This is a genomic window from Altericista sp. CCNU0014 (genome assembly GCF_044923475.1).
Classification (GTDB): Bacteria; Cyanobacteriota; Cyanobacteriia; order Thermosynechococcales; family Thermosynechococcaceae; genus JAAURS01.
On record NZ_CP137338.1, the window covers coordinates 2044270 to 2101940 of the forward strand.

Annotated in this window: 50 protein-coding genes (2 of these 50 only partly in view); 28 read left to right on the forward strand and 22 right to left on the reverse strand. The window is 53.0% G+C overall.

The annotated features are described in order from the left end of the window. From R6H26_RS10015 to R6H26_RS10060, 10 genes are all read left to right on the forward strand, one after another. Positions 1 to 223, forward strand: partial view of a glycosyltransferase gene (locus R6H26_RS10015; RefSeq protein WP_404790312.1) — the 3' portion only. 971 nt of this gene lie to the left of the window's left edge; the window shows 223 of its 1194 coding nt (coding positions 972–1194); its start codon lies off the left edge, out of view; the stop codon is at positions 221 to 223. Positions 224 to 371: 148 nt separating this feature from the next. Further along, on the forward strand, positions 372 to 1214 hold the full coding sequence (locus R6H26_RS10020; RefSeq protein WP_404790313.1) for an FkbM family methyltransferase: 843 nt from the start codon (positions 372 to 374) through the stop codon (positions 1212 to 1214). 65 nt (positions 1215 to 1279) lie between these two features. After that, positions 1280 to 1576 carry an acyl carrier protein gene (locus R6H26_RS10025; RefSeq protein ID WP_404790314.1) on the forward strand — a complete coding sequence of 99 codons (297 nt, stop codon included), beginning with the start codon at positions 1280 to 1282 and terminating at the stop codon, positions 1574 to 1576. Between the two features lie 39 nt (positions 1577 to 1615). Further along, positions 1616 to 5551, forward strand: a complete 3936-nt coding sequence (locus R6H26_RS10030) for a type I polyketide synthase (RefSeq protein WP_404790315.1) — start codon at positions 1616 to 1618, stop codon at positions 5549 to 5551. 11 nt (positions 5552 to 5562) lie between these two features. Continuing rightward, on the forward strand, positions 5563 to 6684 hold the full coding sequence (locus tag R6H26_RS10035; protein WP_404790316.1) for a type III polyketide synthase: 1122 nt from the start codon (positions 5563 to 5565) through the stop codon (positions 6682 to 6684). A gap of 52 nt (positions 6685 to 6736) precedes the next feature. After that, positions 6737 to 7285: an isoprenylcysteine carboxyl methyltransferase family protein gene (locus R6H26_RS10040; RefSeq protein WP_404790317.1), complete on the forward strand. Its 549-nt coding sequence runs from the start codon at positions 6737 to 6739 to the stop codon at positions 7283 to 7285. A gap of 60 nt (positions 7286 to 7345) precedes the next feature. After that, a complete protein-coding gene (locus R6H26_RS10045) occupies positions 7346 to 8341 on the forward strand; it encodes an NAD-dependent epimerase/dehydratase family protein (RefSeq protein WP_404790318.1) in 996 nt (331 codons plus the stop codon). 44 nt (positions 8342 to 8385) lie between these two features. Beyond that, positions 8386 to 10218: a response regulator gene (locus R6H26_RS10050; protein ID WP_404790319.1), complete on the forward strand. Its 1833-nt coding sequence runs from the start codon at positions 8386 to 8388 to the stop codon at positions 10216 to 10218. 3 nt (positions 10219 to 10221) lie between these two features. Next, positions 10222 to 11406, forward strand: a complete 1185-nt coding sequence (gene devC, locus R6H26_RS10055) for an ABC transporter permease DevC (RefSeq protein ID WP_404790320.1) — start codon at positions 10222 to 10224, stop codon at positions 11404 to 11406. Between the two features lie 25 nt (positions 11407 to 11431). Beyond that, complete coding sequence (locus tag R6H26_RS10060; protein WP_404790321.1) at positions 11432 to 12151, forward strand: DevA family ABC transporter ATP-binding protein; 720 nt, start codon at positions 11432 to 11434, stop codon at positions 12149 to 12151. 53 nt (positions 12152 to 12204) lie between these two features. Here R6H26_RS10060 and R6H26_RS10065 read toward each other — a convergent pair whose 3' ends face one another. Then, positions 12205 to 12381: a hypothetical protein gene (locus R6H26_RS10065; protein WP_404790322.1), complete on the reverse strand. Its 177-nt coding sequence runs from the start codon at positions 12379 to 12381 to the stop codon at positions 12205 to 12207. A gap of 128 nt (positions 12382 to 12509) precedes the next feature. Further along, positions 12510 to 13361: a hypothetical protein gene (locus R6H26_RS10070; RefSeq protein ID WP_404790323.1), complete on the reverse strand. Its 852-nt coding sequence runs from the start codon at positions 13359 to 13361 to the stop codon at positions 12510 to 12512. A 158-nt stretch (positions 13362 to 13519) separates the two neighbouring features. On the opposite strand from R6H26_RS10070, the gene R6H26_RS10075 reads away from it, so the two are divergent. After that, positions 13520 to 14149: an RNA polymerase sigma factor gene (locus tag R6H26_RS10075; protein WP_404790324.1), complete on the forward strand. Its 630-nt coding sequence runs from the start codon at positions 13520 to 13522 to the stop codon at positions 14147 to 14149. Positions 14150 to 14416: 267 nt separating this feature from the next. On the opposite strand, the gene R6H26_RS10080 is transcribed toward R6H26_RS10075, so the two are convergent. After that, positions 14417 to 14659 carry a hypothetical protein gene (locus R6H26_RS10080; RefSeq protein WP_404790325.1) on the reverse strand — a complete coding sequence of 81 codons (243 nt, stop codon included), beginning with the start codon at positions 14657 to 14659 and terminating at the stop codon, positions 14417 to 14419. A 95-nt stretch (positions 14660 to 14754) separates the two neighbouring features. On the opposite strand from R6H26_RS10080, the gene yqeK reads away from it, so the two are divergent. Then, positions 14755 to 15375, forward strand: coding sequence for a bis(5'-nucleosyl)-tetraphosphatase (symmetrical) YqeK (gene yqeK, locus R6H26_RS10085; RefSeq protein WP_404790326.1), 621 nt, complete (start codon positions 14755 to 14757; stop codon positions 15373 to 15375). Between the two features lie 25 nt (positions 15376 to 15400). Here the strand turns inward: yqeK and larE are convergent, their stop codons facing one another. Continuing rightward, entirely contained in the window at positions 15401 to 16219 is an 819-nt protein-coding gene (larE, locus tag R6H26_RS10090; protein ID WP_404790327.1) for an ATP-dependent sacrificial sulfur transferase LarE, read from the reverse strand. A 127-nt stretch (positions 16220 to 16346) separates the two neighbouring features. Here larE and rpsO point away from each other — a divergent pair, with 127 nt between their 5' ends. From rpsO to R6H26_RS10120, 6 genes are all read left to right on the forward strand, one after another. After that, on the forward strand, positions 16347 to 16616 hold the full coding sequence (gene rpsO / locus R6H26_RS10095; RefSeq protein ID WP_404790328.1) for a 30S ribosomal protein S15: 270 nt from the start codon (positions 16347 to 16349) through the stop codon (positions 16614 to 16616). A 13-nt stretch (positions 16617 to 16629) separates the two neighbouring features. Beyond that, the gene (locus R6H26_RS10100; RefSeq protein ID WP_404790329.1) at positions 16630 to 17121 is read left to right on the forward strand and encodes a photosystem II biosynthesis protein; all 492 of its coding nucleotides are present in this window, start codon (positions 16630 to 16632) and stop codon (positions 17119 to 17121) included. Between the two features lie 58 nt (positions 17122 to 17179). Next, a complete protein-coding gene (locus R6H26_RS10105) occupies positions 17180 to 18772 on the forward strand; it encodes a DEAD/DEAH box helicase (protein ID WP_404790330.1) in 1593 nt (530 codons plus the stop codon). Between the two features lie 234 nt (positions 18773 to 19006). Beyond that, complete coding sequence (locus R6H26_RS10110; RefSeq protein WP_404783408.1) at positions 19007 to 20158, forward strand: transposase; 1152 nt, start codon at positions 19007 to 19009, stop codon at positions 20156 to 20158. A gap of 282 nt (positions 20159 to 20440) precedes the next feature. Then, positions 20441 to 22507, forward strand: a complete 2067-nt coding sequence (locus R6H26_RS10115) for an ATP-binding cassette domain-containing protein (protein WP_404790331.1) — start codon at positions 20441 to 20443, stop codon at positions 22505 to 22507. A 128-nt stretch (positions 22508 to 22635) separates the two neighbouring features. Continuing rightward, the gene (locus tag R6H26_RS10120; protein WP_404790332.1) at positions 22636 to 22782 is read left to right on the forward strand and encodes a CsbD family protein; all 147 of its coding nucleotides are present in this window, start codon (positions 22636 to 22638) and stop codon (positions 22780 to 22782) included. Between the two features lie 186 nt (positions 22783 to 22968). Here R6H26_RS10120 and R6H26_RS10125 read toward each other — a convergent pair whose 3' ends face one another. Then, positions 22969 to 24294, reverse strand: coding sequence for a PhoH family protein (locus tag R6H26_RS10125; protein ID WP_404790333.1), 1326 nt, complete (start codon positions 24292 to 24294; stop codon positions 22969 to 22971). Between the two features lie 208 nt (positions 24295 to 24502). Between R6H26_RS10125 and R6H26_RS10130 the strand changes: the two genes are divergently transcribed. Beyond that, positions 24503 to 24961: a VOC family protein gene (locus R6H26_RS10130; protein WP_404790334.1), complete on the forward strand. Its 459-nt coding sequence runs from the start codon at positions 24503 to 24505 to the stop codon at positions 24959 to 24961. Here R6H26_RS10130 and R6H26_RS10135 read toward each other — a convergent pair. From R6H26_RS10135 to R6H26_RS10150, 4 genes are all read right to left on the reverse strand, one after another. After that, complete coding sequence (locus R6H26_RS10135; protein WP_404790335.1) at positions 24958 to 27171, reverse strand: phosphoketolase; 2214 nt, start codon at positions 27169 to 27171, stop codon at positions 24958 to 24960. The two genes, R6H26_RS10130 and R6H26_RS10135, sit on opposite strands and share 4 nt — an antisense overlap. 361 nt (positions 27172 to 27532) lie before the next feature. Further along, entirely contained in the window at positions 27533 to 28423 is an 891-nt protein-coding gene (locus R6H26_RS10140; protein WP_404790336.1) for a glycine betaine ABC transporter substrate-binding protein, read from the reverse strand. Beyond that, positions 28420 to 29055 carry an ABC transporter permease gene (locus R6H26_RS10145; RefSeq protein ID WP_404790337.1) on the reverse strand — a complete coding sequence of 212 codons (636 nt, stop codon included), beginning with the start codon at positions 29053 to 29055 and terminating at the stop codon, positions 28420 to 28422. Before R6H26_RS10145 ends, R6H26_RS10140 begins: the two co-directional genes overlap by 4 nt. Further along, positions 29048 to 29827, reverse strand: coding sequence for an ATP-binding cassette domain-containing protein (locus R6H26_RS10150; RefSeq protein WP_404790338.1), 780 nt, complete (start codon positions 29825 to 29827; stop codon positions 29048 to 29050). Before R6H26_RS10150 ends, R6H26_RS10145 begins: the two co-directional genes overlap by 8 nt. A 23-nt stretch (positions 29828 to 29850) precedes the next feature. Here R6H26_RS10150 and R6H26_RS10155 point away from each other — a divergent pair, with 23 nt between their 5' ends. Beyond that, positions 29851 to 30720 carry a TlyA family RNA methyltransferase gene (locus R6H26_RS10155; protein ID WP_404790339.1) on the forward strand — a complete coding sequence of 290 codons (870 nt, stop codon included), beginning with the start codon at positions 29851 to 29853 and terminating at the stop codon, positions 30718 to 30720. Here R6H26_RS10155 and R6H26_RS10160 read toward each other — a convergent pair. Then, positions 30703 to 31836: an SAM-dependent methyltransferase gene (locus tag R6H26_RS10160; RefSeq protein WP_404790340.1), complete on the reverse strand. Its 1134-nt coding sequence runs from the start codon at positions 31834 to 31836 to the stop codon at positions 30703 to 30705. The two genes, R6H26_RS10155 and R6H26_RS10160, sit on opposite strands and share 18 nt — an antisense overlap. A 130-nt stretch (positions 31837 to 31966) precedes the next feature. Between R6H26_RS10160 and R6H26_RS10165 the strand changes: the two genes are divergently transcribed. Further along, positions 31967 to 33094 (forward strand): fatty acid desaturase family protein, encoded by a 1128-nt coding sequence (locus R6H26_RS10165; protein WP_404790341.1) that lies wholly within the window; start codon positions 31967 to 31969, stop codon positions 33092 to 33094. A gap of 41 nt (positions 33095 to 33135) precedes the next feature. Here R6H26_RS10165 and ctpC read toward each other — a convergent pair whose 3' ends face one another. Next, complete coding sequence (gene ctpC, locus R6H26_RS10170) at positions 33136 to 34443, reverse strand: carboxyl-terminal processing protease CtpC (protein ID WP_404790342.1); 1308 nt, start codon at positions 34441 to 34443, stop codon at positions 33136 to 33138. Positions 34444 to 34559: 116 nt separating this feature from the next. Beyond that, the gene (locus tag R6H26_RS10175) at positions 34560 to 36365 is read right to left on the reverse strand and encodes a hypothetical protein (RefSeq protein ID WP_404790343.1); all 1806 of its coding nucleotides are present in this window, start codon (positions 36363 to 36365) and stop codon (positions 34560 to 34562) included. Positions 36366 to 36554: 189 nt separating this feature from the next. On the opposite strand from R6H26_RS10175, the gene hslO reads away from it, so the two are divergent. Beyond that, complete coding sequence (gene hslO / locus R6H26_RS10180; protein WP_404790344.1) at positions 36555 to 37457, forward strand: Hsp33 family molecular chaperone HslO; 903 nt, start codon at positions 36555 to 36557, stop codon at positions 37455 to 37457. A gap of 12 nt (positions 37458 to 37469) precedes the next feature. Here the strand turns inward: hslO and R6H26_RS10185 are convergent, their stop codons facing one another. Then, positions 37470 to 38009 carry a PadR family transcriptional regulator gene (locus R6H26_RS10185; protein ID WP_404790345.1) on the reverse strand — a complete coding sequence of 180 codons (540 nt, stop codon included), beginning with the start codon at positions 38007 to 38009 and terminating at the stop codon, positions 37470 to 37472. Positions 38010 to 38152: 143 nt separating this feature from the next. On the opposite strand from R6H26_RS10185, the gene R6H26_RS10190 reads away from it, so the two are divergent. Then, positions 38153 to 39598, forward strand: a complete 1446-nt coding sequence (locus tag R6H26_RS10190; RefSeq protein WP_404790346.1) for a carotenoid oxygenase family protein — start codon at positions 38153 to 38155, stop codon at positions 39596 to 39598. A gap of 51 nt (positions 39599 to 39649) precedes the next feature. On the opposite strand, the gene R6H26_RS10195 is transcribed toward R6H26_RS10190, so the two are convergent. Beyond that, positions 39650 to 40702: a phytoene/squalene synthase family protein gene (locus R6H26_RS10195; RefSeq protein WP_404790347.1), complete on the reverse strand. Its 1053-nt coding sequence runs from the start codon at positions 40700 to 40702 to the stop codon at positions 39650 to 39652. 211 nt (positions 40703 to 40913) lie between these two features. Between R6H26_RS10195 and R6H26_RS10200 the strand changes: the two genes are divergently transcribed. Next, a complete protein-coding gene (locus R6H26_RS10200; RefSeq protein WP_404790348.1) occupies positions 40914 to 41708 on the forward strand; it encodes a hypothetical protein in 795 nt (264 codons plus the stop codon). Here R6H26_RS10200 and R6H26_RS10205 read toward each other — a convergent pair. Both R6H26_RS10205 and folK read right to left on the reverse strand, forming a co-directional pair. Next, positions 41705 to 42262: an NUDIX hydrolase gene (locus R6H26_RS10205; RefSeq protein ID WP_404790349.1), complete on the reverse strand. Its 558-nt coding sequence runs from the start codon at positions 42260 to 42262 to the stop codon at positions 41705 to 41707. The genes R6H26_RS10200 and R6H26_RS10205 overlap by 4 nt on opposite strands. A 64-nt stretch (positions 42263 to 42326) precedes the next feature. Further along, positions 42327 to 42830: a 2-amino-4-hydroxy-6-hydroxymethyldihydropteridine diphosphokinase gene (gene folK / locus R6H26_RS10210; RefSeq protein ID WP_404790350.1), complete on the reverse strand. Its 504-nt coding sequence runs from the start codon at positions 42828 to 42830 to the stop codon at positions 42327 to 42329. Between the two features lie 203 nt (positions 42831 to 43033). On the opposite strand from folK, the gene btpA reads away from it, so the two are divergent. Further along, positions 43034 to 43891 (forward strand): photosystem I biogenesis protein BtpA, encoded by an 858-nt coding sequence (gene btpA, locus R6H26_RS10215; RefSeq protein ID WP_404790351.1) that lies wholly within the window; start codon positions 43034 to 43036, stop codon positions 43889 to 43891. A gap of 182 nt (positions 43892 to 44073) precedes the next feature. On the opposite strand, the gene R6H26_RS10220 is transcribed toward btpA, so the two are convergent. The 6 genes from R6H26_RS10220 to R6H26_RS10245 form a co-directional block, all read right to left on the reverse strand. After that, positions 44074 to 44625, reverse strand: a complete 552-nt coding sequence (locus tag R6H26_RS10220; RefSeq protein ID WP_404790352.1) for a hypothetical protein — start codon at positions 44623 to 44625, stop codon at positions 44074 to 44076. Positions 44626 to 44650: 25 nt separating this feature from the next. Further along, a complete protein-coding gene (locus tag R6H26_RS10225) occupies positions 44651 to 47896 on the reverse strand; it encodes a response regulator (RefSeq protein ID WP_404790353.1) in 3246 nt (1081 codons plus the stop codon). 88 nt (positions 47897 to 47984) lie between these two features. Next, on the reverse strand, positions 47985 to 50681 hold the full coding sequence (locus R6H26_RS10230; RefSeq protein WP_404790354.1) for a methyl-accepting chemotaxis protein: 2697 nt from the start codon (positions 50679 to 50681) through the stop codon (positions 47985 to 47987). 115 nt (positions 50682 to 50796) lie between these two features. Continuing rightward, the gene (locus tag R6H26_RS10235; protein ID WP_404790355.1) at positions 50797 to 51294 is read right to left on the reverse strand and encodes a chemotaxis protein CheW; all 498 of its coding nucleotides are present in this window, start codon (positions 51292 to 51294) and stop codon (positions 50797 to 50799) included. A 3-nt stretch (positions 51295 to 51297) separates the two neighbouring features. Beyond that, complete coding sequence (locus R6H26_RS10240; protein ID WP_404790356.1) at positions 51298 to 51660, reverse strand: response regulator transcription factor; 363 nt, start codon at positions 51658 to 51660, stop codon at positions 51298 to 51300. A gap of 116 nt (positions 51661 to 51776) precedes the next feature. After that, positions 51777 to 53081, reverse strand: coding sequence for a response regulator (locus R6H26_RS10245; RefSeq protein ID WP_404790357.1), 1305 nt, complete (start codon positions 53079 to 53081; stop codon positions 51777 to 51779). Between the two features lie 224 nt (positions 53082 to 53305). Between R6H26_RS10245 and purL the strand changes: the two genes are divergently transcribed. The 3 genes from purL to R6H26_RS10260 all read left to right on the forward strand — a co-directional run. Continuing rightward, the gene (gene purL, locus R6H26_RS10250; RefSeq protein WP_404790358.1) at positions 53306 to 55651 is read left to right on the forward strand and encodes a phosphoribosylformylglycinamidine synthase subunit PurL; all 2346 of its coding nucleotides are present in this window, start codon (positions 53306 to 53308) and stop codon (positions 55649 to 55651) included. A gap of 64 nt (positions 55652 to 55715) precedes the next feature. Then, entirely contained in the window at positions 55716 to 57242 is a 1527-nt protein-coding gene (purF, locus tag R6H26_RS10255; RefSeq protein ID WP_404790359.1) for an amidophosphoribosyltransferase, read from the forward strand. A gap of 23 nt (positions 57243 to 57265) precedes the next feature. Further along, on the forward strand, positions 57266 to 57671 hold the 5' portion of the coding sequence (locus tag R6H26_RS10260) for an HAD family hydrolase (RefSeq protein ID WP_404790360.1). 257 nt of this gene lie beyond the right edge of the window; the window shows 406 of its 663 coding nt (coding positions 1–406); its start codon is at positions 57266 to 57268; the stop codon falls past the right edge of the window.

Consider the following 57671-nt stretch of genomic DNA (forward strand, 5'->3'; position numbering starts at 1 on the left):
GATTCGACAGTATCAATTGGGAATTGCGATCGAGAGTTTCCGAAATATAGATAAAGCAGTTGAGGGCATGCTCGATCCAACTCTATTTAAAAAGCTCCAGTCAAATACGGTTGCGATGGAAAATCGAGCTGTAATTGAAATTCCCGAGATGCTGCAGCAAATTCTAGAATGTCAAAATTTGGATTCGGCGCACTATCAGGCACGAGAAGAATGTTTGATGTAACAAAGTTTTTTTGTTTTCGCCTAAAGGTCGATCGCGATTGCAGAAGAGGAAAGCACCAATTATTTACAGTGTTAATAAGCTAGGAAAAATTATGTCATGCTTCAATCTGAAAATCTCGCCAAACATCATTCATGAATAGGTTAAAGCTATGGGCAATTCAGTTTTATCCAAGAAAAGCTTAAATGAGTTGAAAATACATTTCCCTCAAAAAGGTGGATTCCAGTTTTTTGACGAAACCGAGTTTCTCTATGAAGAAGTTCAGCAGTACTTCAAAAATGGCATTTGCGTTCGCGAGGGAGATACTGTTTTTGACGTGGGAGCAAACATTGGTTTGTTTTCAATTTACCTCTACCAAATGTGCGATCGAGATGTTGATATATATGCTTTCGAGCCTATTCCAAATATTTTCGACGCTCTTTCACTCAACATCTCACAACTTGAAACGCAAAAAATTAAAATATTTCCCTTTGGCCTTTCCAACGCATCAAAAATTGTAAATTTCGCGTATCATCCAAACGCACCCGCACTTTCTACCATGTATCCCTTTGACTCGAAAGAATATCGAACAGACATCAGAAATAACGTCATCGAGAATCTCGAACACGCACCTCGTCATATCCGACGTTTGCTTTCTTTAGTTCCACCCTGGCTTCGTCCGTTTTTCATCGATCGAGATTTGAATCAGATTTTTCAAGTCGAGAGCGTCAGTTGTCAGCTCAAGAAAATGTCAGATATTATTAGAGAGTACGATATTCAAAAAATTAATTTATTAAAGGTAGATGTTGAAAAAAGTGAAGCAGATGTGCTATTAGGGATAGACGATCGAGACTGGCCCAAGATCGATCGAGTTGTTGTCGAGGTCCATGATGAAAATGACCGACTCAAGAAAATTCAAGCCCTATTAACCGATCGAGGATTCAGAAGAATTTTCGTTCGACAAGATCCGTTTCTGAAAGCGGCTGAGACCTTCAATCTATACGCAATTCGATAATTCGATAAGTATTTTAATTTCTCCGAGAGTATTCATTTTACTTTTTCGCTGTAGGAGCATTATCTATGAGCCATCCGACTCCAGATTTAAAAACTCAATCTACTCAAACTGCCGAATCGATTCAAGACTGGCTGATCGAACAATTTGCCACGCGCCTCGATCTAGATCTCGATGACATCGACATCGAAGCTTCTTTTGAGAGTTTTGGTTTAGAATCTGCCGATGCGCTCGTCCTCCTTAACAAATTAGAGCAATGGCTCGGATTTCCAGTCCCGCCAGTTCTCGTTTGGAATTATCCAACCATCGCACAGCTCTCTCAGCGTTTGGCAGAGGGACCAGACAACCCGGACAACAATGAATGAGGGGAAATAGACAAACGATCGAATTAAAAAGAGGTTGGGATGGAAAAAGTTGCAGTAATTGGAATGGGATGTCGCTTCCCCGGCGCTCGGAACTTGGATGAGTTCTGGCGGCTGTTGTTGGAAGAAACCGATGCGGTAACAGAAGTGCCCCCCGACCGCTGGGATATTGACGCGTTCTACGATCCCCAACCGGGCAAACCTGGAAAGATGAGTACGCGCTGGGGCGGTTTTTTGGAGCAGGTCGATTCTTTTGACCCTCAATTTTTTGGAATCGCACCCCGCGAAGCCGTTTATATGGACCCGCAGCAGCGATTGCTGATGGAAGTTGCCTGGGAATCTCTAGAGCAGGCCGGACAAGTTCCAGAGCAGTTGGCACGCACCCAAACTGGCGTTTTTATTGGAATCTCCAGTAACGATTACCAGCAGGTTTTGCAGGGGAACGGACGGGTTGCCGACATCAATGCCTACCTGGGAACTGGAAACGCCTTTAGTATTGCGGCAAATCGACTGTCTTATTTCTTTGACTTCCGCGGTCCCAGCTTGGCGATCGATACGGCCTGTTCTTCTTCTCTCGTGGCCGTTCACCTTGCTTGTCAAAGCCTGCGGAGCGGAGAATCGGATTTGGCCTTGGCGGGCGGGGTCAATCTCTTGTTGCGCCCTGAAGTGACCGTGATTTTCTCCCAAGCGCAAATGATGGCCCCTGACGGGCGGTGCAAAACCTTCGATGCGCGGGCCAATGGATACGTGCGCGGAGAAGGGTGCGGTACGGTCGTGCTCAAACGATTGCAGGACGCACTGCGGGATGGCGATCGCATCCTCGCAACCATCCGAGGCTCGGCCATCAACCAGGATGGGCATAGCAATGGAATTACAGCGCCCAACGGTCCCGCGCAGGAAGCCGTGCTGCGCCGCGCCCTAGCCAATGCCGAGGCAACTCCTGCCGAAATTGGCTACGTCGAGCTGCACGGGACGGGAACGTCTCTCGGAGACCCGATCGAAGCCGAAGCCTTAGGGAACGTGTTGGCCCAAGGGCGCAGTCCGGGCGATCGCTGTGCCGTCGGCTCCGTGAAGACCAACATCGGGCATTTGGAAGCGGCTGCGGGAATTGCAGGACTCATTAAAGTTGTTTTAGCGCTCCAGCACCGCCAAATTCCAGCCAGTCTCCATTTTCAGCAGCCCAATCCTTACATCCCCCTCGCCAAACTGCCGCTTCAAGTCCAGACCACACTAGAACCTTGGCCTGGAGAGGGTGCGCCAGCCCTTGCCGGGGTGAGTTCTTTTGGGTTTGGCGGAACCAACGCCCACGTCATATTGGAAGCCGCACCGGAAGCCGCGTCTCTTGCTTCCCAAAGTCGGCAGCCTGATGCCTCCGCTTACTTGCTGCCGCTCTCTGCCAAAAGTCCCGAAGCCCTGAAGTCTTTGGCTCAGGCGTATCGAACCTTCCTTGACAGATCTGCCTCAGAGTCAATTCCTGCCCTGCAGGATCTCTGCTACACCGCCAGTTTGCGGCGCAGCCACCACGACCATCGGCTTTCGATTGCCTTCCGCGATCGCTCAGAACTTGTCGAGAAACTTCAGGCTTTTGACCGGGGAGAGCTGCCTGTCGGTCTAGCTGCGGGTCAGCGCAAACGCAGCCGTCCGCCCAAGCTGGCCTTCGTGTTTCCGGGGCAAGGACCGCAGTGGTGGGCGATGGGACGCGAACTATGGCACCAGGAACCCGCGTTTCGAGCCGTTTTGGAACAGTGCGATCGCCTCTTAAAGGCCCATACAGACTGGTCTTTAGTAGAAGAGCTTTTGGCAACTGAGGCGCGATCGCGCTTGGGAGAAACCGAAATCGCGCAGCCCGCCCTCTTTGCGCTTCAGGTTGCCCTTGTCGCCCTCTGGCAGTCTTGGGGCATTCAGCCCAGCGCGGTGGTGGGGCACAGCCTAGGCGAGGTGGCAGCGGCCTACACGGCGGGGGCTTTAAGCCTAGAAGCTGCCATCCAGGTGGTTTACCATCGCGGACGATTGATGCAACAGGGGACAGGGCACGGCAAAATGGCGGCGGTGGAGCTATCGCCCGCAGAAGCTGAGGCGCGGTTGGCTGCCTATGGCGGACAGTTGGCGATCGCCGCCATCAACAGCCCCACCTCCGTCGTCCTTTCCGGGGAACTTGCAGCCCTCGATGCGATATTGCTCTCGCTCCAACAGGAGAATATCTTCGCCAAGCTCCTTCCCGTCAACTACGCTTTCCACAGCCCCCAAATGGAGCCCTTTCAGGATGAACTGGTGCGGTTTTTGCAAAGGCTTCAACCTCAAGCTCCCGCAATTCCAATGCTTTCGACAGTGACGGGTCAGGCCGTTCGGGGCGAAACGTTAGATGCAATCCACTGGAGTCGCAATATCCGCGAACCCGTACAGTTTGCCCCAGCGATCGCCCAACTCATCGCCCAAAAACATATCCTGTTCCTCGAAATTAGCCCGCATCCGGTGCTCTCGGCCTACATTTCTCAAAATTTGCGCGATGCAGGGCAGGAGGGAGTCGTCCTACCGTCCCTGCGGCGGCAAACCGACGAACGGGCGACGATGTTGAGTTCCTTAGGCGCCCTTTATACCCGAGGCTACCCCGTCGATTGGAGCAAACTTTATCCCCAGGGAGGACGCTGCGTCGCGCTGCCAAACTATCCTTGGCAGCGATCGCGCTATTGGGTGGATGCGACGCCAGGGTCTCGCAGCGATCGCCCCTCAGAGACGGCGATTGCGCCCTCGAGCGGCCCAGAAAATGGGCGCGTCCGGCCTCAAGTCGAAACACCAGAACCTTTGCCAGAATCTTTACTAGAACCTTTGGAAGAAATATCCTGGGGACTTTCTCGCCAGGAACTTCTGGCAGTAGAATCGAGCGATCGTCCCCAGCGGATTAGGGCTTTTTATCAAGCCTTATTGGCCAAGGTCATGGGGGTGTCCGAAACTCAGGTCGAGACGCCGCTGTTTAGCTTGGGACTGGATTCCATCATGGGATTTGAGCTATACCGACAAACGGAATTGACCCTAGGCGTTGCAATTCCTTTGGAAGAATTTCCGGGCCTGAGCGCCTCGCGGTTTGTAAAACTGGTGTTGGAAGATCTCGAATCGCCGCAGTCCGCCAAGCCAGCGCTAGACCTGACCCTGGGCGATCGGCCCTCCCCCCGTACCGCTGCGCTCCGCAATCGAGCGGCAAACGCGAACGGTACAAACCCCTCCTCCGACTCGAACTGGCTCTTTTTCCCAAAACCGCAGCCCCAAGCTTCCCTTCGCCTGTTTTGCCTTCCCTACGCCGGGGCCGGAGCCTCCATCTTTCGGAGTTGGGCCGAGGCACTGCCGCCGGGCGTGGAAGTATGCGCCATCCAGCTCCCCGGTCGCGAAGATCGTCTTGGGGAAACGCCCTTGACCCGCATCGGTTCCCTCGTTCAGCGCTTAGTCCCCATTCTCCAACCCCATCTGGAGATTCCGTTCGCCATCTTCGGCCACAGTATGGGAGGACTGGTCGGGTTTGAGTTAGTCCGCGAGTTGCGCAGGCAGAACTGCGCTCTGCCAACCCACCTGTTCGCGTCCGGCATCCGCGCGCCGCAGCTTCCCGACCTCAACTTGCCCATTCATCGCCTCCCCGAACCCCAGTTCCTGGAAGCACTTCAGAAGCTTCAAGGTACCCCAGAAGCCATTTTGCAAAACGCCGAGCTGATGAAGCTGCTGTCCCCAACCATTCGGGCAGACTTAGCGATCGCCGAAAACTATATCTACGCTGCCGAAGAAAAGCTCCTTTGTCCCATTACGGCCTTCGGTGGCCAGCAAGATCCCCTCGCGCGCCCCGAAGATTTATCCGGCTGGAAAGACCAGACCCTGAGCGACTTTGCGCTGCATGTATTCCCGACCGATCACTTTTTCCTGCATCGCGATCGCGACAAATTGCTAGAGGCGATTGCCGCCACCTTAACTCAGCCTTTAAGCCTCAAATCCTAAAGGAGTCAATCATGGCCTATATTGCCGCCACCGCCACCGCCTTTCCCTCCACTTACTACCCCCAGGAAGTATTGGCTACCGTTCTGCGCAAATACTGCATGACCATGCTCCTCGATTTCGATCTCGACCAGATCGATCGGTTCTTTAACAACGTGCAGATTAAAGGACGTTATTTTGCACTCCCCCTAGATTCTTTCTACGATCCCCCCGGATACGGAACCACAGCTCCGCATTCCATCAGCGCCTCTGTCGATCTGTGCGAGACTGCCGTCACCACCTTGCTCGATCGCGCTCAAATCGACCCGCAAGACATCTCGCAAATCACTTCCACGAGCTTGACCATCGCCATCCCCTCCGTTGACGTGCGACTCATGAATCGACTGCCGTTCTCCACTGGGCTGAAACGCTCTCCGATGGGGGGTGTGGGCTGCTTGGGCGGAGCGTTGGGGCTAGCCCGGACGGCAGATTACCTCCAGGGACATCCCCAAGAGGCTGCCATCTTCATGGCTGTCGAACTGGCTTCCACCCTTTGGCAAGGGTCTCTACAAGGCGACCTGCATTACATGCTCAGTCGCCTCCCTGAGGAACCCAGCCTCTATAGCGATGTCATCTCTACCCTGGTGACTGCAGCCCTCTTTGGAGATGGAGCGGGTGCCGTCCTGATGGTAGGGCGCGAGCATCCCTTAGCCAAACCAGGTCTGCCGCAGATCCTAGACAGCCAATCTGCTTTAATTCCTAACTCAGAGCACCTTATGGGTATGGAAGTGGTCGATACCGGCATGCGCAATATCTTAAAACCGCAGGTCGGCGAATTTGTCAAAGTTGGGGTGCGGCAGGCCGTGGATGGCCTTCTTTCCAGACACGACCTCAGCCTGCAAGATATCGCCCATTGGATCGTCCACCCCGGCGGGCCGAAGGTCATCCAGGCCATTGAAGAAGAATTTGGCTTGGACGGACAAACCCTTCAGCTCAGCCGCGATACCCTAGAAAAAGTAGGGAATCTCTCTTCGCCAACGGTGCTGTACATGCTAGATGCCTTTCTAGCAAACGAGCAGCCATCGCCGGGAACCTACGGATTGCTGCTGGGCATGGGACCTGGTTTTGCCCAAGAAGCCATACTTTTGCAATGGTAAGGCGGTAAGCTGTCGATCGCTCGGTCGCAGCAAGATATCTAGGATATTGAGAATGGTTATGCTTTCTAAATTCATCTTTACCGGAATTGCGATCGCAGTTATCCTTCAGCGGCTGTTTGAGGTCCGCCTTAGCAAGCGCAATGCGAATTATTTGCTCGCCAATGGCGGAAAATTGCATCACGAAAATTCTCTCAAACTAGTCAAATTGCTGCAGGTGGCTTGGTTTATCGCCATGCTAGCGGAAGTTTGGGGACTGAATCGGCCCTTCATTCCCGCGTTATTTGCGATCGCTTTGGCTGCAACCCTTACAGGGCAATATCTGCGCTACCTTTCAATGCGGGCGCTAGGCGCGCGCTGGACTTTACCGCTGATTGCCATTCCCGGCGCACCTAGAATTAAAGCTGGAATTTACCGCTACCTCAGGCATCCAAACTGGTTGGGAGTGGCCCTAGAAATTTTGGCACTCCCCTTGATTCACAGCGCCTATCTCAGCGCGATAGTTTTTAGCATTGCAAATGCCGTACTGCTCGTCAAAAGGATTCGAGCTGAGGAAAGCGTTTTGAATAGCAGCACTAGCCGCGAAATGTTGCTGGCAAAATAAGTTCTGCTTTTTTTGACCCTGTTTTAACCTGTCAAGTCTTTCTAGAACCGAGGATAACTCATGGATCTCCGTCACAAAACCCTCCTAATTACTGGAATTGGCAACTTTATCGGTCGGCGAACTGCTGAGATGGCCCTAGAGCGAGGGATAAAGGTTCGAGGGTTGGAAAAGGATCCAGATGCAGCCCGGCAGCTCGAATCGAAAGGTATCGAAGTTGTCATCGGATCGGTGACGGAACCGACTGCGCTAGAACGCGCCTGCCAGGATGTTGACTTTGTATTTCACACGGAATCGGTTCAAGAGGCCAGTGGCGACATAAAACATTTTCGCGCGGTCAACGTGGACGGCACGATCGCTGCGGTCAAAGCTGCCAGACGGGCGAAGGTCCGAGCCTTCGTCCATCTTTCGAGCGTGATGGTTTACGGATTTAACTACCCCGATGGAGTGACGGAGACGGGTACTTTGCGCGGTGAAAACAACCCCTTTTGTCAGACTAAAATTGAAAGCGAGACGGAGGTTTTCAAGTACAACGATCCTTCAGAATTTGGGGCGATCGCAATTCGGGCAGGAGACATCTACGGTCCGGGAGCGGACGCTTGGGTGCTCCGTCCCCTAAAGCTGATGGAGCAAAAAGTTTTTGTTTTAATCGATGGCGGACGCGGTACGATCAACCATCTCTACATTGACAACTTAGCAGACGGCGTTTTTCTAACGCTGGAGAAAGAAGCTTACGGTGAAGTCTTCAACCTCACGGATGGCGCTCAAACCAGTTGGAAAGATTACTATTTACGCCTTGCCGAAATTGGCGGCATGCCCCAACCCAGCTCGATGCCTGGATTTCTGGTCAAGAAAGCAGCTCAGTTCAAAGGGAAAGAAGTTAATTTTTCCCCCGCAGCGATCGATTTTGTCACGCGCCAACATACCTATTCGATTGAAAAAGCACGACGAGTACTTCATTTCGTGCCCCAAGTCGGATTGGATGAGGGGATGGCCCGTACGGCGGCGTGGCTGAGAAGTTACGCGCCTTCCCCCGCCCTCTTGACTCGATCCGCTTAACTGACCTTTGGCTCTGTCATGGTGCAGAGAAGGATAGATAACCCATGTCTCCAGAATCGCAATCATCTTCCCCAGAATACGAGTTTTCCTTTGTCCGCAAAAGCAAAATCTTGATAATCGACGATAGCTTGCTTCTGCGCAAGTTATTGATCGACCAATTGCCGAGCGATCGCTTCGAAATCTACGAGGCAGAGGATGGTGCCACTGGGCTGGACATAGCGGAACAAGTCAACCCCGACTTGATCCTGCTAGATTACGTCATGCCGAGGATGGATGGCTATGAAGTCTATCAGGCTCTGCGCGATCGGCCTCGGTTTGCCCATACCCCGGTGATCGTCATTTCTGGTCGGCACGATGAAGTGGTGCGGCAGTTCGGCAATCCCTTCGGTCCCTGCGACTTCCTGCCGAAACAAGCCAGCCGCGACCAACTCTGCGATCGCATCAACGCTGTCCTGCCCATGTCTGTGACCGCAGCAGAAACCGAAACCGCCCAACCGTCGGTCAATGTTGCAGTTCAAGACATTACCGCCGTCATGGCCCATTTAGGCCAACTCGAACATCGCCTCAACGACAGCCAAGCCTTAATGCCCTTGCTGCCGCCCTTGCCCGCGACGCCGCGTCCAACCCTCCTCAGTCAATTGCCCCTCATTGCACTGACCTCTATCGTGACCGCCGCTGGAATGTTTGCCTTTTCCAATCTGGATAGCCTCCGTCCGGAATCGCGCCTCAGTCGCGCGTCGAAACTAGAAAGCGGCAGTGCCATGGCGGCGAAACCCGTCTATAAAAATGTTGCAGCTCTAGGCCGTCTGGAACCCCAGGGAGAAATTACCCGTTTGTCCGCGCCGAATTCTCTTGAAGGGAGTCGGGTGGAACAGCTTTCGATTAGAGAAGGTGAGTCCGTCAAGGCAGGACAAGTCGTTGCGATTTTGGATAGCCAAACGCCCCGCCTAGCCACCTTAAAGCAAGCGCAGTCTAACGTCGCGACCGCGAGGGCGCAACTGGCTAAGGTGCTGGCGGGAGCAAAATCCGGCGATGTTAACGCCCAAAAGGCCAACATTATTCGCTTAAATGCGGAGTTAAATGGCGGAGTTGCGGCCCAAGAAGCTGAAATTCGGCGGATCGAGGCCGATTTGCGCAACGCTCAAATCGAACGCGATCGCTACGAGAATCTCAACAGCAAAGGTGCGGTTTCCAAATCCGAGTTCGATAGCAAGCAGCTTCGCTTTGAAACCGTGCAAAATCAGCTCAGCCAAGCTCGAGCTTCTCTAGATCGACTGATCTCTACGGTTGCGGCCCAGAAAAAAGAAGCCCAAGCGACGCTAGATAGCATTGCAGAAGTACGTCCGGTCGACGTACAAGTTGCAAGGTCAGAAGTGGAAAGCGCCATGCGAGCTGTGGAAAAAGCCAAGGCCGATCTGGACTTAACCTACGTTCGCGCCCCTTTCGACGGAACGGTGCTGGAGGTGAACGTTCGTCCTGGAGAAATCATTGGAAATGCAGGCATTGCCACGTTAGGGAAAACCGATCGCATGTACGTCGTCGCAGAAGTGTACGAAACCGATATTGCTGCCGTTCGGCCCGGCTTGAATACCGTCGTGACCAGCAATGCATTTCCAGGCCAACTGGTCGGCACGGTTACGGAGATCGGTCAGCAAGTTAAAAAGCAAGGCATTTTCGACGTCAATCCGTTGGCCAATACCGATTTCAAGGTCGTAGAAGTTAAAATTCGGTTAGATCCGCAAAGCAGTCGTAAAGTGGCTAGCTTCAGCAATTTGCAAGTTCAAGTTGTCATCCGCACCAAGGCATCTCCGTCTACTGGAACTGCTTCGGTCGAATCGGACCGATGGTCGATCTATTCGCGATCGGAGCGCGGTTGAAATATGATCTTTGCAATTCCCGTTGCTTGGCTGCAACTCGTCCATCAGAGGGTAAGGTTTATCGGAACCCTGGCAGGCATTGCCTTTGTGGTCGTGCTGCTCTTCATGCAGATCGGATTGCGCGAAGCGCTCTTCGACAGTTCGGTCCAGGTCCATAACAGTTTGCGAGGCGATTTGTTTTTAATCAGCCCGCAGTATAAGTCGATCACCTCCCAACAAAGCTTTCTGAGAGAGCGGCTGTATCAGACCCTGGGCGATGAGGACGTGGCTTCGGTCAGCCCTTTATACGTGCAGTTCGGCAAGTTAAAAAACTTTCAGACCGGTCAGAAATCTCCTATTTTTGTCTTTGGTCTCGATCCGGGCGAACAAGCTTTTAAACTGCCGGGGGTAATCGAAAATATCGACCAACTGAAACTGGCCGATCGCGCGCTCTTCGATTCCGGCTCTCGGATTGAATTCGGACCCATTGCCGATACCTTTAGGAAAGAAGGTAAAGTTCCTATTGAAATTTCGCCCTATAACGAAATCAATAAAGCCAGGAAACTAGAGGTGCGCGGATTATTTAAGATCGGTACCTCCTTTGGCGTGGATGGCAATTTAATGGTCAACGCATCAACCTTTCACAGCCTCTTCACCGAACGAGATGCCAGAAAAATCGACATTGGACTGGTCAACCTAAAGCCGGGAGCCAATCTCGAAAAGGTAAAATCAGACTTGATGAATCACTTTTTTGATAAAAATAACGACGTTCGCGTTTTAACGCTCGATGAATTCATCACGATGGAAAAAGCCTATTGGGATCTCAGAACCCCAGCGGGGTTTGCCTTCAAGGTAATGGTGACGATGGGATTTATTATTGGTACTGGCATTGTCTATCAGATTCTTTATACCAATATATCAACCCACCTGATTGAGTTTGCTACTTTAAAAGCAATCGGTCATGCCAGTAAATATTTCTTTAAAATTGTATTTCAGCAAGCTTTGATTTTAGCCGTTCTAGGCTACGTTCCGGGAATTATTATTTCCGTCATCGTTTACGATTTAACCCAGAATGCAACCAAGCTGCCAATCGCGATGAATGCGAGCGTAATCGTGCTGGTTCTAGTTTCTGTGGTTTTAATGTGTTTGCTGTCCGGCTCGATCGCAATTAATAAGCTACGCTCTGTCGATCCAGCCGATATTTTTTAGATTCGAGCGATACGAGGAGAGTCTTATGTTCCGCGAATCTACCGTTAGTATTAAGTCACTAAATCATTTTTTAGGGCAAAATCAATTGCGCCGTCAAGTTTTATTTGATATTAGCCTACAGATTGAATCTCAGGAAATCGTGATTTTAACCGGACCTTCCGGCGCGGGGAAAACAACTTTGCTGACGCTCATTGGGGGATTGCGTTCCGTTCAAAACGGCAGTCTTAGATTGCTGGGCAAAGAGTTGAGGGGCGCTTCAAACCAGCAGTTGGTTAAAATCCGTCGAGAGATCGGGTACATTTTTCAATCCCATAACTTGCTAGGCTTTCTGACGGCCCGCCAAAACGTACAAATGGCCCTCGAAGCCAGCGAAAATATCTCCGATGCAAATGCAAAATCCAGGTCCGAGGCAATTTTACGAGCGGTGGGTCTGGGGCAGCACTTGAACCACCATCCTGGCGAACTCTCCGGCGGTCAAAAACAGCGCGTGGCGATCGCCCGTGCCTTGGTCTGCCGTCCCAGGCTGATCTTGGCCGACGAACCTACTGCATCCTTGGACAGTCAAACGGGGCGAGATATCATCGAAATTATGAGCCGACTTTCCAAAGAACACGGCTGTTCGATCCTGATGGTGACCCACGACAACCGGATTTTAGATATTGCCGATCGCCTCCTTCGCATTGAAGACGGTCGCCTAGCCGTGGGTGTCAAACAACCGCGAGCGCAACCGATTGGGGCGAGATAGCAGTTGAATCAATCTGGGGCGATCGCAGTCGCGGATCGCGTTAAGCGCTGCCCTTACGGTACGACGATTTGCTGTGCTAGAAGCGTGGCGAGTGTCAACCCGTGGGTGAGGATGCCCAGAATCACGAGTCGATCTAACTGACGACAGCCCTCTATCACCTGGGAGGCCAAGCGCGTAATCGTGCACAGTAGCTCTCGATCGCTCGATATTTCAACAAAGGTGGCAGTCATGCGTTTTGCAGCTAAGCGAAAAAGTAATTTCGATCGTACCTTGGCTGGAAATGCTGCCACTTCTTGATTTTAATCTTTTACCTAATCGCTTTAAAGGATACAAAATAATACGTTGAATTATATTCCAATTAAATTGAAGGAGTAACTACAGCTAATTTTTCATCCTCCTGGTAAGTCGGATATGTATAGTATCTAAAATGAAGCGTTATTAAATCTTCTGAAGCTAAATTGCTTAGCTGATATGTCTCGCCAGAGTTTATGGATAACCAAGTATTTTCTTTGAACTGATTTTCTTCTCTCTTTAAATATTTTAGCTGTTTGCCTTCACGTCCTTTATGGTGAATATAGGGTTCGTTTACTTTATCAAAAATAGTATATGTGAGAGTCCCCTGGTAAACATAAATTACACTTAAATCGCTCGCATTGAAATGTGCTTGCGTGCGCTGATTAGTCTTCCAAGATATAACCGTGATAGAGCAATTTGAAGTTTGACAAACGAGTTGGCAAGTATAATCGCGATCTTGAAAATGAACGTATTTATTGATGAAATAATTATTTAGCTCGAGTTTTTCTGCTAAGCTCTTGAATTTCTCTAAAGTCATGTATTGGGAATCAATACATCTCATTTCAGTGATGAAATCTAGTAATGATATTCGTTCTTGTTGTCGTATTGCAAAAACAATAGGATCGACACTGTCATCAATTTTGCTTATCCAGCGATCGAGAACTTCATCATATTCGGCTAGCTCGTAAATTTCATTGACCCGTTCGAGATCGATTTCAGTAAGTTGCGATTTATAAGTTAATTCACAATACTCTATAACTAATCTATATAATTCAGGCTGCTCTTGAAGCTCTAAGGGAAGAACCTTTTGTAGTGTCTCGTTCAAGTGCAACTTATTTGAAACTAAACTGAGAAGTTTAGTGCTTTGAACATTTTTTTTGTCAGGGTTCTCTGCGCTATTTTTAAGAGTCATCATCACTTACTAATGGATGTTCCAACTAAGTAAGATATGGAAAAGATGAAAACGTGACCCGAACACCGTTAATTTTACAAAACTACATACTCGATCGGACGATCTGTCACATCGCTTACAAAACTGAATCCATATATATGGATGCTTGCGGAATAATCGGTATGCCAAGACAAGAAAGGAATCAAGAGCAAGATTGGCAAGAATTAATACAGAAGGAGTTAGATGGTCACGGCAAGCTGATCGAGCGTCTCTTGATTCAGATGAGTCTCTGCGGGCGATATGAGAGAGGAGATATTTTAAGTCAGCTATTTATAAGTTTTCATAGTAGAGTAAAGAATGGAGGAATTAAAATTGAATATGAAAACGAAGAAACTATCGTTTTTTCTTCTCGAAATCGAGAAGGGGACTGGAAACGTATTCTATTTATAAAAGCTTATTTGCGTACGATGGCAAGAAATTACTTGTATGAGTTATTTAATCGAGAAAGAATGGCTGAAGTGCCTTTGCCAACTGAAATATTGGAGTATCTTGAAACGGAAAATCATTTAAATGATTCAAACAGTTCTGAAGATGACTCGCAACTGAGCCGTCTCAAATACAATCTAGACCTCCTAGGCTATGAAGATCAAAGAATTTTAGAGTTATTCTTTTTTGAAAACTTAAGCTATAGCGAAATAGCTCAATGTCTCAAGTCATCAGGATTTCCACCTGATGGAACTCGTGCTTACAATGAAAACAATTTAAGAAAAAAGAAACAACGCGCTCTTGAGAAGTTGCGTAAGTTATATTGAGCTAAAGATATTTTGATTGGATGTAAAATTGAATATGTTTTAATTGGCCGATTGTAGTTTCTCTACTTCACAGAAAGACTATTTGGTTTGTCAAGCTCTTAAGAAAATCCTCATGCTCTTCATTGAATTTTCTTGAAATATAAAGCTTTGGTCGCTCCTTGCATGTAATTTCACTGTTTCTATATTTTACTTCAGTTAGTAGAAGAATTGATAAGTATCAAAGCAAGTTTAGAAAAATCTTTGATAGGATTTAAAGTTTTAGGAAAATTATTCTTCTTTTTCCGGAGGCGTTATTTCAGCCGAAATCCTAGTTCCATCACGATCCTTGAATTGAAAACTACCTTTATAGTTTGATGATATGAGTTTATTTACAACCCAGCTTAAAGCAAAAATGATACAAACAATTAAGATCAAAGTTTCGTGACTTTTAACAGTATATCCGTCAAGACTTGTATTGACAAACTGTTGTGGCCTATCTTGACGAGATTCAATAAAATTTAGGCTATTCATTGTAATTCTGTCCGCGTATCATAACTGCTTATAATCTTTATGAGAGATTGTTCTGCAGTTTGTGACTGACCCATTCACCTGCCTTCCCTGCACGCATGCCCAAACCTGAGGCTAAGATATTAAAAGCAAAAAGTAATTTGCCCGTCGATCGCGAGGCTGTCTTGGCTTGGCTCCAAGATAAGGTCCCAAAATCGCGCATTCAGCATATTCTGCGGGTCGAAACCTATGCGATCGAGCTAGCCCTCCAGCACGATCTAGATGCAGTGCAAGCTGCCCAGGCGGGGCTGCTCCACGATCTGGCAAAATATTTCAAGCCGAAGCGACTATTGGCCATGGCGCAGGCTGAGGGATTGCCCATCGATCCGATTCTCGCTGCCGATCCGCGCTTGCTCCATGCGGATGTGAGCGCGATTGTCGCGCGCGACGAATTTCAAGTCCGAGACCCCAACATTCTCGACGCCGTGCGAAATCATACCCTGGGGCATCCACACATGCACTCCCTGAGCTGCATTGTCTTTTTGGCGGACAGCCTCGAACCGGGCCGGGGCGATCGCGACGATCTCAACCAACTGCGCAAGGTTGCTGCTTCTAACTTCCACAAGGGCGTTTGGCTCGTCTGCGATCGCACCTTGAACCATCTGGTGCAAAATCGCAAGCCCATCCATCCGCGTATGGTCATGACCCGCAACTGGGCGATGGAAGTGGCTAAAGCCTGAGGAAGCCTAGATCCCACTGCCCCACTCAAACAGAAAGGCTGGCCGATAAAACGCGATTGAGCTTACCGCTACTGAACCCTTCTAAATCTAAGGTCACATACGTAAACCCATAGCTCTGAAATGCTTCGACCAATTGCGGTAAGTCTGCGGTCTGGACGAAGCCTTGAATGACGTCTGCCGGCAGCTCGATTTTAGCCGTAACGCCTTCAGAGCGAACCCTGAGCGTCGTCAATCCCAAGTTCCGCAGATAGCGCTCTGCTTGTCCGACCCGCCGCAGCTTCTCGACGGTAATTTCTTCGCTGTAGGGAAAGCGCGAGCTAAGGCAGGGCTGAGCGGGCTTATCCCAGCAGGCCAGACCTAAAAATTTCGACAGCTCCCGGACCTCCAACTTTGAGAGTCCCACCTCCGCCAAGGGCGATCGCGTCCCTCGCTCCTTCGCCGCCTGAATTCCCGGTCGATAGTCGCGGAGATCGTCGGCATTCACGCCATCTACCGTGTAAGCGTAGCCCCAGGTTTGAGCGAGGGGTTTTAAGGTATCGTACAGTTCGCTTTTACAAAAATAGCAGCGGTTGACGGGGTTCTGGGTGTAGTTGGGGTTCTCCATTTCGCGAGTTTCCACCAGCCGATGGGCGATGCCAATCTCAGCGGCTTGGATTTTGGCATCTTCTAAATCCTCCGGCAATAGCGAAGGGGACACTGCCGTGACGGCCAAGGCGCGATCGCCCAAGACATCTCGAGCAATTTTTGCCATCAGAGTGCTGTCGATGCCACCAGAGTAGGCAATCAACGCCCGATCCATTTCCCGAAACAATGCTTGGAGCTGAGCGAGCTTGTCCTGAACCACAGAATCAACCGCCTATACCTGGCCGCATTCTAGCACTGCGTCCAAAGCTCCAGCATTGAAAAATGGAGCCTTAGACTGTCTGACCTGATGTGCTAATATTAGGGTTTGCCACAATTATTCAAGACCTATGGCCCTTCTGCAAGAGAAGAAACAAGAAATCATCAACGCATTCCAAGTACATACCACCGACACCGGATCTTCCGATGTCCAAGTGGCCATGCTTACCGAACGGATTTCGCGCTTGAGCAACCACCTCAAGACCAATAAGAAAGACCACTCCTCCCGTCGAGGTCTTCTAAAAATGATCGGACAGCGCAAGAGCTTGCTGGCCTACATTCAGAAGCACGACAACGATCGCTACCGACAGTTAATTACCCGTCTTGGCATTCGCGGATAGATTGCCGTTACCGATGGCTGCTAAATCAACACCTTCAAAGTCTCCAAAGGACGAGCGCAGTGGCTTCGGAGCGTTACCCTACGAACCGAAGGGTAAACCCAAAGCACCTGTAGCACAGAAAAGTTCGCCTAAGCCCGCCAGCTCGCCGAAAAATTCGCGATCGCCTCGCAATAAGACTGCCCAGGGCATTCCCGAAGCGGTCAGCAAGCGAATGGCCAAGCGAATGGCTATTTTCTGCGGCATCCCGACTCTTTTGGGCTTATCTACCTTTCCCCTCAGCTACTTCGCGTTCTTCCAGAACGGGATCGAACTCCCAAACGTCGCCGTTTTACTTGCAAGCCTCGGATGTCTGGGGCTAGGGGTACTTGGGTTGAGTTACGGTGTTCTCTCTGCTTCTTGGGACGAAGCGCTGCCGGGGTCGAGGATTGGATGGCATGAGTTTACGCTCAACTGCGGTCGTCTTGTGGAAAACTTCAAGGCCAGCCGCGATCGCCAGAACTCCTAGATCGGCTTTTTAATCATTATTTTCCTGAGGGCGGCAGAATTTCTGTCGCCCTCAATTTTTGACGCCCATCACCGCAGCGCCCATCACTGCCAGCAACACTCCACTTCTCCCCTTCTCGCGCCTCCAGATCGGCGACAATAAAGGGCATCCACCCCACAGATCTCCCATGGTTCGCAATCCAAAACTCTCCTACGATCGCGGGACGCTCATTTTGCATCCGCCCCCACGGGGAAAAGACTGGTTAGACTATGCCACTTGGGACGATCGCATTGAGAAGTTTCGCGTTCCAGCCATCCAATACCGCGCGTTGATCGGTGTCCTCCATCGCGCCCAGACGCCCATTGACGATAAGGCCCGTGCCTATCTGGATTTAGCCTTGGTGCCTCGCATCGACATGACGCCCTACCTGCACCAGCAGGAAGCGCTGACTGAATGGCAACGGTCCGGCAAACGAGGCGTGGTGGTTCTGCCGACGGCAGCGGGTAAAACCTACCTGGCTCAGCTTGCCATGCAGTCCATCCAGCGCAGTACGTTGATTATGGTGCCGACGCTGGATTTAATGCACCAGTGGTACGCCCATTTCCTCGCAGCGTTCCCGGATGCTGATGTGGGCTTGCTGGGGGGTGGTTCCCGCGATCGCACTGCAATCTTGATCTCCACCTACGACAGCGCCGCAATTCATGCCGAAAGCCTGGGTAATCTCTACGGCCTGCTGATTTTTGATGAGTGCCACCATCTCCCCAGCGGCTTCAACCGCGTCATTGCCGAGTACGCGATCGCCCCCTACCGCCTTGGCCTCACGGCTACCCCGGAACGCAGCGACGGGAAACACGCCGACCTAGCGTACCTGATCGGTCCCGAAGTCTATCGCAAATCTTCCGAGGAGCTGTCGGGCATTGCCTTGGCAAAGCACGAGGCGACTCAAATCCGAGTGAAGCTGACGGAGGAGGAGCGCGATCGCTACGATTCCCTGATTAAAACCCGCAATGCTTTTTTGCAGGAACGCGGCATTTTTCTGGGTAGCCTGGACGGATGGCAGAAGTTTGTGCGAGAAAGCGCTCGGTCTAAAGCGGGACGTCGGGCCATGTTGGCCCATCGAGAAGCCAGGGCGATCGCCTTTGGCACGGAAGGAAAATTGCGGGTTTTAGCGGACCTACTCGGACAGCACCATCCAGAGCGGACCCTTATCTTTACAGACGATAACGCCACGGTTTATCGGATTTCCCAGGACTTTTTGATTCCGGCCATTACCCATCAAACGCCGGTCAAGGAGCGTCACGAGATTTTAGATAAGTTTAAGTCGGGCGAGTACCCCAGCATCGTGGCTTCGCGAGTTTTGAATGAAGGTGTGGACGTGCCGGAAGCGCGGATTGCGATCGTACTGTCCGGGACGGGTTCGACGCGGGAATACGTGCAGCGCCTGGGGCGGGTTTTACGGCGGGGTAGCGATGCGAGCAAGTTGGCATTGCTGTACGAGGTAATTGCAGAGGAAACGACGGAAGAAGGAACGGTGCGGCGGCGACAGCCTAAGTCACCGCAGCCGCAGCAACGCAAGCTGGAGTTGGTTCCTTCGCCCTACGCAGAAGATCGGCAACTGTTGCCGCGTGCAGCAGAACCATTACCCGATTGGGATACTCAACCGGAGTCATAAACGTCTGTTTTCGCAATTATTAAAGACCTGACATTCGTTTCAGGATATTTGATAGACCTTAAAGGTAGCAGCGTCCATCGAATCATTCAGCGTCATCACCGCCAGCACCTTTGAAACCTTGATGGTGCAGAAAAGTTATGAAGACCTTACCAGCAGGCAATATTCAAATCTGTCAAAGGTGACAGAGAGGGGCATTCAATGTGATGCTTAAGTTCCCAAACTCAGAGCAATCCTATGTCAACCCCTCAACTCTATCGTCAACTGCAAACTCAACTGAGTCAATGGGTCACACCCAAAGATAAACGTCACCTCACTGTGTTTGCTGAAAACATCGCTGCAATCCTCCAAGCCCAAAGTGGCAGCTTAAGCCATTGGCTGACTTATTTGAGTCATCGTCGTTGTAAAGCCCGCTCTCACATGGAACGACTGAGCTACTTCGTTCATAATCCCAAGATCACCTCAGAAACATTCTATGTTCCATTACTGCTTCAATTTCTTCAAGCGTGGGCGGGCATGGCGACGACATTGACCCTGGATACAAGCATGCTGTGGGATGAGTATTGCCTGATAGAGGTCTGTCTGACCTGGGGAGGGCGCTCTTTCCCTTTGGCTCAAAAGGTGCTCAAGCATGGCAGTGCTACGGTCGCTTTTGCGGACTATTGCTCAGTGCTGGATGTGGCTGAGACGGTCTTACCCGCTGATTGTCAAATCACACTATTGGCTGACCGAGGCTTTGAGCATGGTGAGTTAATTCGTTGGCTACGGAGCCATCAATGGTCTTGGGCAATTCGCGCTAAATCCGATTTGAGGGTCACGTTGTCTAATGCTCAAACCGAGTCGGTTGCTGACCTGCTGCCAGAGCCTGAACAAGCTTTTCTATTTTCTGATGTCACGATTCTTGAAGATATCCACTGTCATTTGGCGACCGCTCGATTATCCATCGCCCAGGAGGCTTGGGCTGTGATTACAGATAAATCGCCTTCTGTGCAAACCTTCGCGCTATATGGTCAACGTTTTGGTGGCATTGAACCCCATTTCAAGGATTACAAGTCTGCCGCCTTTGAACTGCCTCGTTCTAAACTCAGAGATGCCCATGCTTTAAGCCGACTGCTGATGTTACTGGCGGCTGCGACCATTATTGCCATTTGCGTTGCCATTGAAACGATCGCTCAAGGCGCACTAAAGTCCATTGATTGGCATGCTCACAGGGGATTGAGTTTTCTGCAAATCGGGCTAAGACGGATTAATCAGTTGTGCTATCAAAGATTACCGCTGCCACCCTTGAGATATTTGCCACGATGTAATCCACCACCTGCTTATGCCTCTCTCAAGAAGCGAGATGCGATGAACACTCGCATTGAGTTTGCCAAGGTGACTGTCTTCTAAAGCTTTCAGCTCCTTTGAGTTTTCTGCACCACTAAGCCTTTGAAACAGTGACTGCGCCAATGACGCTCGCCTTGCTCACCCGATAGAAGGGGTTGAAGTCATAGGCTCTCCCAGGTACGGCACTTCAGCTTATCGAGCCGATGTTGCAGCTTGAAAAGGGTTGTCCAAAAGTGTCCCGATTGATGCTCTATCCCATTTTTATCAAAGTTGATAACTTAGGGGGTATACATCCCATTTCTGAGTAAGATACTGTCCTCAAATTTGGCGAAGGTATTAACCATTATGAAAAATAATGAACCCCAGTTGCCACAACGGGAGGTCGAACCTCTTCGCCTGGATGCCCTGTATCTTTCTCGAAAGGTAGGTAGGCGCCATGTCCTAATAGATCGAGTTTCGCTTTCAATTCAGGACCGAGATTTTGTCGCAATTGTAGGGGTGAGTGGTGCAGGGAAAACCACGCTCCTAAACGCGCTGAGCGGTTTCCGACCTGCAAATCGCGGCAATGTTTTGATCGACGGCACGGATCTTTATCAAAATTATAATGATTACCGTACCGAGATGGGCCATGTACCCCAGGACGATATCATCCACCAAGAGTTAACGGTCTACCAGGAATTTAGCTTTTCTGCACGACTGAGGTTGCACCATTTAGCTAGGAAGGTTCGCCAGGATCTGATTCAGGCGGTTTTGTTCGAACTAGACCTGACCCATCGTCAACATGCGTTAGTGCGAACTCTCAGCGGCGGTGAGCGCAAGCGGGTTTCGATCGGCGTGGAACTGCTCACAAAGCCCAGACTCTTTTTTCTGGATGAGGCCACCTCTGGCCTAGACCCTGAGACTGAAAAGCAAATGATGCTGTTGCTGCGACGGTTGGCCGATCAGGGACGCATCGTGATTCTAAGTACCCATACCACTAAAAATGTGATGCTGTGCGACAAGGTAGTGGTGTTAGCAAAAGGTGGAAAACTCGCCTATTACGGTTCGCCTCAGGAATCCCTTACCTATTTTGGAGTGCAGGACTTCGATGACATTTATTTCAAGATTGACAAAGAGCGATCGCCGTTGGAATGGCAGCAATACTATTTGGCATCGGACGCCTATCGTCAGTTCGTGGTTGAGCGCCAGCAGTCGCTCATAAAGCAGCCAGAGAGACGACAACCGCTTTGGGTTCCCAGACGTGCCAAGGGTAGTTCGGCGTGGCGACAGTTTTTGGTACTATCCCACCGCAATTTGATGATTTTGCTTCAAGATCGAGTCAGTCTGGCGCTCATGCTGTTGGTCTCTCCGCTGTTGGGGCTGATGGACTTTCTGATGGTGCGACGCAATGTTTTTGACACCACCCTGGGAGATTCTAGCCAGTCCCTCATCCTCATGTTTTTGTCCGTTCTGATTGCAGTGATCGTGGGCAGTCTGAGCACCATGCGCGAAATTGTCAAAGAAAGCGAAATCTATCGCCGGGAGCGCATGATTGGCCTGAAGGTGGTTCCTTATCTTTTTTCTAAGGTTTGGCTCTGTGTGGTACTGGCACTTTACCAGTCTGCCGTCTTTTGGACGACTAAAATCTTTTTCGTTGACCTGCCCAATGGCGATCCAGGAACGCGACTGGCGATGTACTTCACGCTATTTTTAGCGACGCTAGGCGGTATGGTGATGGGTCTGTTGGTGTCGGCGCTTTCCCCCAGTCAAAATGTAGCGCCCTTGCTGACGATTCTGTTCTTGGTGCCGCAGATTAACTTTGCTGGAGCCATTTTTCCGCTGAATGGATTGGGAACACCGGGTTTATGGATCAGTGAAACAACGCTCACCCGCTGGAGCTACGAAACGATGGTCACGTTATCAGGGCTGGGTCAAGCTGTTGCGACAGACCCCTGCTGGCTGCAGCCGGAGACGGTTCGCCAAGGTTGGAGCGATGCTGAAAAGGCGAAGTGTCAGTGTCTCGGCCCCAATCTTTTTGAGCGCTGCCGCTTTCCGGGCATCAGGAAGGAGTACGACCCTGCGGTGCATCAACCCCAACCCCCTAAACCTAAGGCACTAGGTAATCCGCCGGAACTGCCCACCGATGGATTCAGCTCTGCCGTCGCTGGATTCCAGGACGATTTGAAAGCCTATCAAACCCAGATCGCGACCTACCGCAACGCGATGGAGCGATGGCAGGACACTTTTAGCCGTTGGAAGGAGAAGCGCGGCAAGGCGATCGCTTCTGGAGAGGCGATCGTTGAGCGCGTGCGTCGAACCCAAGGCAGAAGTTTCGCCGTTGACGTGCGCCGACACTGGCAAATTTTGGGCGGCATCCAACTGACGATGCTGGGACTTTTGGTTCTCGTTCAAAAACGCAAAGATGTTCTATGAATATACGTTTTGTATCGTATTTTACGAATTTACTCAAAAAATAACCCAAAAAATTGATTATGGACATGCGCAGAGTTGTTAACTTGACCCAAATAAGCTGGTCTCAAATTTAACAAGGTGAGAATGTTATGAGCTTACAAGATAGAGACAAAGCTACCGCCAAAAATATTGAAAGTAAAGTTCAAGAAGCAGTAGGCGATCTGACGGGCGCTCCCATGGCTCAGCCGGAGGGCAGAGAAAAGCAGGCAGAAGCAAAAGTTCATCACACTATCTAAAATGTGAAAGATGAAGTAAAACAAATATTGACTAGTGCAGTCTGGCGCAATAAATTAGCAGTGCTTAAGCAGCCCTTTGCGCCTCGAACCTCAGTAGTAATATCAATATGCTGCTGACATACGGTTGGCCAGTTAGCTGCATACAATGAGCGTTTTACCTCTATTCCACATCTCATCATGAGTTGTTTATAGAAGTGCGGCAGCGCGATCGGCGAGTTCGGAACGTTCGCCCTGGTAAAGCGTAATATGCCCTGCTAGAGGCTCTTGCTTAAATCGCTCCACCACATAGGTCAGTCCGTTGCTGGCAGCATCGACATAGGGGTTATCGATCTGATCGGGATCGCCCGTCAGGATAATTTTTGTCCCTTCCCCCGCACGGGTCAAAATAGTCTTAACTTCATGGGGCGTGAGGTTTTGCGCTTCATCCACAATCAAAAACTGCTTGGGAATCGTGCGGCCTCGGATATAGGTCAACGGCTCAATTTGCAATAGCCCCCGCTCCATTAATTCCTCGTGGCCCTGTCGCCAGTGGGCCGGTTGGCCGTTTCCTTCCTGGGTGCCAAAAATGAGGTCGAAGTTATCGTAGAGGGGCTGCATCCAGGGGGTGAGTTTTTCCTTAATATCCCCTGGCAAATAGCCCAGATCTTTTCCCATCGGTACGACGGGACGCGCGATCAGCAGGCGGCTGTAGATTCGCTCATCCGCAACCTTGTAGAGACCTGCGGCGATCGCCAATAACGTCTTGCCCGTCCCTGCCTTGCCCACCAACGTCACCAGCGAAATCGAGTCCTTGAGGAGCAAATCGAGGGCAAACTGTTGCTCCCGATTGCGCGCTTGAATCCGAGAGATACCATTGTGAGGCAGCTTGTGGAGGGGCACGATTTTGCCGCTCGAACCCTCTACCACCGCCAGGGCCGTATGGGCAGGATTCGCGTTATCGATGAGCGTCAGGGCCTGGTTGGGATAGAACGTCCCTTCGAGAGAAATCCCCCCGTGCTTGAAGAGCAAATTAATATCTTCAGTGCTGACGTATACCTCCGCCGTTCCCGTATATAAATCGCTGATATCTACCTTATCGGTTTCGTAGTCTTCGGCGGCAACGCCCAGCACGTCAGCCTTGATGCGCAGATTCGTATCCTTGCTGACTAAAACCACATCGCATTTCGCCTGACGCTTGACTTCGAGCGCCACGGCTAAAATTGCATTGTCGTTTTGATTGCCTTCTAACTCGACGGGCAGCTCTTTGAGGGTTTCTTGATGGCACAACGACACTCTGATAGTGCCGCCGCTACCGAGGGCAATCCCGTCAATTAAGTGGCCCTGCCGCCGCAGTTCGTCCAGCGATCGCGACACCTGCCTTGCATTTCGCCCCGTCATCTCCGTTAGCTTTTTGAAGCGATCCAGCTCTTCGATGATAGTGATGGGCAAAACGACATCGTTGTCTTCGAACCGAAATAGCGCCCCTGGGTCGTGGAGTAGAACGTTAGTGTCGAGGACAAAGACTTTTCGCATAGGGCAAAGAACGTTAGAGGTTGAGTGCGGGAAAGAATTCGACGTTAGACGCAGGCCGCTCGATCCAAACAGATTGGGATGTTTCTCAAGCTATCAGACTTTGCGTGTCGGCAAGGCTAGAATTGAGGAAATTAGCAGTAGAACAGCAGCTTAACATTAAACCCTTCTTAACTTTAAAGCTCTCATCGCGTTCGAGGCAGAGTGCGCTATGGTTTTGGCTCAACCGCAAACAACGCTGTCCGTCGGAACGCTCCGGCGAGTCCATCATATTGCCTTAAATGTCAGAGATATGGACGCTTCGCGGCAGTTCTACGGAGAGATTTTAGGGCTGCACGAACTGAGGGGAGATGAAGTGCCGGAGACTCTGCGATCGCTCGTCACTCAAGGCAAAGTCGCCAACTTCGTCACCCCCGACGGCACTGTCCTCGACCTGTTCTGGGAACCGGATCTCGCGCCAGCCCATCCCGATCCAAAACAGCAGTTTACCCGTGCCAACCACTTGGCCTTCGATATTGACCCAGCCCAATTCGATCGAGCGGTTGCCGTCCTCCACTACCACCAGATCCCGATCGACCACGGCCCCGTGGCGCGCCCCACGGGCCGGGGGATATATTTCTACGACCCCGATGGGTTTCTGGTGGAAATTCGCTGCGATGCGACGGATTAGTGAATGAGTTCGAGCGAGCGCTTCACCAAGGCCTCTGCCGTAATCCCGTTAAAGGCCATGAGTTCTCCAGCGCTGGCCGTCGTTTCGCCCCGCTTCCAGGCAAAAGTATCGCGCTTTGCCATGCTGCGCAGCATGACGGGTTCCAGCATTCCGCTCGCGCCGCCGATGACGCCAACCAGCGCGTCTGCGCCAAAGATTTCTGCGAATCGCTCATCGCTCATAAACGCACCATCTGGCTCGGCGCAGGTGTCCCAAGCTACATCGTGAGGGCGATAGAGGCGGCGTGGGTTCATGACGGAGACAATCCGAACGCCAACCCCTTCGGCTTCGAGGAGGGCGGCGGCTTCAAAGACGGGAATCAGACTCATGTCGCCCACCACGGCAAAAACCACAGTTTTAGCGCCCTTCACCTCCTGGAGCACTAAAGCACCTTCTGTTAGGCCTTGACGGGCTTGGGCAAAGGTGGTGCGGATGGGTAGGGGCGACTTGCTGGCCGTAATGACAATGCCTTTGTTCTGAGTGGAAAGCCCCCACTCGTAGGCCACCTGAATCGCGTTGGCGTCGGGCGGAAACACGGGGAAGACGTTCCCATTGCGCATCATGGCGGCAAAGTAGGCTTCAACTTCAGGGCGCTGGTGAGTCCAGCCGTTCCGTCCCTGTTCTAGCGCCCCGGCAGTAAATAGCGTAATGGTGGAAGGGGTGGGGCGACGCAGTTCTGCCATCGCTTGAATCACAGTTTGCCAGATTGGTAAACCGTTGATAGCAAAGGATTCGTAGGAACACCATAAGGTCCGACTGCCCATGAGCGCTAAACCTGCGGCCAAGCCCGCACAGGCATCTTCGCTGAGGGGTTCGTAGACTTGACCGTTGGGGCTTTGGTTATAGAGAGGATCGTCGGTCGGGTGAATGATTTTGAGTGCTTGGTTGATGTTGCCAATACCCGAAGCCTCGTTGCCGTCAGCGTTGGTGACGAGGTAGCGTTTGTCTATGTGCCCCACTTGACCCACGAGTTTGCCCATCGCCGTTGTCGAGACTTTAGGATCGCCTGCCACGGGAAATTCTTCCAGGGATAGGCCCGCAATATCTGGGAGCGGCAAGACAAATTCCGTGACCACAGTTTCCGCCGCAGGGCCACCGCCTGCCCGCGCCAGGTTGGTGCGGACGATATCCCAGCTTTCAGGGGAGAGCGATCGCCCTTTCAGCGCCGCCATAATATCCGGGTTGTCGAGGGTGTGATGGGCGTATAGGTTGTGGGACTTCGCGCCCAGCGCGTGAACCCCCGCACCCTTCAACTGCTTGAGAATTAAAATGGTGAGCTTGCCCCCCAGCGCCAATCTTGCAGCTTGATCCGTCGCAATCAAGACCGCCTCCATAAAGGCCAGCCGCTTTTGGAACGAAAACGCAGTGCTATCGACGTAATCGCCCGCCTGCTTGGCATCGTCGTATTCTTTAGCGTCGATCAGGATGACCTCATCGAAGCCGTTGCCCTTCCAGAACTTCACCATGCCTTCGTTGGTCTGAACAGATTCCATGCTGTGGTGTTCTTGGCTGTAGCCGTTCCAGATCAGCACGGGTAAAAAGTTGGTCGCTTCTGGGTAGGCCGTATGGAAATGCCTCATGCTGCTGACGATGTATGGCTCGCCTAAGCCGCCGTCGCCCACGGTAAAGGGAAATAGCTTGTCGCGGTGGAGCAGGGCTGCTGCCATCGCAAAGTGCTGCCCTTGGCCCAAAGGTCCCGCTGGCCCCAGCAATCCGGGAATTTGGCCGGAGAGGTGGCCTAAAAGGCCGTGGCGCTCTCGGAAGCGATCTCGCAGTTCTTGGACGGTCTCGATGCCCATTTTCTCTAGAGAGCGATCCATAAACATGGCGCTATAGAATCCAGGAGCGTGGTGTCCGACTTCGGTAAAAATATTTTTGTGACCCAGCATCACCAAGCTGGCGTAGGCTTCTACGGAGCTGGCAAAACCGCCGGGGTGTCCTGAGGCTTTACTGGCCGTAATTTGGAGGGTCAGGTAGCGAAGCGCGTCCGCTGCGAGGAGGGTTTGGTAGACTGCCGCGGGGTCTGTGGGATCTGCGATCGCCGCCATACCTTCATCAATGACTGGATTGCTCCCGTAGGTTTCAAAGTCAGGCCAAGCGTCTCCAAAATACTGGATTCCTTCACAGAAACTGGGCATTAAAGAAGCGGAAGCGGGTGTCACTGCGGTCATGATAGCGGCGATCCTAGAAATGGGATGAAGGGGAAAATAATGCGGTCAAAGTACTTCTGTTGCAAGCAGTGCGGACAAAAAGTCCAGGGATTACAACGACACGTCCATTTACTTATATCATCTCCTCTGAGCATCAGAGATGATAACTTCCTATGCTCAGAATCGAGGATTAGAAATATATAGGGGTCTGACGCAGCAGGGTTGGCTCAAATTTTTGTTCCTGATTTACGCCCCGCGCGGTTGCGGAATTTGAGGTTCGAACGTCCTGCCGCGTCCTGCCGCGTCTTGAGTTTGTCGAGGAAAGCTTGTCGTTGTTACAGCCTTGGCGATAGAGAGTCGAAATCTGTAATGGCTGAGGTTGCTACAGAGCTTTCAATTTGCGAAATTCCCGGACGACTTTTTTGACATCCTGTTTCTGGCTATCCACCCGATCGTTCAGCTGCTGCATTTCAGCTTCAGAAATGCGATCGCCCAAGTTTGCTAACGCCTGGCGCAGGGCCGGATATTTTTGCAGGGTTTGCTGCCGCACCACAGGGGCCGCTTGGTAGGGCGGAAAGTAGCGTTTATTGTCCTTGAGGATGACGAGATCTAACCGCGACAGGACGCCATCGGTGGAATTGCCCGCAACCATGTCCACCTGCTTCGCCGTCAGGGCGCGATAGATTAACCCCAAATCCATCGTGCGGGGCGGTCCCGAAAATTTGAGTCCGTAGACTTTGGCCAAGCCAGGAAAACCATCGGCCCGTTGCGCAAATTCGTAGCCGAAGCCTGCCGTCCACTGGGGCGCGTGCTGGGCTGCATCGGAAAGGGTCTTGAGCTTCAGTCGCCGCGCATCTTCTCCCCGCACGACCATGGCGAAGGTATTGTTGAACCCAAACGGCTCGGTCCACTCCAAGTTAAAGCGCTGCCGATAGGCTTGCTGCGTTTCTCGGTATACGCGCGGCGGATCGTTTTGGGGCGGACGTTTGAGGATGGCGCTGTAGGCGGTTCCGGTATATTCCGGGTAAAGATCGAGTTCGCCGGACAGGAGACCTTGATGACAAACGAAAGTGCCGCCCAGATTGAGACGCCGCTCGACTTTAAGGTCGGTTTTGGCTTCAATGTGCTGGGCCATCAGCTCCGCTAAAATCAACTGCTCGGTAAAATTTTTGGAGCCAATGACGATCTTTTTCTCTAGGGTACTGCTGCAACTGGCGAGCAATATCCAGATCGAAAGCATTGAAAGGCGCTGGCAAATCAATCTTATGTTCACGATCGCGGTCCTATCCGTAACGCACGTTCTAACCAGGCGAGGGCGGAGTCGGCGGCGATCGCCATGACTGCTGCTGGCACGGCTCCCGCTAAAAGCAGTTGACGATCTACCACGGCCACACCCCTAAAAATAAAGACGCCTAGCCCCCCTGCTCCAATCGCCGCCGCAATGGTGGCAACGCCCACTGCAATGACAGTCGCGGTCCGAATTCCCCCTAACATCACGCTCAACGCCAGCGGCAGTTCTACCTGGATTAAAAGCTGCCAGTCCGTCATTCCCATCCCGCGTCCCGCTTCGCGGACCGCAGCGTCAACCCCCGCAATGCCGAGGTAGGTATTCTGAATGATGGGCAGCAGCGCGTAGAGCGTGAGGGCCAAAATTGCGGTGCGGGTCCCAATCCCACCCAGCAGCGGCAGCGGAATCAGCAGGCCAAACAGCGCCAGACTGGGGATGGTTTGGACCACGTTTGCAAATCCCAGAACCCCGGCCCTGAGGTAGGGTTTGCGGGTAATTAGGATCCCTAAAGGAACCCCCATTAGGATGGCAACCCCCGTTGAAATAGCAACTAGGACGAGGTGTTCTCCAGTATGTTGGAGCATTTCAGCACCATACTGCATCCAGAAATCAGTCATGGTGCTGTTTCTCCCGTTGCAGAGACCCGCGCAGATCGGCTGCGTGGTGAAAGCCCTTTAAAAAAGCTTGAGTCTCAGAACTGGCCGAGGCCAGAAAGCCCGCTGGAGTGGTGAGGCTCAGCAGTTCCCCAGACTGCATGAGTCCTACCTGCGTGCCCAGCAACAGGGCCTCTTGGACGTCATGGGTCACAAACACGATCGTTTTGCGCAAGCGTTGCTGGAGCAGCAAAAATTCTTGCTGCAGTTCCAGGCGCGTGATTGGGTCTAACGCGCCAAAGGGTTCGTCCATGAGTAAGAAGGGCGGATCGGCGGCAAGCGCGCGGGCGACGCCGACTCGCTGTCGCTGTCCGCCGGAGAGTTGGTGCGGATACCGCCGGGCAAACTGAGTGGGGTTGAGTCCTACCATTTCCAACAGTTCGTAAACCCTAGACTGAATTCGCCCCGCTGCCCAGCCCAGCAGCGATGGCACCAGCCCGATGTTCCGCGCCACGGTGAAGTGGGGAAAAAGCCCCACGTCCTGAATGACATAGCCCATTTGTCGCCTCAACTGAATGAGATCCCATTGCGTCGTGGGTCGTTCCGCAACCCGGACTTCTCCTGATGTGGGCAGGATGAGACCATTGACGAGCTTCAGCGTGGTCGTTTTGCCGCAGCCGCTTCGCCCCAGAAGCACGAGCGTATCTCCCGGCTGCACGGTAAAGCTGAGTCGAGCGACCAAATCGCGATCGTTTAGGGTGTGGGCAACTTCGCGAAATTCAATGGCGTTGTTCATGCGCGCAAATGGCAGGTGCGAGAATGGCTAAGGCATCGATTTTAATTGGAATCCCCTTGGCTAAACAACGACTCGATCTTTTATTGGTAGAACGAGAGTTCTGCGACTCTCGGCAGCAGGCGCAGCGGCTGATCCGGGCGGGGGACGTGCAGGTCAACCGACAGGTCGTCGACAAGCCCGGTACGGACATCCCCATCGATGCCGAGATTTTGCTCAAAGCGCGATCGCCCTATGTCTCTCGTGGCGGTGAAAAGATGGCCAAAGCGCTAGAAACCTTTTCCATTGCGGTGGAGGACCGCGTTTGTCTGGATGGGGGCATCTCTACGGGCGGCTTTACGGACTGTCTCCTCCAAAAGGGAGCGCGGCAAGTTTACGGCGTAGACGTAGGCTACGGCCAAGTGGCCTGGGCGCTGCGCACCGATCCGAGAGTCATTCTAAAAGAACGCACGAATTTACGGAATCTTTTGCCCGAGCAGCTCTATCCGCCCGACGCGCAACGGCCAGACCTCGGAGTCGCGGATGTATCGTTTATTTCCCTGACGAAGGTATTGCCCGCTTTATGGGCGTTATTGCAACCCCCTCGGGAGGCAATATTGCTGGTGAAGCCGCAGTTTGAGGTGGGCAAAGAACGAGTCGGCAAAGGAGTGGTGCGAGATCCGAAGGATCGGGCAGGGGCGATCGCCGCAGTCTTAGAAGCTGCGTTGGGGCTGGGGTGGCGGTATAGGGGGCTGACTTGGTCCCCCCTGCTCGGACCGGCTGGCAATATCGAGTTTTTACTGTGGCTGGGGATGGAGAGCGAAACCTTACCCCCAGACTTGAGCGAGATCTTAAAGTTGACTCAAAGCGCTCAAACGCAACTTCAGATAGGGGTGGACTCAGGCACGAACCATTAAAAACTGACCGTTGCCGTTGATGTCGCCATCGCAGCTGGCAAAGTTAGAGACGAACCAGATCAAGTAAAACCGCCAGATCCGACGAAATTTGCCATAGTCCATGCCGTAGTCCAGTCCCTTAACGAGGGACTGACTGTCGTCAAAGTTTTTGAGCCAAGTTGCAAACGTCGTCGAGTAGTTGAATCCGTTGAGATACCATCGCTGGACGGTTTTGAGGTCTTTATTATGGCTGGGAACCGCATCGAAATTCCAGTAGCGCCCGTGGGGAAAAATGTAGCGATGGGTAAAAACGCTGGAGATATTGTTTGGCGTCCGCACCGTAATAATGTGAATGAAGACCTTTCCCCGATCTTTGAGAAAAGATGCTAGCTTCTGAAAGGACTGGGTTAAGTTACCAACGTGGCAGAAAACGCCAATCGACACGATTTTGTCGAACTTCTCCTCAAAGAAGGCGTCGTTTAGGTCCCCTTCGTGGAGGGTAAATCGTCCAGAACTCAAATAGCTGGATGGGTCTTGCATTTTGCCGCGCATGTAATTGCACTGCTCGCGACTCAAATTCAGCCCGGTGAATGTGACGTTGGGGAACTTAGACAATATGTAATTGGCAACGCAGCCCCAACCGCACCCAAAGTCGAGGATTCGATCGCCATCTTGAATATCTAATTTTTCGATTATATCGTCGAGCATGTGCATCTGGGATTGCTCGAGATCGACCGCTCCTTTTTCCCACAGCCCCATGCTGTATTTGGGATAAATGACGGGATAGTCCCCTAGCATTACATTCAACATTTCCTGAGGCAGATCGTACTGGATTTTCATTAAATCCCGCGACCCTTCAGCTAAATGCTCTGTTTCTTTGAGCACCCATTCGTAGGGGGCAAGCAGGGATGGAAAGTGCTTAAAAAACACGGGCATGCAGGTGTCAAAGAGCGATCGCAAGACCGCATCCGGGACCTCTAGTCCGTTAATGTAAGCCTCGGCGACCGACATCTGGACGGCATTTACGACCTTGACAGCGCCCCTCGTCGCGCGGTAGGCCAGTGGACTTTTACGATTGATGTCTCCGATTGCTGGGATATATCTTTGAATCTCTTTCTCAATTAAGCTAGAAGTCATAAATAAACTCCTGATTTTCTTGAAAAGACGTGAAATCCGTTGCACGATCGAGCGTGAAATCAGCTTAGGCTGTCTTTAATAAGAATTAAAAGCTGGCGCAATATTTCCCTATAACTATTTACAGAAAAACATGAATCCCGTGCCAAATTTAGAATTAAAAGTAAGTTCGGATACAATTCAGGCGGATGTTCTAATTTCTCAAGCAGAATATGTCAAAAAACTGCGACCTTTACTGCCGGACGATGCGTTTTTGCCGGACCTGAGTAAGGGTTGGATTCTGGCGATCAATTTGGCGATCTTAGGCTTAGGCTGGGCGATCGCCGCCGACCTCGATCGGTGGCACTGGTATTGGTTGTGGCTGTATCTGCCGCTTGCTGCTGCGATGGGCAACAGCATCATCGTGCTGTTATTTAGCTGTCACGACCTCATGCACGGCAGTGCCGCAAGGCATTCGCGCGCATTTCGTTTGATGAGCTTTTTGGGACTATCGATGTTCTGGATGCCGCCAACCCTATGGCGGGCGGTGCACAACCGCGAACATCACCGCAATACCAATTCCGCCCTCGACCCAGACCGCAACTACCTCTACCAGCAACCCAAAACCTGGGGCAAATGGATTCAAGATTGTTTTGTCCCTTCTGTGGAGGTCAATCCAGTTTGGCTGACCGTGGGAATGGCCCATGCTTGGGGCATCCATACCTTTCGGAACGCGACTTCGGTGCTATTGTTCAATACGGGTCTGGTCCGCTACGTACCCGCAGCCTTTAAGGTCAGCCGCCGAGAGCGGTGGGCGATCGCCATCGAGCTGACCCTCATTTCTGCCATCCACCTCGGCATCCTCAGCTACTTGCAGTTCGACCCGATCGCATTGGTGTTGAGCTATTTCGTGCCCCTCTGGATAGGCTATGCCGGGGTCATGTTTTATATCTACACCAACCACATGCTGTCGCCCATGACCGCTATCAACGATCCGTTGATAAATAGCGTTTCGCTGCGGGTTCCCAAGCTGCTCGACTTACTGCATTTCAACTTCTCGTACCATACAGAGCACCATATCTTTCCAGGCATGAACTCCGACTATTACCCAGTCGTGCAAGCCCTCCTCTTACTGCACTACCCCAAACGCTTTCACCTCCTGCCCTTCCGCCGTGCGTGGCAAACCATGCTAGATACGCCACGGCACTACCGAGACGATCGCACCTTTACTACGCGGTCTGGGGAAAGAACGGTGCCTTGCCCTGTCCCGAATCAGATGTAGGTTTTTCTAGAAACGGCAGCTACTCGGTCGATCGGACTCGATTAGTTGGAAGGAAGCGGCTTAGGGGGCTGGGCCGACTGCAAATTCATCTTCTGGCTGGCCAAGATTTTTTGGTTCAGGACCTCCAACGCTTTGGCATACTGGGGGTCTTTGGGAGTACCGATCGTCTCTTTCGTCAAAGCTTTCTTCTGCGCTTCCGTCAGCTTAACGACGTAGTCTGGCTCGATACCCTTCTTGTTAATATCGCGACCATTTGGGGTGAAATATTTAGCGATGGTGACTGCCATCCCCGAACCGTCTCCCAAAGGGTGCACCGACTGAACCAACCCTTTCCCAAAGGTCCTTTCGCCCACTAAAACCGCTCGTTTGTTGTCTTGAAGGGCACCCGCTAGAATTTCGCTAGCGCTGGCAGAACCGCCATCGACGAGTACGACCAAAGGCTTATCGCTCAAACTTCCTCGTCCCGCCGACAATCGTTCGGTTTCGCCCCGGCGATCGACGGTAGATACAATGGTGCCATCGTTCATCCACATCCGCGCGACTTCTGCCCCAGAATAAAGCAGGCCGCCCGGATCCATCCGCAGGTCCAAAATAAAACCCGCTACGTTTTTCTGGGTCAGATCTCGAATGGCGGCTTTCATTTCAGGGGGCGCATTGCCACTAAATTGCGAGAGACGAATGTAGCCAATTCCTCCCATCGGACCTTTCTGATAGCTGTGGCGGACGGAGTGGAGTTCGATCCGCTCGCGCCTTACCTTAAATGTTTGGATTTTCTTACCTCGGCCTAGGGTAAGCGTGACCTCGGTATTCACCGGCCCGCGAATTAAGCTCACGACTTGATTGATATCCATGCCTTTGGTAGATTTGTTGCCCACCTTAAGCACGACATCTTGCGCTAAAATACCCGCCTTGGCAGCCGGACTGCCTTCGATCGGAGAGATCACCTTGATCTCTTTGGTCTTCTCGTCTTGAGCGATTTGAATGCCCACCCCGGTCAGTTCGCCAGACGTGTCGATCTGCATGCTCTTAAACTGCTCGGGATCCATGAAGCGAGTATAGGGATCTCCCAGCTTTTCCAGCATGGTTCGAATGGCAGCGTAGGCTTCTTTAGATGACGCGTAGTTTTTGCTCAAAAACTGGCTGCGAACCGCGCGCCAGTCCTTGCCGTTGAAGGTACCGTCTACATACTCGCGATCGATGATTTGCCAGACTTCATCGACGGTTTCTTTGGGGCTGGGTTTGAAGAGCGCCCAGCTTTTAGAGAGGTGCAGACCCGCACCCGTTGTCAAAACTCCTGCGCTGACTAAGGCCGTAACACCTAATGCAAAGCTGCGCTTCGATAAGACCATTGGCTACTGCACCCGATTCTTGTGAGGTACGCTCACTTTAACACAAGGCCTTAGCCCTTGACATTGGTGAATTTCCTGATGCAATTGACGCGAAAAACTTAGGGTCAACCGCAACGCTAGGGCGGCGAGGGTTGCGCTTGGGGTTCGGGTTGGGGGGCCTGTTGCCAAACCTGGATCTGCTGCTGGGCGGCACCGTAGGCGGGAGCGGCAATGGGAATTTGCTGGGCGATCGCGATGGCGCTTTCGAGGTCGTAGTTGGCTTTGCTGGCGGCAAGTTCTAGCATGCGATCGCCCCAGGCCGCAATTGACTGCTGGGCTTCGGCATGAAGGGACGAGCGGGCTGAAATTTGACTTGCGGTTTCGATGGCGGAGGCCAGGGCGGCGGGGGTGCTTTTTTGGGCCATTCGCTCCGCTTCTTGCAGGAGGGTGCGCGTTTCTCGTTCGGTCGGGCCTGCGGTCGAGGGAGGTTCGCCCGATTGAGCCGTCTTAAACGTATCTCCATAGGTATCTCGATCGCTGTCTCGATAAGTGCTGCGACCGAGCTGATTCGACCAGTCTTTGATGCGGCTTTGGGCCTCTGCGTAGAGCGGGGTTCCCGAACCGATTTGTTGGGCCTTGCGAATCGCGGCTTGCAGGGAAGCTGAGTCTCCTCTCATGGATAGCTCGTCGGCACTGTCTAGAATGGGCTGGTCTAGCTGATTGCTGAGGCTGATACTCCACTGCTCGATCTCTTGCTGAGCGATTTTCCATTGCGTACTGTCGGACGGGATTTGGCGGGCCTGCTCGATCGCCATCGTTAAGGACGGGGCGGTTCCGTCTGCGACTTTAGCCCTTGCTTCTTCTAAAAGCCGGACGTAGAACTTATCTGCACTCCATTTTTGGATGTATTCCTGCGCTTTTAAGTAAAGCGGTCGCTGCGGGCTCAATTTCTTAAGTTCGGCGATCGCCTTTTCGTAGCCCTCCATCGTCCCCGACCAGGTATCGGACATGGCGTTGGCAATATCAGTCCAGTCCTGCACCTCGGGCCAAAAGCTGACCTCTTGGGGGATTTTTTCTAATGCCCTGAGGGCGGTAGTGAGATCTTGGCGACCGAGGGCCGCTTCCGCAATGTCGACCAGGGATTGCCCGATTTTAGCGACGAGCTTCTTAATAGATTTCTTGAAAATCGTGCCTTCTGAGAGTTCTTGCACCCAATCCAACGCTTTGGTCAAGTTATCGATGCCACCTGCTTCAAACAAGCGCTGAGCCTTTGCCAGCTTGGTTTCATCCTGTTGGGCGTCGATGATTTTTTGGTTGAGAAATTCGTATTGGGTTTGAGACCAGTAGCGATTGTCAACGGACAGCAACCCCACCATGATTCCAAAGGCTTTGCGCCAATCTTCGTCGTTGAGGGCTGCTTCGGCCTGTTTGAAGACTTTGTCGCCTTTGGCCCATACAACTTGCCAGTACTGAATTCGGGCTTTAACCTGAGCGTGGGCGGTGGTTTGGGCCGGAATTTTTTTGGCGAAGTAAATCGCCCGCTCTAACTGACCCTCGTGAAATTCTGTTTCGGCAAGGTCGAGGGCTTGTTTGGCCCAAATTTCGACCCAGCGGTCGATCAGGGGGCGTAAAGGATGGTTCTGGGGCAGAATATCGACTAAGGCGATCGCCTCGAACAGGTCTTCTAAGGTGCGCTTTTGCGCGTGTTCTTGGGCGCAGGAAATGCGCAGCGAGGCTGAAGCAAAGGGCCAGAACACGCGCTCGCATTGAGGCGGTGGCGGCTGCCGCAGCAGCAAAAAAATGCCTAAGGTGCCTGCGCCCAACGCAAATCCCGAAAGGGCAAACGCCGTTACCCACCAGCGCCGCAAAAACCGTGAAGCGAGCCGTTGCGACAGGGTAGGCGCGATTTCTGCGATCGATTCTAAGTTCCTCACCTCAGTCATAAGTTCGGAGACAGCTAGGGATTGACTCGTAACTCTCAATAGAGACGAGAGATGCTCAATTTTAAGACTTTCTCTCTAAATTGGTGAAATGGGTGCGTTGCTTCCTAAGATGCTATCTCAACGCTAGCCCGCACAAGGCATGGCATGAGTAGAATAACAAAGTGCGTGCGTTAAAAAACTTTAAATTCCATGCCCGATCAACTCATTCGTGCAACTGCAGCCGACGACGGTATCCGAGCCGTAGGGGTCATTACCACTCGCCTGACCGAAGAAGCCCGTCAGCGACATGGACTTTCATATGTTGCAACCGCAGCATTGGGTAGGGCGATGGCGGCGGGGCTACTGCTCGCCTCGGGGATGAAGCAGCCTCAATCCAGGGTCAATCTTCGCTTTAAGGGAAATGGTCCGCTGAAGGGGGTCTTGGTAGATGCCGGATTGGACGGAACGGTCCGGGGTTACGTCACGAATCCGACGGTCGAATTGCCACCCAACGATCGAGGGAAGCTAGATGTGGGCGGGGCGATCGGAAATGACGGTTTTTTGTACGTGGTCAGGGATGTGGGCTTTGGATATCCCTACTCCAGTACCGTCGAGCTGGTTTCGGGAGAGATTGGGGACGATGTGGCGCACTACCTTGCCGCGTCCGAGCAAACGCCTTCGGCCCTGTCCGTTGGGGTTTTTGTAGACAGTCAGGGTGTTAATGCGGCAGGCGGACTCTTGATCCAGGTTTTGCCCAAGGCAGCTCGCGACGAGGCGCTGATTTCGCTTTTGGAGTCTCGGTTTGCCAGTTTGGCTGGATTCACGCCGCTGGTTAAGGCGGGGATGACCCTCCCTGACATTTTTGAGAATTTGCTAGGGGACATGGGGCTCAATATTTTGCCCCAAAATCAACTGGTTCAGTTTAGCTGCCATTGTTCTAGCGATCGCGTGATGGGCGCGCTCAAAATCTTGGGCGCGGTCGAACTGCAAGACATGATTGAAAAGGACGACGGGGCAGAGGTGACCTGCGAGTTCTGCAATGAGGTGTATCGAATCCCGCGCCAAGGGCTGGAGCAATTGGTGGATGACTTGATGGCCGAGAAAAGCGGCTGATATCGCGCCTATCTAGCTCGGTAACTGGAGCGCGGCGATCGCCTCTTCGCACCACGCAATCCAATTGGTTTCGTGGCAGATGCCCTGACGCAGCGTTAAGTATTGGCACTTTTCCGCATAGGTTAATGCTTCGGGATGGGGGAAATATTGCTGGGCGATGCCCTGATATTCCTGGAGTTGCTGCTGGTGATCCTGCTGCGCTCGCTGGAGTTGCGCGATCGTCGCTGCGGGTTCGATCAGATGCCCCGCAAACAACTTGACCAAAATTTCTTCTTTGTGTTTGCTCTGCTTGCTGGGTTGCACCATCCACTCCACCATCTTGGAGCGGCCCAGGGGGGTTGGGGCGAACAGCTTTTTGTTGGGCCGATCCTCTTGCCGCACGGTCTGACTTTTAACCCAGCCTTTCGCTTCGAGTTGCGCTAACTCTCGGTAGATTTGCTGGTGGGTAGCCGCCCAAAAATAGCCCACAGAAGCCTCAAAATGCTTTGCCAGATCGTAGCCGCTGCATTCTCGATCGCTCAGGACCGCTAGGATGGCGTAGGCCAAACTCATTGCTGACTCTCCTCAATAAAGCACTTTTGCTGCTGTAGAGCGGCAGGACAGATCGCTGCTTGACATATACAACTTTTTGCATATACTAAGCAATATGCAACTAAGTGCATATGCAACTTTTTGAATTTTTAAGGAGATGTCCCATGACACTGAGCGCTCAAAAGCCGCAGCAACTTTCGAAGCCCACCGCTTGGGGAAATGCATTTGTCCGGCCTTTGCAGGATTTTCCGCTGACGCCCCTCGAACCCATCTCGGGTCGAGTCCCCTTGGCTCTGCGCGGCAGTTTGTATCGAAACGGCCCTGCCATTTTCGAGCGGGGTGGGGAGCGGATTGCCCACTGGTTTGATGGGGACGGTGCCGTATTAGGCGTGCATTTTGGCGAAGGGGCCGCGACGGGCGTCTACCGCACCGTTCGAACGGCGGGCTATTTAGCAGAAGAAGAAGCTGGGCAGTTCCTGCTTGGAGGGTACGGTCGCCGGATGCCAGGGCCTTTTTGGACGGGGTCGGATCGAACTAAAAATGCGGCCAATACTTCGGTGTTGGCGTTAGAAAATCGCCTGCTGGCTTTATGGGAGGGCGGCCATCCCCACGCGCTGGATTTGCAGACGTTAGAAACCATCGGGGTAGACGATCTGGGAAAATTAGAGACGGGAGAAACGTTTTCCGCGCATCCCAAGGTCGATCCGCAAACGGGAGAGATCTACAACTTTGGCGTTACGTTCGGGCGGCAGACGTACTTGCATCTATACCGCTGCGATCGCGCGGGCAAGATGCTGCGCCGAGGCAAATTGCCGCTCAAAAGCATTCCGATGATTCACGATTTTGTCTTGGCAGGACCTTACCTTGTTTTCTGCATTGCTCCAGTTGCGCTCAACCCACTGCCGCTGCTGCTGCACTGGCAGTCTTACAGCGAGGCGATGCGCTGGCAGCCAGACAAGGGCACTCAAATTCTAGTATTAGACCGCGACACCTTCGAATGCATCGGCCAATCGGAGGCCGATCCTTGGTTCCAATGGCATTTTGGCAATGGATTTGTAGATCGCGACGGACAGGTTGCCATCGATCTGGTACGCTACGCAGATTTCCAAACCAATCGTTTTTTGCAGGAAGTGCCTTCCGGTCAGCCGCAAACCGATGCCCCTGGACATCTCTGGCAAATGCGAATCGATCCGAAGACCGCCAAGCTGTCTGGGGCAGAACGCTTGAGCGATCGCACCTGCGAGTTTCCCACGGTTTCCCCCGCGCTCGTCGGCCAGCCGTCTCGCTATACCTATCTCAGCGTTCGCTCTAGCAAAAGTCAAGGGACGGATTTGTTCGATGCGATCGCTGTTTTCGACCGCGATCGCGGCGAATTATCCGTCGCAGACTTGGGCGATCGTTGCTACCCGAGCGAACCTATCTTTGCGCCGAATCCTGAGGATTCCGAACGGGGCTGGATTTTGACGGTAGTCTACGAGGGCGATCGCCACAGCAGCGAAGTCTGGATTTTTGAGAGCCAAGCCCTCGAGCGCGGCCCAATCTGTCGCCTAGCGTTACCGCAGCCAGTCGCCTTTAGCTTCCACGGCACCTGGAGACCCACGCAATCCTGACGCCAATGGCACCCATCCCCATTCGATTGACAGTACGCGCCTTAAAACCCCTTAAAACCACAGACAGAACGCACGCTGTCGCACGCTCTGAATCAAGCTCCGCACCAGCCCGTTGGCGATCGCCGTTAAAGGACTGATGATAATGAGAGCCTTGACCTCAGAGCGTGTAATTTTGACATTTCCTCCCGATGTCAGCATGGCCGTGGACCGAGTAATGTCTCGCAGAGTCGCGTAGGCAAACACGAGCGGCAAAATGCAGAACAGGCGGATTGCAATGGAGCCGTGGGGCAAGGCTGTCAAATAATCGGTAGACTTGTCGAGATCCGTCCAAGCTAACTCGACCAGAGATTTGATGGCAGCGTGGTTTTGCTCGAGGTGGCTCGGGTCTAGCAATGTTTCGTGGCTGCTTCCGTGGGCTTGCAGCGCATCTTGAGGGATGTAAATCGAGTTCTCGTGCTCCGCATCCCAAGCAATATCTTTGAGGATGTTGACGGTTTGGAGCGCTTCGCCAAATTCCGCGCAGGTTTTGCGCAGAAGCTCGTAGTTTTCTTGACTCACAAACGGAGAGTGCTCGTACCACAGATCCGTCAGCAGATAACCGACGGTTCCGGCCACGTAATAGCAGTACTCCTTATATTCCTCTAGGGTTTTAATCCGAATGCCGTTGGGGTAGAGGTTGACGAATTTCTTCATCCCCACGATCATTTCCGTCAGCCAGCGCTGCAACGTCTGTTGGGATTGCAGGGGCAGGCTTCGGTACAGGGTAAAGACTTGGTGCGTTTGATGGACCAGCTCTAGGTGGGCCGGATCTCCAGTGACCGATTGGGTATGTTGGGCATAGCGATCGGCTAAAGAAGAATCTTCAAAACAGTCGACGAGCTGGTCTAACAAGGCCGACTTGGCCGCCACCGATGCTTTCGGATCGTCTTCGATCGTATCTGCAATTCGGGCCAGCAGGTAGCCACACAGCACCGCACGGCCCAGTTGACCCGGCAAAAACCGAATGCTGAGCGCAAAAGTTCGGGAAACTTGCGGCAAAATTTCTTGACAAAATCGATTGACATCCCGTCGATCGAGCGGGGACTCTAGGGCAATTTGAACCATACACGTTCACTCCTTACACCAAACACAAACCGCATCACCACACCTAGTTAGCCCGTAGAAACCACACAAAGTTTCAAGATTCTACACCTCTGAATTGAATTTCTATAACGAATAACTCATACACCGTAAAACAGACGATAAAGCGCTCATACTAACTCTCCGAGGAAGATACCATAAGCGAACGTCAAATTGCTCATTTTTTGTGACAGCAATGCGAACTGTCCGCTTTTTTATGGTAGATGTACTGTCTCGAAACTGTATTTTGAGGGTGAAGACTTTGACTCAAGCGGGGACTGCGACCTGTCCGGTTAGCATAATATTCGTTCCCCAAGGCGCGGAGTTTAAGGCGGTTCGGCGGGGCTTGCGTCGCAGCGGTCGGCAAGATGCGGTTGCGCTCTACGCAATTCCAATGGGTCCCCAGCCGGTTCGGCAGTTCGTGCGGCAGTGGTTGCAAACGGAGATCAAAACTCTAGCTCATTCTTCTTCTGTTCTGCTCGTGGGACTCTGCGGCAGCTTGACGGTTGGATTGTCTGCGGGCGATCGCGTGCTCTACCGCAGTTGTACGGACGGGAGCGGGTCTCAGTCCGTTCCAGCCCTAGAGTCCTGCGATCTCTCTCTGCTCGAGGCTTTACAGGACCGTCTCAATCCATCGGTAGCGGTGGTCGCTGGCCTGATGTGCGATCGCGTGGTCCATCTGGCGGCGGAGAAAAGGAGTCTCGCCCAACGCTACGGTGCCGAGGCAGTGGATATGGAAGGCTATGCGTTCTTGCAAGCATTGCAATCCACAGATCTGGCCCTTGGAATCCTGCGCGTGGTGAGTGACGATGCCCAGCACGACGTGCCGGACTTGGCTGCTGCCATGACGGAAACGGGCGAACTCAATTCCCTCGCCCTTGCCCGCGCGATGGTTCGCCAACCCCGCAGGGCGCTGCGCTTGATCCGGGGTTCTCTCGTCGGGCTGAAGCAGCTCGAGACCGCGATCGCCCAACTGTGCGGCGAAGGTTAAAGCAGTTCTAGGTAAGGCCGAGCTAAAAAGTAGCTGGCGATCGATTTTGCATCGATCCCATCCCCTCGATGCACGGCAGCTTCAAAATCGGCAGGGGTCATGAGGATTGTTTCGATATCTTCGTCTTCATCTTGGGCGGGCGGGATGTCGAGGCGCTCCAGATCCTGAGCCAGGTAGGCATAAATCAATTCGTCGGAGTAGCCCGGCGCGAGGGGGAACTGGCCCAAATCTGTCCAGCGATGGGCGCGGTAGCCCGTCTCCTCTTCGATTTCGCGTTGAATGGTGCTAAAGGGATCTTCCCTGTCCTCAATGGTGCCCGCTGGAAATTCTAAGATCCTGCCCTGCATTGCAAAGCGGTATTGTTTGACCAAGACCAATTCGCCATCGGGGGTGACGGGCACTGCCAGGGCACCGCCTGGATGGCGGATGCACGACCAGTCGCCCACTGCACCGTTGGGCAATCGCAGTCGATCGATCGTAAAGCTAAATTTACGGCTGCGAATGAAGACCTGCGGTTCGATTGATTCGAAGGGTTCGAGGGGGACTGAGGCCATGGAAATGCCGCCTTTTAGCAGGAACTAGGTTTGACGAAGCCGTGCAACTCGCAAGCTGCGCTCCTCAGTTTGGGAGCAAAGCAACTCCGGTACAGTCTACTCGATCGCGGTGTTGCCGGACGGTCAATCCCGTCGCGGGATGAATCCAGTTTGGCAGCAGTTCGGCAAGGGGAACGAGGACGAAGGCCCGCTCTACCATGCGGGGGTGGGGGAGTATCAGCTCGGGGGTTTCGAGGACGAGGCTGTCGTAAAGCAATAAATCCAAGTCCAGGGTGCGGGGACCCCAACGTTCCGCGCGCTGTCGGCCAAATTCTCGTTCGACAGTCACGAGGAGATGCAGGAGGTCCTGGGGCGATCGCCTTGTCTCAATCACGATACAGCCATTCACGTAGTCCGGTTGCGCGGGTCCAACGGCGATCGTTTTGTACCAGTGCGACTGTCCGACCAGCATAGTGGTGGCTTCGTGACCCAAGACCTCGACCGCACCTTTGACCGTTGCCAGGGGATTGCCTAAATTACTGCCCAGGGCAATGGCTGCTAAAGGAGTAGAGTTGCCTGTCTCAGACATGTCAAGGGAATCCGATATCGAGAGCCAATCTAAAGGAAAATCAATGAGACGAACCTTCAGAATATATACTGTAAAGGCAAGCGAAGCCCAAAGTATTTCTACCATCGGATCCGTATTAGAACTCGATCCGATCTCGCTGCTTGGGCCATCCCGACTATTCAAGTTGCTTTAAATCCTTTTTGCTGAGTTTGACTCGATCGCCCGTGACATTACAGAACATCTTTAAGTCCGCTAACCCCATCATTGGCGTGGTTCACCTTTTGCCGTTGCCGACGTCTCCTCGCTGGGGCGGGAGCTTAAAGTCGGTGATCGATCGGGCGGAGCAGGAGGCGGCGGCGCTTGCGGCGGGCGGCGTGGACGGCATCATTGTCGAGAATTTTTTCGACGCGCCGTTTGCGAAAGATCGGGTCGATCCGGTGGTGGTCAGTGCCATGAGCTTGATCGTGCAGCGAATCATGACGCTGGTACCACTACCCATTGGTATTAACGTACTGCGCAACGATGCGAACAGCGCCATGGCGATCGCCACTTGCGTCGGCGCGCAATTTATCCGCGTCAACGTTCTGACTGGCGTGATGGCAACCGATCAGGGACTCATTGAAGGACAAGCCCATCAGCTGTTGCGATACCGCCGCGAACTGGGCAGCGACGTAAAAATTCTGGCGGACGTGCTGGTGAAGCACGCCCGTCCTCTCGGCTCCCCCAACCTGACGACAGCGGTGCAGGAAACCATCGAGCGCGGGTTAGCCGACGGCATTATTCTGTCGGGGTGGGCGACGGGCAGCCCGCCCAACTTTGAAGATTTAGAGCTAGCCATCAATGCGGCAAAAGGCGTGCCCGTCTTTATTGGCAGCGGTGCGAGTTGGGAAAACATCCCCCATCTGAGCCAGGCTGCCAACGGCGTTATCGTCGCGAGTTCGCTCAAGCGCGGCGGTCAGGTCGAAAATCGCGTCGATCCGATCCGCGTCAGCCGATTTGTTGAAGCAATGCGGCGCAGCGTGGCCAACCGAGACAGCATTGCCCCAGCAAAGTCTTCAGTCGCCATGCGTTCTGAGTCGTAAGGGCGCAAGGCCTTGCGCCTTTGCCGCGTCACGCAAGTCTCAAATACCTTGCGCTAGCCCCCCCCGACCCCCCAATTCTGGGGGGAGAAATCCGAAAACTAGGGGCAGTTCCCCCCAGAATAAAGCCCTATCGGGCTATAAGAAAGGGGGGCTAGGGGGGCGGATGCAGGATTGAATGAGTTTCATGAAAGATGTGTATATGCGACACCATCGTTACTTTGGCAAAGTCGATCGGGTCCGAGTAAAAAAATGGGTTCGGCATCGTCGGCTGTAACGATGATGGCGCTAACCGACTGTAACTTGCCGTAGAGGGGGTGCTCTGAGGTGAAAGGGCCGACCTTGCTTTGAGGAATGCGCTGAAGCTTAGGCTGGGAATCAATGGGAAATCCGAAGCGATCGCCCGTCGAAGTTTGAAACGCGATCGAGCAGCTTGCGTTGGCTTCCGACGCTCCAGCCGATCCGAAAGGGCGCTTCGGGGCCGCCGTCTCGGTTTCGGCAAAAATTTGCTGGCTGACATCGATGATGACCAGAGCGTCCGTTTCTGTCGTTTCTGTTGCAGCGAGACCGTTGCCCGTGTCGTCGCGGCTTCCGGCATCGACGGAACTGACCCGCAGAAGAGCCTCAACGGGAAGTGCAAACCAGTACTGGCGGAGGCGAAAAGTCACGTACTGCTGAGTTGCTTCTGCAATGCGGTTGGCAAAGCGTCTAGCGCGCAGGGGAGTAAGAGCAGCCATAAAGAAATTCCTGAAAAAGGACGGGTTAAGCAGCGACAGCTACGAGCTGGTGGAGCGTTTCGAGCAGCGTATCTTCGCGGAACGGCTTAGAAAAATAGTCGCTCGCCCCCAGGGACATGGCTAGCTTGCGGTGTTTGTCGCCACTGCGAGACGTGAGCATGACCACTGGAATATTTTGGGCCGTCGGCATCGCTTTGATATGGGCTAAGAACCCAAAGCCGTCGAGACGCGGCATTTCGACGTCGCAGACCACCGCCTGAATGGGTAAACCGGAGTGCACTTGTTCGAGGGCGTGCTGCCCGTCTTTGGCCTGCTCGACCCGGAAGCCTGCTTTTTCGAGCGTCAGCGCTAGGAAGCGGCGGACGTTGACGGAGTCATCCACGACCATCACTAAGGGTCGAACTGGAGCAGCCGCTGCGGCGATCGCTGCGATGGGCTGTTGGGCGATCGCTGCAATTTCCTGAAGTTCGGCATCGGGTTCGGCTTCGAGATGCTGGCTTTGAGCGTCGATGTACTGAAGCAGGCTGAAGGGATCGACGAGGGGGACGATGCGACCGTCTCCCAAGACGGTGCAGCCTGCAAAGGCAGAAGGCAAAGCAATGGCGCCCTCAACTTGACGGACGGTCACTTCCTGCTCGCCCCAATAGCGATCGACTTGAATTCCCACCACTTCACCGTCCCGATCGACGAGTAGAACGCTGGGTCGGTCGATTTTAGGAGAAGATTCGAGATCGGCTTGGAGGTTCGAACGGGGGAACGTCAGCCAATCCTGAAGCTGCACGAAGGGAATCGCGGTGCCATCGAGGTCGAGGGTTTTGCGTCCGCTGGCAGAAGAAAGGTTTTGGGACTCTAGAAGCAACATTTCCTCCACCGAATCGGTCGGAAATGCCATCAGAGAACCGTTGCTTTCCACGAGAAGGACGCGAATTACCGAAAGGTTAAAGGGAACGGTGAGCGTAAAGGTCGTGCCCTGGCCCAGTTGGGTATCGACGGAAATCGAACCTTTGATTTTTTGGAGGTTGGTGCGAACGATATCCATGCCCACGCCCCGTCCCGACAGATCGCTCACCTGCTCGGCAGTGCTGAAACCGGGTTCGAAAATGAGATCTAAGAGTTCGGAGGGCGTGGCGGTTTCTAAGGTGTCGCGATCGAGACCCATGCGAGCCGCTTTGGCTTTCACTTTTTCTAAATCGATGCCGTTGCCGTCATCCCGCAGGGTAATGACGATTTGGTTGCCGCGATAGGCGGTATTGATGGCGATCGATCCCTTGGCTGGCTTGCCTTTGGCCATCCGAGCTTCGGGCGTTTCAATGCCGTGGTCGAAGGAATTGCGGAACAAGTGAATCAGCGGATCGCTGAGGGTTTCCAAAACCGTCCGGTCTACTAGCGTGGAGCCGCCGGAAATTTTAAGTTCGACGGCCTTATTGTGCTGCTGGCAGAGTTCGCGCAGCGTTCGGGGGAAGCGTCCCAGTACGTCGGAGATAGGCCGCATCCGCATTTGCGTCATGCCCACTTGAAGCTTTTTGGCCGTGCGGCTTAAGGACCTTGCGGTTTGTTCGGCGTCGTCTAGGTGAGTATTGATGTCAGTCGTGACTTCTTCGATTTGGACGGCGCTCTCCATCAGTTCCTGAGACAGCGAATGGAGTTCGCTGTAGCGATCCATTTCTAGAATGTCAAACCCTTGGGTTAAATCTGAAAATGCACCGCCACTGATGAGAGAAAAACCCATGCCGTCGGTGGCTGACTGAAGTGAGGGTTGCTCGGTCTGCGCGCTAGAACGGGCCGAACGGCGATCGAGATCCGACGATCGCGCGAAGTCGGAGGCTTGCATTGCAACTTTTTCTGAGGTGCTTCTGAGCTGGACGTTAGATTCTTCTAAAGAGCGCACCCGTTGCGTTAGGAGTCCGGTCAAGTCGCGCAGCCGTTTGAGCTGAAGGGTTAACCCGCTGCGCTCGATTAACAGTTCGCCGAGTAACTCTCCCATTTGGTTGAGCTGCTGCGCTGAAACCCGAAGCGTTTGGTCCGCCTCTGAATCTTGACGGTCTGGGTGCAGGTCGGCGCGATCGCCGATCGCGCCGACCTTTGTCTTCGCGGACCGTGCGACTGGGGTTGGTTCCGCTGCTGCGAGAACGGGTTCGGCGATCTCTGGGAGGTCTGAGGTAGGCTCTGGGGGCGCAGAATGCGGTTCTGGAACGGTCAATAACCCTTCGATTTCCAGCGTTGGCTGGACTTCAGAAGATTCCAGTGCCTCGACGACTTCTGTAAGTTCTAGAAAATCGTCAACTTCTGGGATCGGGTCGCTGGTCCCAGGGGACTCAAAGGCAGCGGAGAACTCGAATTCATCCGCTGGGGTTTCCAACTCCTCTAACCCCAGCGCATCCCAGTCCATCTCCATCTCGCTCAATGCGGGGGAAGAATCGGCGATCGCCTCTGAGGGAGCGGCTGGAGCGGCTGGAGCGGCACCCAATCCCAACGTCGTTGGAATCAAGTCCCGTTGACCGATCGTCACCATGGCTTGGGCTTTGCGCCAAGCCTGCAGGGCCTGATTTGCCACGGGAACCAACCGATCGGTTGCAACTGCGGCCAGATGACGGGAAACATCTTGGCAAAGGTCGCAAAACGTCGGCAGATCCAACATTTCGCCAAGGCCGCCCAGTTCTTGGGCGGCGATCGCAAATTCCGACTTAAGGCAAGGTAAGTCGGGATTGCCCAACACCTCATCGAGGCGGTTCAAGATCGAATCGACCTCTGTTCCAAACAGGAGGGCAATCATATCTTCCCCTGCCTCTTCGGAAAGCAGCGCTGTTTCGTCTTCGGGCTGGGGTTCTCCCAAGCGGTCGTACAGCGCCTCAAAGGTGGGTGCAGCGGTACCGTCAAGCCATGCATCGGATAGGGGAGTCCCCTGGCGATCGCATTGTGCCACCTGACGGAGATGGTCGACCCCTAACAACAGCAATTGCTCGACATTTTCATCTTTGGCGTCGGCAGGTCTGACCTTCAGCACCTTGAACGAATCTTCAATGCGGTGGGCGAGGCGGCTGAGGGTCGCGAACCCCATCATGGCGCTACCGCCCTTGATGGAGTGAGCCGCTCTCAAAATCCCATCCATTGTAGAGCGGTCTAGCCCTCGGGCAGACATGCCGAGCACGCCCGATTCGATCTCATCCAGGTACACCTGCGCTTCATCTAAAAACTGGAGCCGGACTTGCTGTTCGCTATCTTTGGTTTTATTAAGCATGGTGGCTGCATCGGTAAGTGCAGAGCTGCCCACAACGCGGCTCTACTGAACGGAAAAATATCTGTGGGATAAAAACAAAGGCAGGCAGCAGGGGAAAAGGCCCCTGCCGCCCCCAAACTGCCTACGCGTCGACCTTAAACGTTCCCACCGAAGCTTGGAGCTGCTGGGCGATCGCAACTGTCTCTTGCAGGGACGTTGACACTTGCCGGGAGGTATCGGAGGTGCGTTCGGAACCTTCAGTAATTTGCTCCATCAGCAGTTTTACTACTTGAGACGTCTCGGTTTGAGAAACCGTGGCGCTGGAAATAGACCGCAGCAGCTCGTCGATTTCGCGAGAGACTTTCACGATTTGATTCAGGCTTTCTTTGGCCTCTTCCACCTGACGCGTCCCTTCAACCACCTGAGTGGTCCCGTTTTCCATCGCGTCCACCACCTCGCTGGTTTCCCGTTGAATGGCATCCACGATTCCTTCAATTTCCTTCGTTGCAGCCGCAGATTGTGCCGCCAGCGCCCCGACTTCCTCCGCAACCACTGCGAAGCCCCGTCCTTCTTCGCCAGCTCGGGCTGCCTCAATACTGGCGTTAATGGCAAGGAGGTTGGTCTGCAACGCGATTTGGTTGATCAGAGACACCACCTTAGAAATCTGTTGAGACGATTCCCCAAGGCGTTTCACCTTCTTGGCTGTTTCGGCAACGGTTTCGCGCAGTTGCAAAATACTGTCCACCGTGCGATCCATGGTTTTACCGCCATTTTCAGCGGTCAGAGAGGCAATTCCCGACACTTTGGCTGCCTGGCGGGCGTTTTCAGCCACTTGCTGAATCGACAGGGCCATATCTTCTACCGATCGCAGGGTATCGGTAATTTGCTGCGCTTGGGTTTGCGCGTCTTGGGCCAACTGACCCATGACGAGTTCGTTACTGCCGACGGAATTGTTCACCTGGGCAGAAGCGACTTTCACCTGGGATACAATCCCTCGCAGACTTTCTACAATAGAGTTAAAGAAGTCAGCTACAATTCCAATTTCTCCAGCACTCACGTCGGCCCGCACGGTTAAGTCGCCTTCGGATGCGCCTTCAACGTCTTGCAGGAGGGTCAGGAGTTCCATTTGCAATGCTTCGTTTCGTTTTTGGGCCTGCTCTGCTTCAAATTGCTTCCGCTCGATCAGGGCCAGACCGCCAAGGGCCGTTGCAAATTCCGCTGCAAATTCTTGCATCGTGTCGATTTCAGCTTGATGCCAATCGTGAGTGCGGGTGCAGTGGTGAACCACCAGTAATCCCAGCAATTCTTCCCCTTGAACGATGGGGACCACTAAGTTGGCTTTAATTTGCAGCCGCTTCATCAGATCTAGGTGATCGGGGTGGAACCCGGCATTAAACACGTCGCTGGTCGGTACAGTGCGACCTTGCTTGTAAGCATCTCGCAGTACGGCAGGAATGCAAGGATCTTCGATTTTGTCGGCGAGCGCTAAGGGAAGGTTGGGAAGAACGGCTTCGCCCGCAATATGACCGCTCCAGTCCGAATAAAAACGGTAGATGACGGCCCGATCGGCATTTAGAGTTTTGCGGACTTCTTCAAGGAGGGGATTGAGGGGGGCGACGAGGGCTTGAGTGTCTGTCGCCTGAGCCACTTCGGCCAGCAGTTGCGTTTTGCGAGCGCTTTGTTCCTGCTGAGTCAAAAAGGCCTGAATTTGTCCGGCCATCAAGTTGATGTTGCCGCCCAGAATGGCAAGTTCGTCGGTTCCGGCAACTTCCACGCGGGTATCGAGCTGACCTTGGCCGATTTTGCCCACCGCGTCCGCAGACGCCAGAATGGGTTGCGTAGCGCGGCTAGCTAATGTAGAAGCAATAGCCGCTACCGCCGCTGCTGTGCCCAAGGTACCTAAGGTTAGAAAGAGTGCGAGATCTCGCGAAGACTTGAATGCAATGTCCTTATCGACCGCGAGAATGGCATCCCATTTCAGGTCTGGCATTTGGTTGAGTTTTTGCAGCGGCGCGTAAGCAATCAACTGATCGCTTTTTGACATGCCATCTATGCCGTATTCAACTCCTGTTTTTCTACTCTCCAATCGCTGAGCGAGCGCTTTAAAGTCGTCTTTCGCAGAACGTCCCACCTGCTCCTTTTCTAAGGCCAAAAAGAACTGGCCGGACGCGTCGACGAGGTGATATTGCTCGCCATTATCGCTAAAGTTTTTAATGACTTCTTCTAAGGCGGCAAGGAGCATCCGAGAACGCACAACACCAATAATTTGACCCGTCGCTTTATTTCTGACGGGAGCAGCCAGGTAAATCGAAACCTTCCCAGTTGTTTTGGATACATCCGGTTGAGAAATGATTGCTTTTCCAGTCTTCAGTGCCTCTTGGAAGTAACTCCGGTCCTTGTGATTTTTAAGCGCGGGGCCAGCCGATTGAGCAAGGACATCGCCGTTGACGTCGAACACGGCAATACTGTCATAAACGCTATATTTTTTAATATATGTATCGAGAACCGCGTTTTTTTCGCTGGGGCTAATTGCACTAATGAGTTTGGGATTGCTAAAGACGGGCTGTTCGGCCAGCACTTGGATGTCGCCGTAGCGCTCCACCATAAAACGGTTGACCTTATCGGCCATCCCTTCCGCCCGCGTTTTTTCTGCGTTCGAGATTTGATTCGTGAGGGCCTGACTTGAAACGGAGTAGGCCACTCCCCCAATCCCGACCACCGGGACGGTCCCGATCGCGATCGCCAGGAAAGTAGCTTTTGCCTTTAGGCCCAGATTTGCCCACCAAGTCGCAGCACCTTGAGGGGACAACGGAGAAGAATTAACACGAGTCGTTTCCATAATTGATGTCAGATCCCCCGACCATAAAAAAGTAAGCGTGAATAAATTTGACAAATGCGGTCAGTCGAGGCAGTGTGGCGCTTACCTTTCTGACCGCAATTTTTAAGACAATCTTCTATCGATTCCCAGCCAATACGGGTGACCGAACGATGGCGTCCACATCGAGCACCCAGAGCGTTTCCCGCTCGTGAATCAAACCGCCCCGCAGGTAGGGCGTTAGTTCCGGCAGAATCTCTCCCAGCATGGGTTGCATGGCTTCCGTCACAAGTCGCACGACCCCTCGAATTTCTGGCACGACCAGTCCCAGCGGCGTTTTCCCAGACCGAATAATTGCCAGGTTATACTGCTGCACGTTTAGACTCTGAGACTCCAATCCCAGCAGTTGCGCTAAGTTGACAACCCAAATAACTCGGCTTTTTTGGTTGAGCAAACCCAGTACGCAAGCGGGCATATTGGGCACGGGCGTGACCCTACTCGGTGGAATGGCGATCGCCTCTTGAGCCTGAGCCATCGGCAACACGGCAAATTGTTCGAGCGTCAGTTGGACCTTCAGGTAAGGATCGCCAACGGCTTTCTGCTGAAGCGTTTGAGCGTCTAGAATGGGCAGCTTCATAACTTAGGCGATGACAGATTTAACAGCTTTTACCAAATCGTCTTGAGTAAAAGGCTTGGTGACGTACACATCTGCACCCTGCTTCATACCCCAGAGGCGATCCAAATCTTGATTTTTAGAAGTACAAACTACGATGGGCGTTTTTTGAGTCGCTTCATTTTTCTTGAGCGTGCGGCAAAGTTCAAATCCACTCATCCCTGGCATGACGACATCCGTGACCACCACATCGGGTTTGTGGTCTGCAGCCTTGCTCATTGCCTCTTTGGCATCCGTTGCAACGATGACAGAAAAACCGCTTTCTTTCAGGAAACGCGTCATTAATTCGAGTTCCGAAGGTGTATCGTCGACAACCAGAATCGTTTTCATAGTAGCCTCTATCAATAGTGTGAAATAACTGTGCGAAATATCAAAGTCCGATGACCTTAGTATTCCCATCTCGTTGCAGGAACTGACGGATGGTGTATGGATAATAGTGCTGCGCCTCAAACGAGATAGCGGAATACCATCTTCAGGAGCTGCTCCTGAGTAAAGGGTTTCGTCATGTAGTCAGTGGTCCCAGCCATTTTTGCCCTGGCCCGATCGATGAGTCCGGTATTGCCCGTCACCATGATGATGGGGATTTTCTTAAACATGGAATGCTTGCGGAGTAAGCGACATAGCTCGTATCCATCGACTTTCGGCATTCCAACATCGAGGAGAATCAAGTCGGGCTTGATTCGCATGAGTTCGACCAAGGCTTTTAAGGAATCTTGAATCAGAGATAGCGAGAGATTTTCATCGCCCAAAAACTGCTCGATCGTTTGCAACATGGCTGGGCTATCGTCAATGCAGGCAACTCGGAATGTCTTCGTTTCTTCCGAGGATTGGGGCAGCGCGTCGAAACTCCCGACCGATTCGGATGGCTCTGAAACGGGTGCAGGGGTTGCCTCCGCACTGATCGCTTCAACGGCTTGAGTGGAGGTATCTTGAGTGTTGGTACCTTGAGTGTAGGTACAAGTTGTCGCAAAACTGGGCAGCTCGCTGTATGGAAACTGCGCCTCCCGCAGTAGAATGGCTTTGTCCAGAATCAACGGATAGAGACTTTTCACCAGCTTTAGCTCGTCTTGATCGAGCATAATTGCAAGATGTCTGAAGCTAAAGCCCTTTAACAGTTTTCCCAAGCGTTGCTGTCGCTCCGATGTGAGTTTGAGGGACTGAGATTGGCTGAAAAGATAGGGCCGTTGATAGGGAGAGCAAATGTGGGGCGCTAGACTTTGCCAAACTTGAATGCGTTCGTCGCACTCTTGGAGCAATCGATCGAAATCGAGCGGTTCCGCAATGCTGAGAACCCGTTCGCTCGGCACAAAGGTGGTCGTGCCTTCTCGCACCAGCAAAAGAGACTCCAACGCCTCTTTTGACATCGATAAAATCAAAGCTCGAGCTGCTTCTGGGTCTAAAGTTTCATCTTGCAGGAGCATGCCAATGCCCTGATAATCTGGCCGAGGATGGGTATCGGCTTCTCCGTGGGAATCGAGCGACAAGCGAATTTGGGCGCGACTGCCTTGGGTAATAGCAGGAATGCGACGGCTGAGACCCCGCAAATGGCAGTCGAGCCGATCGATGGACTCGACGGAGTGAGTGATGTAGAGCAGCTGCCCGCAATCGATGTAGACGAACCATTTCGTTGAGCCGCTATCAATTTCAAGGTAGCCTCTTTGAATGCCTTGTAGGTGCTCTTGGATGGCTCGAGCTGCTTCAAAGGCGTTCTGGCTGTCAATCTCTAGATTGGGTTCGGACAGTTGAATCATTTATTTACCCCGTTCGTGTTACCGATTTTTGCCATTTTTGAGTAAGCCTAAACGCGTTGCATCAATGAAAACGACTGAGGTGTTCCTTAAGTCGTGCATGGCTTTGTGGAAATCGGGCTGGCCTTAGTATGCCCCGGTCTATTGGGAAGCGAGCATTCAGTGCGATGCAACCGAGGGAGAACTCTGCTTGTACAATAGGCATCTGTGCTGTTGGTGAGGCTGACATGTTGACTGCTGCCCCGTTTACTCCCGAAGAAATTGCGTCTGAAGGACTAAAGCCTCAAGAATACGAAGATATTGTCCGGCGTCTGGGTCGCCATCCCAATCGAGCCGAGTTGGGTATGTTTGGGGTGATGTGGTCGGAACATTGCTGTTATAAAAACTCGCGCCCGCTGCTCAAGCAATTCCCTACAACGGGAGCGCGGATCCTCGTCGGCCCTGGTGAAAATGCGGGTGTGGTGGACTTGGGGGACGGCCTGCAATTGGCCTTCAAAATTGAGTCCCACAATCATCCTTCGGCGGTAGAACCATTTCAGGGTGCAGCTACGGGTGTCGGCGGCATCCTGCGCGATATTTTTACGATGGGAGCGCGACCCATTGCGCTTTTAAATTCGCTCCGCTTTGGCGATTTGGCCGATGCCCGCACGCGGCGCTTGTTTGCCGGAGTGGTCTCTGGAATTTCGCACTACGGCAACTGCGTCGGCGTGCCGACGGTTGGCGGAGAGGTGTATTTCGACGCGGCTTACTCTGGCAATCCCCTGGTGAACGTGATGGCGCTGGGTCTGATGGAGACATCGGAAATTGTGAAGTCAGGCGCAGCCGGAATTGGCAACCCCGTCCTGTACGTGGGTTCTACGACGGGACGAGATGGAATGGGCGGGGCCAGCTTTGCCAGTGCGGAACTCAGCGATGAGTCGGAAGCCGATCGCCCTGCGGTCCAAGTCGGCGATCCGTTTCTAGAAAAATCCCTGATCGAAGCCTGTCTGGAAGCTTTCAAAACGGGAGCAGTGGTTGCAGCCCAGGATATGGGTGCGGCGGGCATTACCTGTTCCACGGCAGAAATGTCGGCCAAGGGCGGGGTTGGGGTGGACTTCGACCTAGACAAAATTCCCGTCCGCGAGTCTGGCATGGTGCCCTACGAATACATGCTCTCGGAATCCCAGGAGCGGATGCTGTTTGTCGCCCACAAGGGCCGCGAGCAAGAACTGATCGATATTTTCCATCGCTGGGGGTTACAGGCCGTCGTTGCTGGGGAAGTCACGGAAGACCCGATCGTGCGAATTCGCTTTAAGGGCGAGATTGCCGCTGAAATTTTAGCCACGGCCCTTTCCGACAACACCCCCATTTACGAACGGGAAGTGCTGGCCGAGCCACCCGCTTACGCTCAGGAGGCTTGGCGGTGGACGGGCGATCGCCTCCCTTCCGCTACCGCTACGGGGCTAGACCTCCCCGACGGCTCCCAATCTTGGACCCGAGTCCTGACGCAGCTACTAGCCGCTCCCACGATCGCCTCAAAACGCTGGGTGTACCGTCAGTACGACCACCAAGTCCAAAACAATACGGTCGTGCTCCCCGGCGGCGCGGATGCAGCGGTCGTGCGCTTGCGGCCTGTCGATCCGCCCTTGCCCGCCCAACAGGCCACGCGCGGCGTCGCGGCAACTGTAGACTGCAACGCTCGCTACGTGTATCTGGATCCCTACGAAGGCGCTAAAGCAACGGTCGCGGAGGCTGCCCGAAACTTGAGCTGCGTGGGCGCAGAACCGATCGCCGTGACGGACAACCTCAATTTTGGCAGTCCTGAGAAACCCATTGGCTACTGGCAGCTCGCCGAAGCGTGTCGAGGGCTGGCCGATGCCTGTCGCGCCCTGAAAACCCCCGTCACGGGCGGGAACGTCTCGCTCTACAACGAAACCTTAGACAGCGAAGGCAACCCCCAGCCTATCTACCCCACGCCCGTTGTCGGGATGGTGGGACTGATTCCCGACCTGACCCAGATTTGCGGGCAGGGCTGGCAGCAGGAAGGCGATCGCATTTACCTCCTCGGCAGTCCCCTCGGTATCCCCACCCCCTCAGTCACCCTGGGCGCTTCGGAATACCTCGCTGCAATTCACACCACCGTTGCAGGCCGTCCCCCCCGTGTTGATTTCGATCTAGAAAATTCAGTGCAAGCCGCCTGCCGTCATGGCATCCGCCAGGGATGGGTGCGCTCTGCCCATGACAGCGCCGAAGGCGGCGTGGCCGTTGCCCTCGCCGAAGCTTGCATTTCAGGCCAGCGCGGTGCGCAGATTGCCGTTCCCAATCCTGGTGAAAATCTCCGGTGGGACGAGTTACTGTTTGGCGAAGGGGGCGCGCGAATTTTGGTGTCCGTCAATCCAAGAGATCGCGCTGAATGGGAAGCCTGTCTGCAGCAAAACCTAGGAAACCATTGGCAGCATTTAGGCGCTGTAGGGGCAATGGGCGATCCCCTCGAACTCAAAACCGAAGATAACCTGACATTAATCTCGGCTAGTATGGAGGAGATCGCTTCTCCTTGGCTCACCTCAATCGAGACCATTTTGACGGCTGACTAAATAGCCTCAAGCATGCTTCAATCGTAATCTGGCTAACTTTTCCCGATCAGGAGTCATTCCCCGCATGGCCGCTTTTTCCTCTGCATCTTCCGACGGATTGGAGTCTCTCTCAACCCTAGACGAAGGTGCCAGTTCGGTACCGGATCGTCCTGATAAACCGGAGGAAGCCTGTGGTGTATTTGGAATCTACGCACCTGGTGTCGAGGTTGCCAAACTGACCTATTTCGGACTCTTTGCCCTCCAGCATCGCGGCCAAGAATCTGCTGGGATTGCAACCTACGTAGAGGATAAGGTCTACCTTCACAAAGAAATGGGGTTGGTCACTCAAGTCTTTGACGAGCACATTTTACAAACGCTCCCCGGCTCTATTTCTGTAGGCCACACCCGCTACTCTACGACCGGTTCTAGCCGCGTTGTGAACGCTCAGCCTGTCTTGGTCGATACTCGCCTCGGGCCGCTGGTCTTGGCTCACAATGGTAATTTAGTCAACGCAGCGGAGGTTCGCGATCGACTCATCGCCGACAATTGGGAGTTGGCCAGTACCACTGACTCTGAGGGCATTGCCTGCGCGATCGCCCATGAGGTGCAGCTCGGCAAGGACTGGCTGGAAGGTGCCATTACCGCCTGTCAGATGTGCGAAGGTGCGTTTAGCTTGGTAGTGGGCACGCCCGTAGGCATCATGGGTATCCGCGACCCCCACGGCATTCGACCTTTGGTCATTGGCATACTGCCCAAGGAAGATCCCGAAGACGAGGGACCGCTGCACTACGTCCTGTCTTCGGAAAGCTGCGGGTTAGACATCATTGGCGCAGAGTATCTCCGCGATGTAGAACCCGGAGAGCTGGTGTGGATTACTGAAAAAGGTTTGGCTTCGTTCCATTGGTCGGCTCAGCCGGAGCGCAAGCTCTGTATCTTTGAGATGATTTACTTTGCCCGGCCCGACAGCCAAATGAATGGTGAAAGCCTCTACAGTTACCGCACCCGCATCGGTCACTACCTGGCCAAAGAATCTCCAGTCGAGGCCGATATCGTGATTGCCGTGCCGGACTCTGGCATTCCAGCGGCGATCGGCTATTCTCAAAAATCTGGCATTCCTTACGTTGAAGGGCTGATTAAAAACCGCTACGTGGGCCGCACCTTCATTCAGCCCACCCAAAAGATGCGGGAAATGGGCATCCGCATGAAGCTGAACCCATTGCGGGATGTTCTCGAAGGCAAGCGGGTTGTGATTGTGGATGACTCCATCGTGCGGGGGACCACGAGTCGCAAAATTGTGAAGACGCTGCGGGATGCGGGGGCGACCGAAGTCCACATGCGAATTTCTTCCCCACCCGTGACGCATCCTTGTTTTTACGGCATCGATACGGACAATCAAGATCATCTGATTGCCGCCACCAAGTCCGTTGCTGAAATTGCCGAGCAGATTGGCGTGGATTCGCTGTACTACCTCAGTTGGGCAGGAATGCTAGAGGCCACCCGCGAAACGACAACGAGTTTTTGTTCGGCTTGCTTTACGGGTCAGTACCCGATCGCCATTCCAGAGCCATTGAAACGCTCGAAGCTGATGCTGGAAGAAACGGCGATCGCGTAAATATTTGTCGTTCCATCAATTCCATGATTGAGGCAGTGCTGTTTGACCTAGATGGAACCTTAAGCGATCCAAAGGTGGGGATTACTCGTTCCATTCAGTTTGCCTTGTCAGCCTTGAATTGCTGGGTGCCAGAGCAGGATGATTTGCTCTGGTGTATTGGGCCGCCATTACGTCAATGTTTTGCGCAGTTGCTCCAGACTTCAGATTCGGCTTTAATCGATCGCGCAATTAACCTTTACCGCGATCGCTTCTCTAGCATTGGCCTGTTTGAAAACGATCTCTATCCTGAGATTCCAAGTGTACTTCGGGCTTTGCGTGAATTCGGCTATCAATGCTTTGTTGCAACTTCTAAGCCTCAAGTTTTCGCACGGCAAATTATCGAACATTTTCAGCTAACATCATTGCTGGATGGTATTTACGGCAGCGAAC

What these genes read in the sequence shown, in the direction of transcription:
- purF (WP_404790359.1), top strand. Translation starts at nt 55,716, where the DNA reads ATGGCCGCTTTTTCCTCTGCATCTTCCGACGGATTGGAGTCTCTCTCA.
- R6H26_RS10050 (WP_404790319.1), top strand. Translation starts at nt 8,386, where the DNA reads ATGTCTCCAGAATCGCAATCATCTTCCCCAGAATACGAGTTTTCCTTT.
- R6H26_RS10075 (WP_404790324.1), top strand. Translation starts at nt 13,520, where the DNA reads ATGCCAAGACAAGAAAGGAATCAAGAGCAAGATTGGCAAGAATTAATA.
- R6H26_RS10245 (WP_404790357.1), bottom strand. Translation starts at nt 53,081, where the DNA reads ATGATTCAACTGTCCGAACCCAATCTAGAGATTGACAGCCAGAACGCC.
- R6H26_RS10045 (WP_404790318.1), top strand. Translation starts at nt 7,346, where the DNA reads ATGGATCTCCGTCACAAAACCCTCCTAATTACTGGAATTGGCAACTTT.
- R6H26_RS10030 (WP_404790315.1), top strand. Translation starts at nt 1,616, where the DNA reads ATGGAAAAAGTTGCAGTAATTGGAATGGGATGTCGCTTCCCCGGCGCT.
- R6H26_RS10190 (WP_404790346.1), top strand. Translation starts at nt 38,153, where the DNA reads ATGACACTGAGCGCTCAAAAGCCGCAGCAACTTTCGAAGCCCACCGCT.
- folK (WP_404790350.1), bottom strand. Translation starts at nt 42,830, where the DNA reads ATGTCTGAGACAGGCAACTCTACTCCTTTAGCAGCCATTGCCCTGGGC.
- R6H26_RS10130 (WP_404790334.1), top strand. Translation starts at nt 24,503, where the DNA reads ATGGTTTTGGCTCAACCGCAAACAACGCTGTCCGTCGGAACGCTCCGG.
- R6H26_RS10195 (WP_404790347.1), bottom strand. Translation starts at nt 40,702, where the DNA reads ATGGTTCAAATTGCCCTAGAGTCCCCGCTCGATCGACGGGATGTCAAT.
- R6H26_RS10115 (WP_404790331.1), top strand. Translation starts at nt 20,441, where the DNA reads ATGAAAAATAATGAACCCCAGTTGCCACAACGGGAGGTCGAACCTCTT.
- R6H26_RS10160 (WP_404790340.1), bottom strand. Translation starts at nt 31,836, where the DNA reads ATGACTTCTAGCTTAATTGAGAAAGAGATTCAAAGATATATCCCAGCA.
- devC (WP_404790320.1), top strand. Translation starts at nt 10,222, where the DNA reads ATGATCTTTGCAATTCCCGTTGCTTGGCTGCAACTCGTCCATCAGAGG.
- R6H26_RS10035 (WP_404790316.1), top strand. Translation starts at nt 5,563, where the DNA reads ATGGCCTATATTGCCGCCACCGCCACCGCCTTTCCCTCCACTTACTAC.
- R6H26_RS10100 (WP_404790329.1), top strand. Translation starts at nt 16,630, where the DNA reads ATGGCTGCTAAATCAACACCTTCAAAGTCTCCAAAGGACGAGCGCAGT.
- R6H26_RS10175 (WP_404790343.1), bottom strand. Translation starts at nt 36,365, where the DNA reads ATGACTGAGGTGAGGAACTTAGAATCGATCGCAGAAATCGCGCCTACC.
- yqeK (WP_404790326.1), top strand. Translation starts at nt 14,755, where the DNA reads ATGCCCAAACCTGAGGCTAAGATATTAAAAGCAAAAAGTAATTTGCCC.
- ctpC (WP_404790342.1), bottom strand. Translation starts at nt 34,443, where the DNA reads ATGGTCTTATCGAAGCGCAGCTTTGCATTAGGTGTTACGGCCTTAGTC.
- R6H26_RS10080 (WP_404790325.1), bottom strand. Translation starts at nt 14,659, where the DNA reads ATGAATAGCCTAAATTTTATTGAATCTCGTCAAGATAGGCCACAACAG.
- R6H26_RS10125 (WP_404790333.1), bottom strand. Translation starts at nt 24,294, where the DNA reads ATGCGAAAAGTCTTTGTCCTCGACACTAACGTTCTACTCCACGACCCA.
- R6H26_RS10110 (WP_404783408.1), top strand. Translation starts at nt 19,007, where the DNA reads ATGTCAACCCCTCAACTCTATCGTCAACTGCAAACTCAACTGAGTCAA.
- R6H26_RS10150 (WP_404790338.1), bottom strand. Translation starts at nt 29,827, where the DNA reads ATGAACAACGCCATTGAATTTCGCGAAGTTGCCCACACCCTAAACGAT.
- R6H26_RS10040 (WP_404790317.1), top strand. Translation starts at nt 6,737, where the DNA reads ATGGTTATGCTTTCTAAATTCATCTTTACCGGAATTGCGATCGCAGTT.
- R6H26_RS10185 (WP_404790345.1), bottom strand. Translation starts at nt 38,009, where the DNA reads ATGAGTTTGGCCTACGCCATCCTAGCGGTCCTGAGCGATCGAGAATGC.
- rpsO (WP_404790328.1), top strand. Translation starts at nt 16,347, where the DNA reads ATGGCCCTTCTGCAAGAGAAGAAACAAGAAATCATCAACGCATTCCAA.
- R6H26_RS10145 (WP_404790337.1), bottom strand. Translation starts at nt 29,055, where the DNA reads ATGACTGATTTCTGGATGCAGTATGGTGCTGAAATGCTCCAACATACT.
- R6H26_RS10200 (WP_404790348.1), top strand. Translation starts at nt 40,914, where the DNA reads ATGCGAACTGTCCGCTTTTTTATGGTAGATGTACTGTCTCGAAACTGT.
- R6H26_RS10165 (WP_404790341.1), top strand. Translation starts at nt 31,967, where the DNA reads ATGAATCCCGTGCCAAATTTAGAATTAAAAGTAAGTTCGGATACAATT.
- R6H26_RS10220 (WP_404790352.1), bottom strand. Translation starts at nt 44,625, where the DNA reads ATGGCTGCTCTTACTCCCCTGCGCGCTAGACGCTTTGCCAACCGCATT.
- R6H26_RS10065 (WP_404790322.1), bottom strand. Translation starts at nt 12,381, where the DNA reads ATGACTGCCACCTTTGTTGAAATATCGAGCGATCGAGAGCTACTGTGC.
- R6H26_RS10070 (WP_404790323.1), bottom strand. Translation starts at nt 13,361, where the DNA reads ATGATGACTCTTAAAAATAGCGCAGAGAACCCTGACAAAAAAAATGTT.
- R6H26_RS10205 (WP_404790349.1), bottom strand. Translation starts at nt 42,262, where the DNA reads ATGGCCTCAGTCCCCCTCGAACCCTTCGAATCAATCGAACCGCAGGTC.
- hslO (WP_404790344.1), top strand. Translation starts at nt 36,555, where the DNA reads ATGCCCGATCAACTCATTCGTGCAACTGCAGCCGACGACGGTATCCGA.
- R6H26_RS10155 (WP_404790339.1), top strand. Translation starts at nt 29,851, where the DNA reads ATGGCTAAGGCATCGATTTTAATTGGAATCCCCTTGGCTAAACAACGA.
- R6H26_RS10060 (WP_404790321.1), top strand. Translation starts at nt 11,432, where the DNA reads ATGTTCCGCGAATCTACCGTTAGTATTAAGTCACTAAATCATTTTTTA.
- R6H26_RS10135 (WP_404790335.1), bottom strand. Translation starts at nt 27,171, where the DNA reads ATGACCGCAGTGACACCCGCTTCCGCTTCTTTAATGCCCAGTTTCTGT.
- purL (WP_404790358.1), top strand. Translation starts at nt 53,306, where the DNA reads ATGTTGACTGCTGCCCCGTTTACTCCCGAAGAAATTGCGTCTGAAGGA.
- R6H26_RS10235 (WP_404790355.1), bottom strand. Translation starts at nt 51,294, where the DNA reads ATGAAGCTGCCCATTCTAGACGCTCAAACGCTTCAGCAGAAAGCCGTT.
- R6H26_RS10240 (WP_404790356.1), bottom strand. Translation starts at nt 51,660, where the DNA reads ATGAAAACGATTCTGGTTGTCGACGATACACCTTCGGAACTCGAATTA.
- R6H26_RS10025 (WP_404790314.1), top strand. Translation starts at nt 1,280, where the DNA reads ATGAGCCATCCGACTCCAGATTTAAAAACTCAATCTACTCAAACTGCC.
- R6H26_RS10120 (WP_404790332.1), top strand. Translation starts at nt 22,636, where the DNA reads ATGAGCTTACAAGATAGAGACAAAGCTACCGCCAAAAATATTGAAAGT.
- R6H26_RS10230 (WP_404790354.1), bottom strand. Translation starts at nt 50,681, where the DNA reads ATGGAAACGACTCGTGTTAATTCTTCTCCGTTGTCCCCTCAAGGTGCT.
- R6H26_RS10020 (WP_404790313.1), top strand. Translation starts at nt 372, where the DNA reads ATGGGCAATTCAGTTTTATCCAAGAAAAGCTTAAATGAGTTGAAAATA.